This window comes from Nocardioides ultimimeridianus (assembly GCF_054777895.1).
In genome coordinates this window covers 338,217-387,084 of sequence record NZ_BAAHAB010000021.1, presented here as the reverse complement: position 1 = coordinate 387,084, position 48,868 = coordinate 338,217, and the positions used below count along the sequence as shown (strand labels likewise).

The 48,868-nt window shown below is 71.9% G+C and carries 47 protein-coding genes and 2 pseudogenes (1 of these 49 running past the window's edge); 32 read left to right on the top strand and 17 right to left on the bottom strand.

From position 1 onward, the window contains the following. Both ACYU8V_RS19835 and mshD read right to left on the bottom strand, forming a co-directional pair. A partial coding sequence (locus tag ACYU8V_RS19835; protein ID WP_460849814.1) for a hypothetical protein occupies nt 1-1,136 on the bottom strand: 1,136 nt, incomplete at its 3' end. Between the two features lie 123 nt (nt 1,137-1,259). Further along, a complete protein-coding gene (mshD, locus tag ACYU8V_RS19830) occupies nt 1,260-2,093 on the bottom strand; it encodes a mycothiol synthase (RefSeq protein WP_460849812.1) in 834 nt (277 codons plus the stop codon). Nucleotides 2,094-2,171: 78 nt separating this feature from the next. On the opposite strand from mshD, the gene ACYU8V_RS19825 reads away from it, so the two are divergent. The 3 genes and pseudogenes from ACYU8V_RS19825 to ACYU8V_RS19815 all read left to right on the top strand — a co-directional run. Further along, nucleotides 2,172-3,716 carry an FMN-binding glutamate synthase family protein gene (locus tag ACYU8V_RS19825; protein ID WP_460849811.1) on the top strand — a complete coding sequence of 515 codons (1,545 nt, stop codon included), beginning with the start codon at nt 2,172-2,174 and terminating at the stop codon, nt 3,714-3,716. A gap of 187 nt (nt 3,717-3,903) precedes the next feature. Continuing rightward, nucleotides 3,904-4,140, top strand: a pseudogene (locus ACYU8V_RS19820) (helix-turn-helix domain-containing protein); the annotation flags it as partial. Nucleotides 4,141-4,172: 32 nt separating this feature from the next. After that, nucleotides 4,173-4,268 (top strand): annotated as a pseudogene (locus ACYU8V_RS19815) (integrase core domain-containing protein); the annotation flags it as partial. A gap of 23 nt (nt 4,269-4,291) precedes the next feature. Here the strand turns inward: ACYU8V_RS19815 and ACYU8V_RS19810 are convergent. Continuing rightward, entirely contained in the window at nt 4,292-5,032 is a 741-nt protein-coding gene (locus ACYU8V_RS19810; RefSeq protein ID WP_460849809.1) for a response regulator transcription factor, read from the bottom strand. Between the two features lie 128 nt (nt 5,033-5,160). On the opposite strand from ACYU8V_RS19810, the gene ACYU8V_RS19805 reads away from it, so the two are divergent. The 3 genes from ACYU8V_RS19805 to ACYU8V_RS19795 all read left to right on the top strand — a co-directional run bounded on the left by ACYU8V_RS19805 (nt 5,161) and on the right by ACYU8V_RS19795 (nt 7,711). Then, the gene (locus ACYU8V_RS19805) at nt 5,161-5,433 is read left to right on the top strand and encodes a MoaD/ThiS family protein (protein WP_460849807.1); all 273 of its coding nucleotides are present in this window, start codon (nt 5,161-5,163) and stop codon (nt 5,431-5,433) included. Between the two features lie 75 nt (nt 5,434-5,508). Next, the gene (locus ACYU8V_RS19800) at nt 5,509-6,882 is read left to right on the top strand and encodes an O-antigen ligase family protein (protein WP_460849805.1); all 1,374 of its coding nucleotides are present in this window, start codon (nt 5,509-5,511) and stop codon (nt 6,880-6,882) included. A gap of 133 nt (nt 6,883-7,015) precedes the next feature. Continuing rightward, nucleotides 7,016-7,711: a TylF/MycF/NovP-related O-methyltransferase gene (locus ACYU8V_RS19795; RefSeq protein WP_460849804.1), complete on the top strand. Its 696-nt coding sequence runs from the start codon at nt 7,016-7,018 to the stop codon at nt 7,709-7,711. Between the two features lie 74 nt (nt 7,712-7,785). On the opposite strand, the gene ACYU8V_RS19790 is transcribed toward ACYU8V_RS19795, so the two are convergent. The 3 genes from ACYU8V_RS19790 to ACYU8V_RS19780 form a co-directional block, all read right to left on the bottom strand. Beyond that, nucleotides 7,786-8,493, bottom strand: a complete 708-nt coding sequence (locus ACYU8V_RS19790; protein ID WP_460849803.1) for a sugar transferase — start codon at nt 8,491-8,493, stop codon at nt 7,786-7,788. A 196-nt stretch (nt 8,494-8,689) separates the two neighbouring features. Then, nucleotides 8,690-9,883 carry a glycosyltransferase family 4 protein gene (locus ACYU8V_RS19785; protein ID WP_460849801.1) on the bottom strand — a complete coding sequence of 398 codons (1,194 nt, stop codon included), beginning with the start codon at nt 9,881-9,883 and terminating at the stop codon, nt 8,690-8,692. A gap of 16 nt (nt 9,884-9,899) precedes the next feature. After that, nucleotides 9,900-10,883, bottom strand: a complete 984-nt coding sequence (locus ACYU8V_RS19780; RefSeq protein WP_460849799.1) for an NAD-dependent epimerase/dehydratase family protein — start codon at nt 10,881-10,883, stop codon at nt 9,900-9,902. A gap of 175 nt (nt 10,884-11,058) precedes the next feature. Here ACYU8V_RS19780 and ACYU8V_RS19775 point away from each other — a divergent pair, with 175 nt between their 5' ends. After that, nucleotides 11,059-12,042 (top strand): GDP-mannose 4,6-dehydratase, encoded by a 984-nt coding sequence (locus tag ACYU8V_RS19775; protein ID WP_460849797.1) that lies wholly within the window; start codon nt 11,059-11,061, stop codon nt 12,040-12,042. Here the strand turns inward: ACYU8V_RS19775 and ACYU8V_RS19770 are convergent. Genes ACYU8V_RS19770 through ACYU8V_RS19760 form a run of 3 tightly spaced genes read right to left on the bottom strand, consistent with a single transcriptional unit; the run spans nt 12,032 to nt 15,173 of the window. Beyond that, nucleotides 12,032-13,105, bottom strand: a complete 1,074-nt coding sequence (locus ACYU8V_RS19770) for a glycosyltransferase (RefSeq protein WP_460849796.1) — start codon at nt 13,103-13,105, stop codon at nt 12,032-12,034. The two genes, ACYU8V_RS19775 and ACYU8V_RS19770, sit on opposite strands and share 11 nt — an antisense overlap. A gap of 8 nt (nt 13,106-13,113) precedes the next feature. Beyond that, on the bottom strand, nt 13,114-14,097 hold the full coding sequence (gene gmd / locus ACYU8V_RS19765) for a GDP-mannose 4,6-dehydratase (RefSeq protein WP_460849795.1): 984 nt from the start codon (nt 14,095-14,097) through the stop codon (nt 13,114-13,116). Beyond that, on the bottom strand, nt 14,094-15,173 hold the full coding sequence (locus tag ACYU8V_RS19760; RefSeq protein WP_460849794.1) for a putative sugar O-methyltransferase: 1,080 nt from the start codon (nt 15,171-15,173) through the stop codon (nt 14,094-14,096). Before ACYU8V_RS19760 ends, gmd begins: the two co-directional genes overlap by 4 nt. Before the next feature lie 153 nt (nt 15,174-15,326). On the opposite strand from ACYU8V_RS19760, the gene ACYU8V_RS19755 reads away from it, so the two are divergent. The 5 genes from ACYU8V_RS19755 (at nt 15,327) to ACYU8V_RS19735 (ending at nt 20,383) form a co-directional block, all read left to right on the top strand. Then, nucleotides 15,327-16,367 carry a hypothetical protein gene (locus tag ACYU8V_RS19755; protein ID WP_460849792.1) on the top strand — a complete coding sequence of 347 codons (1,041 nt, stop codon included), beginning with the start codon at nt 15,327-15,329 and terminating at the stop codon, nt 16,365-16,367. Next, the gene (locus ACYU8V_RS19750) at nt 16,364-17,428 is read left to right on the top strand and encodes a glycosyltransferase family 2 protein (protein ID WP_460849790.1); all 1,065 of its coding nucleotides are present in this window, start codon (nt 16,364-16,366) and stop codon (nt 17,426-17,428) included. Before ACYU8V_RS19755 ends, ACYU8V_RS19750 begins: the two co-directional genes overlap by 4 nt. Further along, the gene (locus ACYU8V_RS19745) at nt 17,425-18,639 is read left to right on the top strand and encodes a glycosyltransferase family 61 protein (protein ID WP_460849789.1); all 1,215 of its coding nucleotides are present in this window, start codon (nt 17,425-17,427) and stop codon (nt 18,637-18,639) included. The genes ACYU8V_RS19750 and ACYU8V_RS19745 overlap by 4 nt, the downstream gene beginning before the upstream one ends. Before the next feature lie 80 nt (nt 18,640-18,719). Continuing rightward, complete coding sequence (locus tag ACYU8V_RS19740; RefSeq protein ID WP_460849788.1) at nt 18,720-19,622, top strand: FkbM family methyltransferase; 903 nt, start codon at nt 18,720-18,722, stop codon at nt 19,620-19,622. Nucleotides 19,623-19,627: 5 nt separating this feature from the next. Continuing rightward, on the top strand, nt 19,628-20,383 hold the full coding sequence (locus tag ACYU8V_RS19735; protein ID WP_460849787.1) for a hypothetical protein: 756 nt from the start codon (nt 19,628-19,630) through the stop codon (nt 20,381-20,383). Between the two features lie 14 nt (nt 20,384-20,397). On the opposite strand, the gene ACYU8V_RS19730 is transcribed toward ACYU8V_RS19735, so the two are convergent. After that, complete coding sequence (locus tag ACYU8V_RS19730; RefSeq protein WP_460849786.1) at nt 20,398-21,411, bottom strand: hypothetical protein; 1,014 nt, start codon at nt 21,409-21,411, stop codon at nt 20,398-20,400. A gap of 77 nt (nt 21,412-21,488) precedes the next feature. Then, the gene (locus ACYU8V_RS19725) at nt 21,489-22,580 is read right to left on the bottom strand and encodes a glycosyltransferase family 4 protein (RefSeq protein WP_460849785.1); all 1,092 of its coding nucleotides are present in this window, start codon (nt 22,578-22,580) and stop codon (nt 21,489-21,491) included. 103 nt (nt 22,581-22,683) lie between these two features. On the opposite strand from ACYU8V_RS19725, the gene ACYU8V_RS19720 reads away from it, so the two are divergent. From ACYU8V_RS19720 to ACYU8V_RS19710, 3 genes are all read left to right on the top strand, one after another. Beyond that, nucleotides 22,684-23,436 (top strand): class I SAM-dependent methyltransferase, encoded by a 753-nt coding sequence (locus ACYU8V_RS19720; RefSeq protein WP_460849784.1) that lies wholly within the window; start codon nt 22,684-22,686, stop codon nt 23,434-23,436. 8 nt (nt 23,437-23,444) lie between these two features. Next, a complete protein-coding gene (locus tag ACYU8V_RS19715) occupies nt 23,445-24,707 on the top strand; it encodes an MATE family efflux transporter (protein ID WP_460849782.1) in 1,263 nt (420 codons plus the stop codon). 157 nt (nt 24,708-24,864) lie between these two features. Then, a complete protein-coding gene (locus tag ACYU8V_RS19710; protein ID WP_460849780.1) occupies nt 24,865-25,947 on the top strand; it encodes a sulfotransferase family protein in 1,083 nt (360 codons plus the stop codon). Nucleotides 25,948-26,004: 57 nt separating this feature from the next. Here the strand turns inward: ACYU8V_RS19710 and ACYU8V_RS19705 are convergent, their stop codons facing one another. Further along, nucleotides 26,005-27,399, bottom strand: coding sequence for a tyrosine-protein kinase domain-containing protein (locus ACYU8V_RS19705; RefSeq protein ID WP_460849779.1), 1,395 nt, complete (start codon nt 27,397-27,399; stop codon nt 26,005-26,007). Nucleotides 27,400-27,494: 95 nt separating this feature from the next. On the opposite strand from ACYU8V_RS19705, the gene ACYU8V_RS19700 reads away from it, so the two are divergent. The 8 genes from ACYU8V_RS19700 to ACYU8V_RS19665 all read left to right on the top strand — a co-directional run bounded on the left by ACYU8V_RS19700 (nt 27,495) and on the right by ACYU8V_RS19665 (nt 33,408). Continuing rightward, nucleotides 27,495-29,315 carry a DUF4012 domain-containing protein gene (locus ACYU8V_RS19700; protein WP_460849778.1) on the top strand — a complete coding sequence of 607 codons (1,821 nt, stop codon included), beginning with the start codon at nt 27,495-27,497 and terminating at the stop codon, nt 29,313-29,315. Between the two features lie 15 nt (nt 29,316-29,330). After that, the gene (locus ACYU8V_RS19695) at nt 29,331-29,471 is read left to right on the top strand and encodes a putative leader peptide (RefSeq protein ID WP_460849776.1); all 141 of its coding nucleotides are present in this window, start codon (nt 29,331-29,333) and stop codon (nt 29,469-29,471) included. Between the two features lie 157 nt (nt 29,472-29,628). After that, nucleotides 29,629-30,477, top strand: coding sequence for a sulfurtransferase (locus tag ACYU8V_RS19690; protein WP_460849775.1), 849 nt, complete (start codon nt 29,629-29,631; stop codon nt 30,475-30,477). Continuing rightward, nucleotides 30,477-30,776, top strand: a complete 300-nt coding sequence (locus tag ACYU8V_RS19685) for a DUF1416 domain-containing protein (RefSeq protein WP_460849774.1) — start codon at nt 30,477-30,479, stop codon at nt 30,774-30,776. The genes ACYU8V_RS19690 and ACYU8V_RS19685 overlap by 1 nt, the downstream gene beginning before the upstream one ends. 36 nt (nt 30,777-30,812) lie before the next feature. Further along, the gene (locus tag ACYU8V_RS19680; RefSeq protein WP_460849773.1) at nt 30,813-31,280 is read left to right on the top strand and encodes a thioredoxin family protein; all 468 of its coding nucleotides are present in this window, start codon (nt 30,813-30,815) and stop codon (nt 31,278-31,280) included. Beyond that, complete coding sequence (locus tag ACYU8V_RS19675; protein WP_460849771.1) at nt 31,277-31,717, top strand: DUF4395 domain-containing protein; 441 nt, start codon at nt 31,277-31,279, stop codon at nt 31,715-31,717. Before ACYU8V_RS19680 ends, ACYU8V_RS19675 begins: the two co-directional genes overlap by 4 nt. A gap of 94 nt (nt 31,718-31,811) precedes the next feature. Continuing rightward, the gene (locus ACYU8V_RS19670) at nt 31,812-32,687 is read left to right on the top strand and encodes a class E sortase (protein ID WP_460849770.1); all 876 of its coding nucleotides are present in this window, start codon (nt 31,812-31,814) and stop codon (nt 32,685-32,687) included. 148 nt (nt 32,688-32,835) lie between these two features. Continuing rightward, nucleotides 32,836-33,408, top strand: a complete 573-nt coding sequence (locus ACYU8V_RS19665; RefSeq protein WP_460849768.1) for an LPXTG cell wall anchor domain-containing protein — start codon at nt 32,836-32,838, stop codon at nt 33,406-33,408. 1 nt (nt 33,409) lies between these two features. Here ACYU8V_RS19665 and ACYU8V_RS19660 read toward each other — a convergent pair whose 3' ends face one another. Further along, on the bottom strand, nt 33,410-33,772 hold the full coding sequence (locus ACYU8V_RS19660; protein WP_460849767.1) for a DsrE family protein: 363 nt from the start codon (nt 33,770-33,772) through the stop codon (nt 33,410-33,412). Nucleotides 33,773-33,794: 22 nt separating this feature from the next. Here ACYU8V_RS19660 and ACYU8V_RS19655 point away from each other — a divergent pair, with 22 nt between their 5' ends. Genes ACYU8V_RS19655 through ACYU8V_RS19645 form a run of 3 tightly spaced genes read left to right on the top strand, consistent with a single transcriptional unit; the run spans nt 33,795 to nt 35,344 of the window. Next, on the top strand, nt 33,795-34,211 hold the full coding sequence (locus ACYU8V_RS19655) for a lasso peptide biosynthesis B2 protein (protein WP_460849766.1): 417 nt from the start codon (nt 33,795-33,797) through the stop codon (nt 34,209-34,211). A gap of 10 nt (nt 34,212-34,221) precedes the next feature. Continuing rightward, on the top strand, nt 34,222-34,479 hold the full coding sequence (locus tag ACYU8V_RS19650; protein ID WP_460849764.1) for a PqqD family protein: 258 nt from the start codon (nt 34,222-34,224) through the stop codon (nt 34,477-34,479). 4 nt (nt 34,480-34,483) lie between these two features. Next, the gene (locus tag ACYU8V_RS19645) at nt 34,484-35,344 is read left to right on the top strand and encodes a hypothetical protein (RefSeq protein ID WP_460849761.1); all 861 of its coding nucleotides are present in this window, start codon (nt 34,484-34,486) and stop codon (nt 35,342-35,344) included. On the opposite strand, the gene ACYU8V_RS19640 is transcribed toward ACYU8V_RS19645, so the two are convergent. The 3 genes from ACYU8V_RS19640 to ACYU8V_RS19630 form a co-directional block, all read right to left on the bottom strand. Next, on the bottom strand, nt 35,325-36,890 hold the full coding sequence (locus ACYU8V_RS19640; protein ID WP_460849759.1) for an asparagine synthase-related protein: 1,566 nt from the start codon (nt 36,888-36,890) through the stop codon (nt 35,325-35,327). The two genes, ACYU8V_RS19645 and ACYU8V_RS19640, sit on opposite strands and share 20 nt — an antisense overlap. A 368-nt stretch (nt 36,891-37,258) precedes the next feature. Then, nucleotides 37,259-38,905 carry an ATP-binding cassette domain-containing protein gene (locus tag ACYU8V_RS19635; RefSeq protein WP_460849756.1) on the bottom strand — a complete coding sequence of 549 codons (1,647 nt, stop codon included), beginning with the start codon at nt 38,903-38,905 and terminating at the stop codon, nt 37,259-37,261. Then, nucleotides 38,902-40,011, bottom strand: coding sequence for a nucleotidyltransferase family protein (locus ACYU8V_RS19630; protein ID WP_460849755.1), 1,110 nt, complete (start codon nt 40,009-40,011; stop codon nt 38,902-38,904). Before ACYU8V_RS19630 ends, ACYU8V_RS19635 begins: the two co-directional genes overlap by 4 nt. A gap of 75 nt (nt 40,012-40,086) precedes the next feature. On the opposite strand from ACYU8V_RS19630, the gene ACYU8V_RS19625 reads away from it, so the two are divergent. The 5 genes from ACYU8V_RS19625 to ACYU8V_RS19605 all read left to right on the top strand — a co-directional run bounded on the left by ACYU8V_RS19625 (nt 40,087) and on the right by ACYU8V_RS19605 (nt 48,145). Then, nucleotides 40,087-41,049, top strand: a complete 963-nt coding sequence (locus ACYU8V_RS19625; RefSeq protein ID WP_460849753.1) for a glycoside hydrolase family 16 protein — start codon at nt 40,087-40,089, stop codon at nt 41,047-41,049. A 19-nt stretch (nt 41,050-41,068) separates the two neighbouring features. After that, nucleotides 41,069-41,563: a heme-binding beta-barrel domain-containing protein gene (locus ACYU8V_RS19620; RefSeq protein WP_460849751.1), complete on the top strand. Its 495-nt coding sequence runs from the start codon at nt 41,069-41,071 to the stop codon at nt 41,561-41,563. Beyond that, on the top strand, nt 41,560-41,985 hold the full coding sequence (locus ACYU8V_RS19615) for a Fur family transcriptional regulator (RefSeq protein ID WP_460849750.1): 426 nt from the start codon (nt 41,560-41,562) through the stop codon (nt 41,983-41,985). The genes ACYU8V_RS19620 and ACYU8V_RS19615 overlap by 4 nt, the downstream gene beginning before the upstream one ends. Continuing rightward, nucleotides 41,982-42,926 carry a CAF17-like 4Fe-4S cluster assembly/insertion protein YgfZ gene (gene ygfZ, locus ACYU8V_RS19610; RefSeq protein ID WP_460849749.1) on the top strand — a complete coding sequence of 315 codons (945 nt, stop codon included), beginning with the start codon at nt 41,982-41,984 and terminating at the stop codon, nt 42,924-42,926. The genes ACYU8V_RS19615 and ygfZ overlap by 4 nt, the downstream gene beginning before the upstream one ends. A gap of 176 nt (nt 42,927-43,102) precedes the next feature. After that, nucleotides 43,103-48,145, top strand: a complete 5,043-nt coding sequence (locus ACYU8V_RS19605; RefSeq protein WP_460849747.1) for a hypothetical protein — start codon at nt 43,103-43,105, stop codon at nt 48,143-48,145. Between the two features lie 163 nt (nt 48,146-48,308). On the opposite strand, the gene ACYU8V_RS19600 is transcribed toward ACYU8V_RS19605, so the two are convergent. Next, entirely contained in the window at nt 48,309-48,509 is a 201-nt protein-coding gene (locus tag ACYU8V_RS19600) for a hypothetical protein (RefSeq protein WP_460849746.1), read from the bottom strand. Nucleotides 48,510-48,707: 198 nt separating this feature from the next. On the opposite strand from ACYU8V_RS19600, the gene ACYU8V_RS19595 reads away from it, so the two are divergent. Then, a protein-coding gene (locus ACYU8V_RS19595; RefSeq protein WP_460849744.1) for a hypothetical protein crosses the window boundary here: on the top strand, nt 48,708-48,868 show its 5' portion. Its footprint extends 364 nt past the window's final position; only the first 161 of its 525 coding nucleotides appear in the window; its start codon is at nt 48,708-48,710; its stop codon lies beyond the right edge, outside the window.

The window sequence follows — 48,868 nt, the reverse complement described above, 5'->3', positions numbered from 1 at the left end:
GCCGCGGCGGCCGCGACCTCGTGTGCGGGCATCGGGGCGACGGTGCGCGGCGGGTTCTCCAGCGGACGGGTGGCCGCCTCGCGCCGGCGCGGCCACAGCCGGCGCTGGGCGGCAGCGGGCGACGGGTCGGCGAAGCCGAGTGCGACGGCCTGCTCGATGACCCGGCGGCTGTCCTCGTCGGTCTCCTCGAGCCGGTCGGTCTGCTCGGTGGCCTCGGGCACCCCGGAGCCCTCGGAGGGGCCGACCTCGACCGCGTCCATCGACTCGGCCTGGTCGACCAGGCCCGCGAGGTCGGGCTGCTCGTCGTCGTCGTACGCCGGCAGGGGGTCGGTGAGCGGGTCGGGGACCCGTGCCGGGGCGGTCACGTCGACCTGGTCGGCGGAGACGGTGTCGAAGCCGATCGGGGCGAAGAGGGCGTCCTCGTGGTCGTCCGGCTCCGGCTCGTCGGCCGCGTGGTCCTCGGGGGTCGCGTCGGTCTCGGCACCGTCCTCGACGACGTCGGGCGCCTCGGCGGACGCATCCGCCGCGGGCTCGTCGGCCTCGGCAACCTCGTCGGCCTCATCGGTCTCGACCAGCTCGTCAGCCTCGACCGCGCCCTCAGCCGCGTCCACCTCGCCGCCCTCGACGGTGTCGTCGACGCCGCCCTCGACGCCGCCCTCGACGCCGTCCTCGGACCCCGCCTCCGGCTCGTCCGCGGCCGCCGGCAGATCGACGAGCGTCGCCGGCGCCTCGGCCGCCGGCGACGGTTGGGTCGAGAACCGGTTGATCACGCTGGCCCAGGCGTCTCCCGCGTCGAGGGCTTCCGACTCGTCCGCGTCCGCGCCGCGCGCGTCGGCGGGCTCGACGAACGAGGCCCAGTCGACGCTGTCGTCGCCCTCGGGCGTCTCGGTGCCCGACGAGGGACGGCTCGGTCCGCGCCGCGCGACGACGTCGGCGATGTCGTCGCCGATCGGGGGTGCCGTGTCGGAGCCCTCGCTCAGCCGCAGGAACGCGGCGGCGTCCTCGGCGTCGAGCTCCTCGACGACCGGGATCTCCTCGCGCCCCTTGCGCAGTCGTCCGACGAGACCGCGCCGGCGGCGCTGCTCACCGGCACCGGAGTCCTCCGGTGTCGGCTCGTCGTCGGAGACCGAACTCATAGGGGCTGATGCTACCTAGCGTGAGGGGGCAGGTGGGGGCGTTGCTCATCGTCCAGAAGCGCGGGACCTGCCCTGAACTCTGGAGTCGGTTGGTCAACGACCTTAGGGCACGGACGGCACGGGTCAGGCGGAACGCCGGAACTGGAGGTGCGTGTCGTCGGGTCGGTGGGTGAAGCCGAGGGACTCATAGAGCCGTCGTGCCGGCACGTTGTCGGACTCGACGTACAGCAGGATCTCCGCCACGCCGCGCCGCGCGAGATGGTTGAGGCCGGCCACCGTGAGCACCCTCCCGAGCCCGCGGCCCTGGGCCGAGGGGGCGACGCCGACGACGTACACCTCGCCGTGCCGGGCGTCGTGGAGCTTGGTCCAGTGGAACCCGACCAGGGTCCCGTCGGGGTCCTCGGCGACGAGCAGGTCGGCGGGGTCGTACCAGGGCTCGGCCATCCGCTCCGCCAGCCCGGCGGCGTCCATCCCGCCCTGCTCCGGGTGGTGCGCGAAGGCCGCCGCGTTGATCTCGAGCAGCGCCTGCGTGTCGGTGGGCGTGAAGGACCGCACCCGGACACCCCCACCCTCAGGAAGTACGCCGGCGGGCCGCCGCATGACCCAGAGCTCGCGGTCCGCGGTGAACCCGAGCCGGCCCGCCAGTCGGCGCGCGGCGGGGTGGTCGCCGTGCGACCACGCGGTGAGGGGGCCCGGCGCCGCGCAGGCGGCCTCGCCGAGCCGGCGCCCGAGGCCGTCGCCGCGCGCGTCGGGCGCGACCGCCAGGTCCAGGACCTCGCCGGCGCGCAGCGCGAAGCCGTCGGCCATCACCCAGCCATCGCCGAGGCCGTGGTGTCGCAGCCGCAGGTCGGCGGCCTCGTCGAGCGGGTCCGCCTCGCCGGCGGCGACCAGCCGTCGGCGTACCTCCGTCACCGCCGCGAGGGCGGCCTCCCCCGAGAGCCACCCGCCGCCGTCCACGCGCACACGGTAGACCCCGACCTCGCGATAACTGCGATTCCGTTTACACCGGACACCGTGACGCGGTAAACCAGCCCCATGAAGCTGAGCCACATGGTGGGCGGGGCAGCTGTTGCCCTGGGGGCCGTCGCCGTGCGTGACCTGACGCAGAAGAAGCACGCGCTGCAGCGCAACTTCCCTGTGCTCGGGCACGCTCGCTACTGGCTGGAGACGATCGGGCCGGAGCTGCGGCAGTACATCGTCACCTCGAACGAGGAGGAGAGGCCGTTCAGCCGCGACCAGCGCACCTGGATCTACGCCTCCAGCAAGGAGCAGAACAACTACTTCGGGTTCGGCACCGACATGGACGTCGAGCACACCCAGGGCCACGCCTACATCAAGCAGCGCACCTTCGCCGAGTCGCTGCCCGACGACCACGACGCCAACTGGACGCTGCCCTCGGCCAAGGTGCTGGGCGGCCCCCGCAACCGGGCGAAGGCGTTCCGTCCCGAGTCGGTGGTCAACGTGAGCGCGATGAGCTTCGGCTCGCTGTCGTCGGCCGCCATCACCGCCCTCAACAAGGGCGCGGCCGCCGCCGGCTGCCTGCACAACACCGGCGAGGGCTCGATCTCGCCGTACCACCGCAACGGGGCCGGCCTGGTCCTACAGATCGGTACGGCGTACTTCGGGTGCCGTGACGATCACGGCAACTTCTCCCTCGACCGGCTCAAGGAGCTGGTCGCGAGCGCGCCGGTGCGGGCGCTGGAGATCAAGCTGTCGCAGGGCGCGAAGCCCGGCCTGGGCGGCCTGCTGCCCGCCGCGAAGATCACCGAGGAGATCGCCGAGATCCGCGGGATCCCGCTGGGCAAGGACTGCGCGTCCCCCTCCCGCCACACCGCCTTCACCGACGTCGACTCGATGCTCGACTTCGTCGAGATGCTCGGCACCGAGACGGGGCTGCCGGTCGGGGTGAAGTCGGCGGTGGGCAACGGCGACTTCTGGCTGGAGCTGGCCCGGCTGATGGCCACCGACGACCGTGGCGTGGACTTCGTGACCGTCGACGGTGGCGAGGGCGGCACCGGCGCGGCGCCGCTGATCTTCGCCGACTCGGTGTCGCTGCCGTTCCGGATGGGCTTCTCGCGTGCGTACGGCGCCTTCGCCGAGCTCGGCATCACCGACCAGCTCACCTTCATCGGCTCGGGCAAGCTGGGCCTGCCCGACAACGCCGTCGTGGCGTTCGCGCTGGGCGTCGACATGGTCAACGTCGCGCGGGAGGCGATGCTGTCGATCGGCTGCATCCAGTCCCAGAAGTGCCACACCGACCACTGCCCGACCGGCGTCGCCACCCAGAACCCGTGGCTGGTGCGGGGTCTCGACCCGGTGTCCAAGGCCGAGCGGTGCTCGATCTACCTGCGCACCCTGCGCAAGGAGCTCACCCGGGTCTCCGCCGCGGTCGGTGTCGCCCACCCGGCGCTCATCACGACGGCCGACGTGGACATCTTCAACGGTGACTACGACGCCCGCTCGCTGGCCGGGGTATACGGCTACAAGGACGGCTGGGGCGAGCTCGGGCCGGCGCTCAAGGCCGACCTGCTGTCGCGGATGAACACCAAGGGCGAGTTCAACGAGCAGGAGCCGGCGTGAGTCGGCACGACTCATGCCGGGAAATAGGCACTCCTGTGGGGAAATTTCCCGGCAGAAGTGGCCATTTCACGGGTTAACTGTGATGCCCAGGCACGTTGTGCGATCGGGTACGGCGAGCCGTAGATAGGTGAAGGCCTCCCGGATGTGGAGTGGAGCTGTCTAGGACCACACTCCAAGGGAGGCCTTCATGGCTCACGCTAACGCGGCACTGACCCCGAAACACCGACTGCGCCTGGCGCGTCTGATCGTCGAGGACGGATGGCCGCCTTCGCGCGCGGCCGAGTTCTTCAACGTCTCGTGGCGCACCGCCTCGAAATGGGCGCAGCGCTACCGCGACGAGGGACCGGGCGGGATGGCTGATCGGACCTCTGCACGGCACACCCAACACGCCAAGACTCCGCAACCGGTGGTGCGCAAGATCGTGCAGAAGACGCCCGCCGAGCAGCCCTGGCAGGCTGGCTCCACCAGTACAACCACCACCGGCCCCACTCAGCCCTCGGTGGCCAACCACCCATCAATCGGTTGGACAACCTGGCTGGACATCACAGTTAACCCGTGAAATGGCCACAGCGCGGTCAGGCCTGCTGGCGGGGCCGCTCCGCGACCCGCGCCGAGTCGGCCTCGGCGTCCTTCTCCTTGCTGGGCAGGACGAACCGGTAGCCGACGTTGCGCACGGTGCCGATGAGCATCTCGTTCTCGGGGCCGAGCTTGGCGCGCAGGCGGCGTACGTGGACGTCGACGGTGCGGGTGCCACCGAAGTAGTCGTAGCCCCACACCTCCTGCAGCAGCTGCTGGCGGCTGAAGACCCGGCCCGGGTGCTGGGCCAGGAACTTCAGCAGCTCGAACTCCTTGAAGGTCAGGTCCAGCACGCGGCCGCTCACCTTCGCGGTGTACGTCGCGTCGTCGACCACGACCTCGCCGGAGCGGATCACGTGGGCGTCGGGGTCCGCGGCGTTGCGCTGGGCGGCCAGGCTGCCGATCGCGAGCCGGATCCGCGCCTCGAGCTCGGCCGGACCGCAGGTGTGCAGGATGACGTCGTCCATGCCCCAGTCGTGCGCGACGACGGACAGGCCGCCCTCGGTGACGATGAGGAGGACCGGGGCGTCGCTGCCCGTCGTACGGATCAGGCGGGTGAGGTCGCGGGCGCCGGCGAGGTCCTGGCGGCCGTCGACCAGCAGCAGGTCCGCGTCGGGTGCCTCGAGCAGCGCTGCGCCCTCGGCGGGCAGGATCTTGACGTGGTGCGGGAGCAGCGCGAGCGAGGGGAGGACCTCCGCGGACGGCTGCAGCGCGCTGGTCAGGAGCAACAGGTGACTCATGGGCTTCTCCTCACCGGTGTGGGCGTGTGCGCACACCGAGTCGGTCCCGAAACACTCCGTTGAGCTCCGGCCTATCAGTTGCACGGCAGGATATCGGAGAGGTGAACGCGGCGGGAAGGAGAAGCAGAGTGAGTGAGACGCAGGTCATCCGCGCCCGCTACTGGGCGGCGGCCCGTGCGGCGGCCGGTGTCGCCGAGGACGAGGTCGCGGTGGAGGGCCCCCTCTCGCTCGCCGAGCTCCGCTCCGAGCTGGTACGCCGGCACGACCCGCGCCTCGCCCAGGTGCTCGCCGTGTGCTCGGTCCTGGTCGGCGACCGGCCGGTCGGATCGGCCGATCCGGCCGAGGTGCTGATCGGCGCGGGGGAGACGGTGGAGTTCCTGCCGCCCTTCGCCGGCGGCTAGGCGGTCAGGCGGAATGGCGGGCGTGCGACCCGTAGACTGCCGACCGTTCGCGTGGACGGTCGTGGAGGAGGCGCGGTGACAGGCAGCACTGCTCGCGGCGCCCGCGTCGGCGCCGTCGAGATGAGCCCGCTCCTGGAGCGCAACCTGGTCAGCGGCGCGGTCGTGCTCGGCGCGGTCCTCCTCGCCGGTGGCGCGGCCCTCGGCGGGGCGATCGCACTGGCGGCCATCGGGACGGCGGTGTTCGTGCTGGTCCTGAGCGTCCTGGGGCGCGAGCGCACCGCGACGCTGCTGCTGATGGCGGCCTTCGCGATGGCGCCGGCGTACAAGGGCCTGGCGTCCTCGCCCGGAGCGACCGTGACGCCCACCGACGCCGCCATCGTGCTGGCCCTGCTGATGCTGGTGCCCTCGATGTTCGCCAAGCGGTTGCAGCTGCCGCTGAGCTACATCCTCGGGCTGGTCCTCGTCATCGTGATGGGCCTGATCGGCACGATGGTCGCGCAGTCGCCGTTCTACAGCGCCTACCAGCTGGTGCAGTGGCTCGCGATGCTCGTGGTCCTGATGTTCGGGATCGCGCTGTGGAGCCCGCCGTGGAGCGTCGTACGTGCCCTGATGTGGTGCTACGTCCTCGGCCAGACGGCCAGCCTGCTCAAGGCATTCGCCGCAGGGCCCACCGGCGGCAACGGCCGCTACATGGGCCTCGCGCACCACCCGAACGCCTTCGCCGAGGGCGGGATGATGGCCTTCGCCGGCCTGCTCTACCTCTTCCACACCACCAAGAACGTGCGGCTCCGCCTGCTGATGCTCGTGCTCGCGGCCGGTGCCGTGGAGTCGGTGGTCCTGAGCGGCAGCCGCGCGACGCTGGTCGTCATCGCCGCGCTGATGCTGATGGTGCCCTTCGTCGAGCGCTCGGCCCTGCTCGGCTTCGTCGGCGCGATCGGGGGCGCCGTGCTGGTGGTGCTCCTCCCGGTGCTGACCCACGTGAGCGGCCAGGGCTCGGCGCTCAGCCGGCTCGCCGGTGACAAGACCGCCACGGCGGCCGACGACCAGCGCAACACCCAGCTGAAGGTGGGCTGGGACCTCTTCCTGCACCATCCGCTGCTCGGCAACGGCTTCGACCAGGTCAACGGGTTCCACAACCTGTTCCTCGAGGTGGCCGCCGCCTCGGGCGTGGTCGGGCTGCTCGGCTACCTGATGATCCTCTACTGCCTGTGCCGGCCGCTGTTCGGCCGGTTCCCCGAACGGCGCCTGTCGTACGTCGCCTGGGCCTTCGTCGGCCTGACCGGCACGGTGCCCGGCATGGAGGACCGGACGCTGTGGATGCCGATGGCGCTGGTCTTCCTGATGGCGGTGCGCGACAACCAGGCGGCCCTGGCGCCGCCGGAGGATCCTGAGCCGGATCCGGTGGTGACATCGGCGGTTCCGGTTGCGGGACCCCGACCGGGACCTTAGTCTCGGCCGGGAGCGTCTCTGGGGGGATCGGATCCTTCATCGCCGATGGGCGGTGACGGATGCGTGCGCGGCTGGTCGATCGATGACCGAGCCGCCCGGCGCCGTACCGGCCCCCAACCGAGAAGGCATCCCCGTGAATCGTCATCAGTTCCGTCACAAGGTCAAGGTCGCTGTCGCGAAGGTGGGGCTGGACAGCACCGTCGTCGACACCGTGCACGGTCTCCCCAAGATCGGGGTCTGGGAGCGTGAGCACGTCCCGGCCGACTGCCCCGTCTTCGACAGCCGCGAGGAGCTGCACGACTTCGTGCAGCGCACGGTGATCGGTGACGAGCCGATCGACTACCTCGAGTTCGGCGTGTGGGAGGGCAAGTCGGTCCGGGACTGGACCGTGCGCAACACCCATCCCGAGTCCCGCTTCGTCGGCTTCGACTCCTTCGAGGGCCTGCCGGAGGACTGGAAGCAGGCCGCCAGCACCGTCGAGGCGAACGTCTTCGACGTCGGCGGCAACGTCCCGAAGATCGACGACGAGCGGGTGAGCTGGCAGGCGGGATGGTTCCAGGACACGGTGCGCCCGTTCCTGGAGAAGTTCGAGCCCGCATCGCGGCTGGTCGTGCACTGCGACGCGGACCTCTACTCCTCGACGCTCTACGCGCTGACCCAGTGCGACCACATCCTCGGCCCGGGCTCGATCATCATGTTCGACGAGTTCTCCTCGGCGCTCAACGAGTTCGCGGCCCTGCGTGACTACTGCCGCGCCTACCAGCGCGAGTACGACGTCATCGGTGCGACCTCGCTGTACTACGCGCAGATCGCCATCCGGATGCGCTGAGCAGGCTCCCCAACGACCGAGGGGTCGCCGTCCGGATGGACGGCGACCCCTCGGTCGTTCTTCGGTCGGTGCGGTCAGGCCACGGCGTCGGCGTCGGCCGGGTACGCCGCGGTCGCGGTGTCGTGGGTGTGGACGACGACCTGCGGGCGGTGGCGGACCAGCTCGAGCGCCTGCTCGTAGCTCAGCGGCTTCTTCAGGCCCAGCACGATCAGCACGGTGGAGAACAGGATCCGGAAGTCGGTCGACCACCGGTAGTGGTGACCGGCCATCTGGTCGTAGGCCTCCTCCAGGGAGAGGCGCTGGCTGTCGGTGAGCGACTCGCGGCCGACGAGCTGGGGCAGACCGGTCAGGCCGGCCCGCTCGTGGGTCCAGCGCTGGTCGAGGTCAGGGTGCTGCTCGAGCAGGCACTCACGCACCAGGTCGGTGAGCGGCCGGGGACCGACGATGGTCATCTCGCCGTTCAGCACGTGGAACAGCTGCGGGAGCTCGGTGAAACCGATGCGCTCCAGGACCCGGCCCACCCGCGTGTACAGCGGCGAGTCGGACGGCGTGTTGAGGAAGCGGCCGGCCTCGACGGGCGAGATGTACTTGCTCGCGTCGCGGATCATGACCCGGAACTTCGACATGGTGATGGCGTCGTGCGGACTCACCCACCGCCGCGAGCGGTAGAAGACCGGGCGTCCGGAGAGGATGAGCACCGCCAGTGCGCACAGCGTCACCACAGGAACCCAGGCGATGGCGGCAAGGCTCACGACCACGACGTCAAAGAGGCGCTTCTTCACGAACGACTACCCTCCAACCCGAAAAGTCAGCCCCGATACCGACGTGCGTGAAATCGACAGTTGTTGCTTGTGCGACCCCCCGCGCCTTCCTCAACGACCCAGCCAGGAGCGAGTAACGGCTGCGCGTCGAGAAAGTTTTACTTCCGCGGCGACAGTACAGAGGTCCCGGGGACCTTCGTCCCGGTTTTGACGAAATTCAGTCCCGGGCGGCCCGGTCGAGCAGCGCCTCGAACCGATCGGCGCATCGCGCCAGCGCGAACTCCTGCTCGGCGAGCTCGCGCGACGAGCGGCCGACGCGGATCTGCCGGTCCCGGTCGGCGAGGACTCCCGCGACCCACACCGCGGCCGCATCCAGCTCCTCGTCCTCGGGCGCCACGACCCGGCCTCCGGCGCGCACGATCAGCTCGGCGGCCAAGTTCTCCGCCGGGAGCATGCCCAGTACCGGACGCCCCGCGCACAGGTAGGACAGCGTCTTCGAGGGCACCGAGAACGCGCCCGCCTGCTTGTCGAGCAGCACCACGAGGACGTCGCCGGTGCCCAGCACCTCGGGGAGCCGCTCGTAGGGCTGGAACGGCGCCAGCGTGACCGGTACGTCGAGCCGGCGGGCCTCCTCCGCGATCACGTCGACCGCGGGGCCGGTGTTGACCACCACCAGGCGCACCTGCTGGCCCAGGTCGATCACCCGGCGCGCGAGCCGCACCAGCAGCACCGGGTTGTGCTTGAGGCCCAGGGTGCCGGAGTAGAGCAGTGTCGCCACGTCGTCGAGCTCGTGCTCGGCGGCCCAGTCGTTCTTGCGCTCGACGGGGAAGATCTCGTCCAGCGGCGCCCAGTTCGGGATGACGGTGACCTTGTCGGCCGTGCCCCACCCCTCGTGCACCGGGACGAACGACGGCGAGATCACCACGATCGCGCGGGCCCGCCGAGCGCAGAACCGCTCCGCCACCTCGAAGGCCGCGGCCACCACGGCGAACCGCTTCGGCAGCTTGGTACCGGTGAACGAGCGCACCGCCACGGCGTACACGTCCTGGTGCCAGAGGACCCACGGGATCCGCAGCACCATCGCGGCGACCGCGAAGATCACCAGGGTCGGGATCTGCACGTTCGAGAGCAGGGTGATGTCGGGGTCGACCCGGCGGACGTGCCGGACCAGCTCGAAGCCGCGGACGACCTCGCGCTTGAGACGGTCCAGCATCCGCATGTTCTCGATGGGCCGGTCGCCGCCGATCCCCTCGAAGGTGATCGACTCGCCCGGCTCGGCCTGCAGCCGGCCCTTGCCGGAGACGTACCCGGCGACGTACGAGTGCGTGACGGTGTGGCCGCGGCGGGCGAGCTCCCGGCTCAGCTCGGCCTGGAACGGATGACCGCTGTGGTCGTGGACGAGGATGCGCAATGCGTCGGTGCCCGGCTCAGCCGTGCGAGCGCTTGACCTGGTCGAACACCCACGCGTAGGTCTTCGCCATGCCGTCCTGGAGGCTGACCGAGGGCTCCCAGCCGAAGACCCGCTGGATCTCGGTGTTGTCGGAGTTGCGCCCCCGGACGCCCTGCGGTGCGTCGAGCTGGTAGCTGCGCGTGCACTTGATGCCCGCGATCTCCTCGACGATCGAGTAGAGCTGGTTGATGCTGACCAGCTCGGCGGAGCCCAGGTTGATGGGCTCGACGTGGTCGCTGCCCAGGATCATCTGGGAGCCCTTCACGCAGTCGTCGATGTACATGAAGCTGCGGGTCTGCTCGCCGTCGCCCCAGATGTCCAGGTGGTGGTTGCCGGAGATGACGGCCTCCGCGATCTTGCGGCACACCGCGGCCGGAGCCTTCTCGCGACCGCCGGTCCAGGTGCCCTCCGGGCCGTAGACGTTGTGGTAGCGGGCGACGCGGGTCTGCAGCCCGAAGTCCTCGCGGAAGTGCCGCGCCATGCGCTCGGTGAAGAGCTTCTCCCAGCCGTAGCCGTCCTCCGGCATGGCCGGGTAGGCGTCGGACTCCTTGAGGGCGGTGATGTGCGGGTCGGTCTGCTTGTCGGCGGCGTACACGCACGCGGAGGAGGAGTAGAAGAACCGCTCCACGTCGTGCTTCTTCGCGGCCTGCAGCATGTGCGTGCTGGTCAGCACCGTCAGCATGCACAGGGCCTTGTTGTTCTCGATGAAGCCCATGCCGCCCATGTCGGCGGCCAGCATGTAGACCTCGCGCGCGCCTTCCGTGGCGGCCTCGGCCTGGTCGAGGAGGGACAGGTCGCCGACAGCGTTCTGGGCGTCCTCGTGGACCTGGTACCACTGGTCCATCGGCTTGACGTCCACTGCGCGGACCGACTTGCCCTGCGCCAGCAGGTCGGCCACCAGGTGGCCGCCGATGAAACCGCCACCGCCGGCGACGAGTACGTCGACATTGCCCGTGGTCATGGGGGAGCTCCTCACTGAATCTACGGTTGTGATGCGCCCCCCAGCACGCGGCATCAACGAGGTCGATGCCGTTTCGTCACGCGGCTGGCCGAGCCCAACTTCGGCGTGTCGATCAACCTTAACGTGGATCGCCCGGCGCGGTGGCGCACCCCTCGGGGCCGTACACTTCCGTGCCGTGACCCCCTCCCGAACGGCGCTGATCACCGGCGTGGGAGGCCAGGACGGGATCCACCTCGCACGTGCCCTCCTCGCCGACGGACTGCGGGTCGTCGGGACGCTCTCGCCCAGCGGTGACGGCGGCGCGCGCACGCGCCTCTACGCGCCCGCCGCCGAGCTGGTGACCCTCGACATCCGCGACGAGGTGGCGCTCGGCGAGCTGGTCGCCGGCGTGCGGCCCGACGAGATCTACCACCTCGCGGCGTTCAGCTCGGTCGGCGGCAGCTGGGAGCGGCCGGAGCTCACGTTCGCCTGCAACACCGCGCCGGTCGCGACCCTGCTGGGCGCCGTCGTCGCGCTCGGCCGCGAGGGCCACGACGTGCGGATGTTCCAGGCGTCGTCGGCCGAGACCCTGGGCGGGAAGAGCCCGTACGCCGAGTCGAAGCGCCGCGCCGCCGAGCTGGTCGCCCAGGCCCGGCGCGACCACGGCGTGTTCGCGTCGGTCGGCACCCTGTTCAACCACGAGAGCCCGCTGCGGGGCGAGCAGTTCGTGACCCGCAAGATCACCCGCGCCGCCGCCGCGATCGCCCTCGGCCTCGCCGACTCGGTCACGCTCGGCAGCCTCGATGTGGCGCGCGACTGGGGGCACGCGGGCGACTACGTCGGCGCGATGCGGGCCAGCCTCGCGCACGGCGAGCCGGTCGACGTGCAGATCGGCACCGGCGTGATGCACACCCTCGGCGAGCTCGTCGAGCGAGCCTTCGACGCCGCCGGCATCCCGGGCGCGTCGTCGTACGTCGTGCACGACCCGGCCCTGGTCCGGCCGGCCGACCTGGCGACCTCGGTGGCCGACCCCGGCCCCGCCGCCAGGGAGCTCGGCTGGACGGCCTCGGTGAGCTTCGAGGACGTCGTGGGGCAGATGGTCGAGGTCGACCTGCGGCGCCTGCGGACCGGAGTCGAGGACGACCCCGCCTACCTCGAGCCGGGGCTGGTCAGCTCCTGACGAACCCGGCCCGCACCGTCTCGGCGGTACGCCGCCAGGTGAACGCCTCGGCGAACCGGCGGCCGGCCGCGAGCTGCTCGGGCGTGCGGGCGAGGGCCTCGCGGGTCGCCGCGGCCAGGTCGTCGGCCGAGGTGGACGCCGCGACGACGGCGTGGCCGCCGGTCACCTCGGCGAGCGCAGGGTCGCCCGACACGACGGTCGGGATGCCGAGCCGCACCGCCTCGGCCGCGGGCAGCCCGAAGCCCTCGAAGTCGGACGGGAACAGCACCAGCGACGCCCCGGCGAAGCAGGCGGCGAAGCTGGCATCGTCGAGCCAGGGCATCAGCTCGACCCGGTCGGCGATGCCCAGCGCGTCCACGCGGGCCTGGGCCGCTGCCCGGTCCGCCGATCCCATGCCGACCAGCCGCAGCACCAGGTCCGCGGCCGGCGCGGAGCCGGCGTACCGTGCCCAGCCCTCGATCACGGCCTCGGCGTTCTTGTTCGCGAAGTGGCCGAAGGCCAGGGCGTAGCGGCGATCCTCGGAGCCGGGGCGAGCCCACGCGTCGGCGTGGTCGGAGCCGAGCTGGGCCGCGACGCCCCGGGGCGCGAGCCGCGGGTGCAGCCGGCGCAGGTCCTCGAGGGTGCGCTCGGAGATGGTGAGGATCCGATCGGCGCGCCTCAGGCTCCAGCCCCACGAGACCGCCCGCGCCGCCCGGGTCTTCCCCGAGAACTGGTGCGGGCGCAGCTCGTGGCGCAGGTCGTAGAGGATCACCCCGCGCTGCGGCGCCCCGCCCGCGAGCGAGCTGGCCGGTACGCCGGCGAGGAGCACGTCGGCACCCAGCCGCCGCGCCGCCCGTCGTACGCCGAAGGAGCGCAGCCAGGCCGCGCCGGCGGGACCGCCCACGGGCGGCGTGAGCCGCTCCACCCCCATGCCGTCCGGTACGTCGAACGCGGGCCCCTCAGGGCCGGCGAGGACCGTCACGCGGTCGCCGTGGGGGAGCTGGGCCCACCCGCGGAGCAGGCCGCCGACGACGACGGCCGAGCTGCCCTCGCGCACGGCGACGGCGTCGAGCACGAGGTGCATCGGTCGGGTCAGGACCGCTCGATCAGCTTGCCGAGCTGGTCGAGGTCCGCGTCGACCATCAGCGCGGCCAGGCCCTTGGCGTCGGTGGCGGGCTGCCAGCCGAGCACCTCGCGGGCCCGCGTCGCGTCGCCGATCAGCGCGTCGACCTCGGTGGGCCGCTCGTAGGACTTGTCGTAGCGGACGTGGTCCTCCCAGTTCAGCCCGGCGTGCGAGAAGGCGTACTCGCAGAACTCCCGCACGGTGGTGCCGATGCCGGTCGCCAGGACGTAGTCCTGCGGCTCGTCGTGCTGGAGCATGCGCCACATGCCCTCGACGTACTCCTTGGCGTAGCCCCAGTCGCGGATCGCGTCGAGGTTGCCGAGGCTGAGGTGGTCGGTGACGCCGAGCTTGATCGCCGCGACACCGAGGGTGATCTTGCGCGTCACGAAGCTCTCGCCGCGGCGCGGCGACTCGTGGTTGAACAGGATCCCGGAGACGGCGAACAGGTCGTAGGCCTCGCGGTAGTTAACGGTCACCCAGTGCGAGTAGAGCTTCGCGGCGCCGTACGGGGAACGCGGGTAGAAGACCGTGTCCTCCTTCTGCGGCGGCGGGGTCGCGCCGAACATCTCCGAGGTGGAGGCCTGGTAGAAGCGGGTGTCCAGCTTGGCCGCGCGGATCGCCTCGAGCAGCCGCAGCGTGCCGGTCGCGTCGGTGTCGGCGGTGTACTCCGGCACCTCGAAGGAGACCTTCACGTGGCTCTGCGCGCCGAGGTTGTAGACCTCGTGCGGCGTGATGTCGCGGATCAGGTTGGACAGGCTCACCCCGTCGGTGAGGTCGCCGTAGTGCAGGTGCAGCCCGGACTCGCTGTGCAGGTGGTCGATCCGGCTCCGGTTCAGGGTCGAGGAGCGACGGACCAGGCCGTGGACCTCGTACCCCTTGCTGAGCAGGAGCTCGGCCAGGTAGGAGCCGTCCTGCCCGGTGATGCCGGTGATCATGGCCCTGCGCGCGGTCATCGGGCGACCTTCCGGAACAGGTAGAAGCGGTCGTGCAGGTCGATGAGCTCCCGCAGCTCGTCGCTCTGGTGGACCGGGCGGCTGTCGACGAGCTCGTAGCCGCGGTCCAGCACGTCCTGGCGGAACGGCTTGAAGGACCCGTCGAGCTCGGTGCTGAGCAGCTCGTCGGGCTCGTTCGGGACGATCAGCAGCCACTCCACGTCGCGCTCCGCGATGCGGTCGAGCCACCAGTTGATGGCCTCGAGCGAGCACTCGGAGAACGAGTGGATGTTGACGGCGACGTCGTAGCGCTCGCCGAGCTTCTCGTGCTCGTCGAGGGGTACGACGCGCACCGACTCCGGCATGCCGCGGAACTCGCGGTAGTAGTCGCACAGGAACGTGGACGTCGCGACACCGTCGATGCAGTCGTACGCCGCCAGGTTGGGCAGCGCCGCCGACATGCGGTGCGCGAGGCGGCCGTAGCCGGCTCCGATGTCGAGCACGCGGAGCCCGTCGATGCCGGACAGGCCCATCTGCTCGTCGAGGTAGCTGATCTCGTTGACGCTGTCGAGCAGGTCCCGGCTGACCGGCTTGCGGTCCCCGTAGGTGAACGTCCAGGCTCCGAACAGGCCGTCCTCGTCGAGCTTGTCGAGCAGGCCGAGCCGGTCGCGGCCGGCCACGTCGAGCAGGCTGAGGTACATCCGGATCTTCGCGGAGTTGCCCAGGTGGCGGAACTGCCACACGTAGGCGTTGTCGCCGCGGAACCACGCCATCGACAGGTTCCGCTTCAAGAAGCCGCTGTGCCACTGGGTCGGCACGGCGGCGAGCACGCCCTGCTCGGCGGCCGCGGCGTACCGCGCCTCGAGCGAGGCCAGCTTCGGGCTGTCGGCCCGCAGGGCCGCCTCCGCGCCGCGTGGCAGCGGCACCTCGTCGTTGTGGGTGACCGCGACGTAGCGCCGCGATTCATCGTCCATCCGGGTGACCAGATAGCCGGTACGGGCGATGGACGCCTTGGTCTGTCGCTTGAGCCATTGCGTGGCCAGACGGGCGTCGGCCCGCTTGATCTTCGCAACGACACGCTGGGTGCTGGGGGGCATGACCTACCTCGAGCCGCCGATGGGACGGCGGCGACTGTATCAGCGCAGCCCGGTCGCGGCGGGCGATCCACGCGCCGGACAACACTGCGGTGGACCTGCATAGAATCCGCCGCCGGGGGGACTTCCGACCAACGTCCGAGGAAGGGGCACCGAGTGCTGGCGACGCCGGTGGTGCTGATCGTCTTCAACCGTCCGGACCTGACCCGCCGCCTGCTCGAGGCGGTCCGTGCGGCGCGGCCGCGGCACCTGCTCGTGGTCGCCGACGGGCCCCGCCCCGACCGGCCCGAGGACGCGCCGCGCTGTGCGGAGGTGCGCGCGCTGGTCGACGACTTCGCGGCCCGATCCGGGGAGACGCGCGTCGAGTCGCGCTTCAGCGAGCGCAACCTCGGCGTCGAGGGCAATGTCGAGACCGGCCTGGACTGGGTCTTCGAGCGGGTCGAGCGGGCCATCGTGCTCGAGGACGACTGCCTGCCGGACCTCACGTTCTTCCGGTTCTGCGAGGAGCTCCTGGACCGGTACGCCGACGACCGGCGGGTCTGGCAGGTCGCGGGCAACGGCCTCGGGGTGCCCCAGGCCCTGTTCGGCGACGACAGCTACGCCTTCACGGCGTGGGCGAGCGTGTGGGGCTGGGCCACCTGGGCCGCCCGCTGGCAGCGCCACCGGGCGCTGTTCCCCCGCGACCACGCTGCGAGCGGGCACGACCGCGGCGACCGCCCGGTGCGCACCCGGCCGGTGGACCTGGACCGGGCACAGCTCGTGACCCGCGGCGCGCGCCGCCACTTCGCCGAGGCCGCCGCCTCGACCGACGTGGTGACCCACGGGTGGGACAAGCACTGGTGGCTCACCGTGATGGCCGAGGGCGGGCTGTGCGTGACGCCGGCCCACAGCCTGGTCGAGAACGTCGGCTTCGGCGAGCACGCCACGCACACCACCGGCGGCGGTGCCGACTACGGGCGCGCGCGCCCGGCCGCCTTCCCGCTGCGCCATCCCGCCCGGGTCGAGCTCGCCGTGGAGGTCGAGCGCGAGCTGGAGCTGGTCCTGGGAAGGGTCGGCGGTCGCGCGGCGCGGCTGGCCCGCCGCGTCGTACGTTCTCCTAGGATGCGCACCGTTCTTCGTTCGGCCGCCGACAGCGGCCCCGCGGTCGCCGCGGTCCGGACGATCTCCCGCTGGACCGACAGGAAGGCCGGTCGATGACGTCAGCTGAGGACGCGGTTGCGGCGACAGCTGAGGACGCGGTTGCGGCGACGCCCGTCGTGCTGATCGTGTTCCGCAGGCCCGAGGTCACTCGCCGCAACCTCGAGGTGCTGCGCCGGATCCGGCCCGAGCACCTGCTCGTGGTCGCCGACGGGCCGCGGCCGGACCGTCCCGGCGAGGCCGCGCAGTGCCAGGAGGTGCGCGACCTGGTGGCGTCCGCGGTCGACTGGCCCTGCAAGCTCGAGACGAAGTACGCCGAGCGCAACCTCGGCCTCGAGGCCAACGTCGAGCTCGGCCTGGACTGGGCCTTCGAGCGCGTCGACCGCGCGATCGTCCTCGAGGACGACTGCATCCCCGACCCGACCTTCTTCCGGTTCTGCGCCGAGCTCCTGGAGCGCTACCGCGACGAGCCGAGGGTCTGGCAGATCTCGGGCGACCCGCACGGCGTGCCGGAGCGGATGTTCCGTGCGAGCTACGACTTCAGCACCTGGGCGAGCGTGTGGGGCTGGGCCACCTGGGCCGATCGCTGGCACCTGCACCGCGCCGAGTTCGACCGCGACCACGCCGGTGCGGAGGAGCGCCACGCCCACGTCCCGCGCACGGCCCCCGCGATCCGGCGTACGCCGGTCGTCCCGCACCCCGAAGCGCTGACGACCGAGGCGGCACTGCGCCACTTCACCGACGTGGCGGGCGACCTGGACGGCGACTCGCGCGGCTGGGACCACCACTGGTGGGTCACGATCATGTCGCGCCGGGGCCTGTCGATCATGCCGCGGGTGATCCTGGTCGAGAACGACGGCTACGGCGAGGGCGCGACCCACACGCGCGCCGCGAAGGACCCCGTGCCGGCCGTGCCGATGACCTTCCCGATGACCCATCCGCCCGTCGACCTCAACCGCGAGGTCGAGGGCGAGCTGGAGCTGATCCTGCTGCGCACCGACGGACGGCTCTCGCGGCTGGCCCGCAAGCTGATCAAGCCGCTGTGGCTGCGCTCGCTGGTGCGGCGCATCGTCAGCTTCCCGCCGGTCTGGGCCGTGGTCCGGCGCTTCGTCGGCCGATGAGCAAGCTCCCCGCCCGGCTGCAGCCGCTCTGGCCGTTCCTCAAGCGTGGCCATCGGCTGCTGTCCCTGCTCGCCGGCCTGGTCTTCCGCCGGGTCTCCGGCGTCTTCGGCGATCGAGCGCTGCCGCGTTCGGCGACCACGCGCTCGGAGGAGACCGCACGCCGCGAGCCCGACGCTGTCACCCTGCACCCCGGCGGCCCCGGCGAGAGCCTGCGCCGCGGGCCGGCGATCGGGAGCCCGCCCCGGCACTGGCGGTTCGTCGCGGGGGAGCGGGCCGAGGTGCCCGCCCGCTACGTACTGGACGTCGCCGGCGGCCGGGTCAGCGGCGACTTCGGCGCGATCACGACGCCGGGCGGCCTGCTCGACTACCAGACCTCGGGCTACTTCGGGATCGACGGCTGGCGTGAGCACCCGGTGTTCCTGCGCCCCAGCCTGGGCCGGGTCGAGCGCGTCCCCGGGACCGTCCTCAACCTCGCCACCCGCGGCACGGTCTCGAACTACTACCACTTCCTGTACGACGCGATCGGCCGCTACGGCATCTTCGAGGAGGCGCTGCCGGGCACCGAGGTGGACGCGATCGTGGTCCCGCACCAAGCGGGCTACCAGCGGCAGATCCTGGAGCTCAGCGGCATCGCCCGGCCCGGCGTACGCCTGCTGCAGCCGGAGCGCGGGGTGACCTATCGGGCCGACCGGCTGCTGGTGCCCAGCACCCCCAACCAGGACCTCGACGCGCCGCGATGGGTCACGCAGTGGCTGCGCGACCGGCTGCCGGCCACCGCCTCAGCCGGCGACCTCCCGCGCCGGCTCTACCTGTCGCGCGGTCAGGCGCCGAACACCCGCCGCTACGTCGAGGAGCCGCAGCTGTGGCCCGAGCTGGAGCGGCGCGGGTTCGTGATGCTCGACCCCGGCACGCTCAGCGTCCAGGAGCAGATCGACATCTTCCATGGCGCCGAGATCGTCGTGTCGCCGCACGGCGCCGGGCTGACCAACATCCTGTTCGGCACGCCCGGGCTGGCCGTGCTGGAGATGTTCGCGGCGACGTACGTGCACCTCGGGCTGTGGACCATCGCGGAGGCGGTCGGCGGCTACGACTACCGCTACCTGGTCGCCGACGGTGCGGTGCGCGAGGGCGCCCCGCAGGTCGGCGTCCTCGACGACGTCTCGATCCCGCCGGAGCGGGTCCTGGCGGTCATCGACGAGCTTCTCGGATGACCGGATCGGCGACCGGCCGAAGCCCGGTGAGCAGTGGATATGCTGGTGTTCCTTCGGGATTTCAAGGAGATTCGACCCCTATGGCACATGTCGATCCTGCGGCGCGTCCCGCGCCGCAGCCCGAGTCCCTCGTGGCGCGCATCCGTCGTCGGGCGGGCTGGTACCTGCGCGATCGCTGGCCGAACCGGTGGGTCGAGCGCGACCTGGACGGCGTCCGGATGGCGATGCCGTGGGCGCACCGGCTCCCCGACTACATGCGGCTGGACCCGGCGTACGGCATGAACCTGCTGGACCTCGCCGCCGGCCTCTCGGCGGGCCACGAGATCGCGATGGTCGACGTCGGTGCGAACATCGGCGACTCCACGCTGCTGCTGCTGGACCGCGTGCCCGGCCGGGTGCTGGCCGTGGAGCCGGACGAGGTGTTCCTGCCGTTCCTGCGCCACAACGTCGAGGGCAACGCGGCGGTCGTGGTGGAGCCGTCCGTGCTGACCGTCGACGACACCCAGGCGACCTTCTCGACCGCGCGCATCGGCGGCACCGCGACGCTCCAGCAGTCGACGGACGGCGCCAGCCTGCCGACCATCTCCGTCGGCGAGCTGCGGCGCCGGCACCCCGACTTCGCCGACGTGCGCCTGGTCAAGTCCGACACCGACGGGTACGACGTGACCCTGGTGCCCGCCATCGCGGCGGAGTGGGCGGAGTCCAAGCCGGTCCTGTTCTTCGAGTACGACCACCGCGCCTCCACGGCGGCCGGCAACGACGCGATGGCCGTCTGGGACGCGCTCGAGGCGCTCGGCTACTCCGAGTGCGCCGTCTGGGACAACGGCGGCCACCCGCTGTTCCGCGCCACGCTCGCCGAGGCCAGGAAGCGGGCCGAGCGGGAGCAGCCCAGCTCGCCGACGACCTTCTGGGACGTCGCCGCGGTCCACGCCGAGGACGCCGCGGCGATCGCGGTGATCGACCGGCTCGTGCCCGCGGTCTGAGCGCTGTGCGCTACCCGACCGTCCTGGGCTTCGACACCGCGCGGGCGGCCCACTGGGCCCGTCGTACCCGGGACTTCCTGATCTCGACCGGGACGACGCTGCGGCTCGCCGCCGACCTGCTCACCGGCGGCGTGCGGGAGGTCTGGCTGGGTGACTCGCACACGGTGCACCTCAACCGCAGCTACGTCACCGCCAACTTCCTGCGCGGCCGGGACGGCGTCTACATCGTCCACCTCGGCTCGCGGCTGATGTACTCGGTGGCCGCGGGCGGGGTGCCGCGGTGGGCCCGGCGGTACCTGACGGTCATCGCGAAGGCCTCGCGCCGCCCGATCCCGCTGCTGGTCTGCCTGGGCGAGATCGACGTGCGCTGCCACCTCGCCAAGCACGGCTCGCCCGGCCACTGGCCGCTGGGCTTCGTGGACGGCTTCGTGCGCTCGACCGTCGCCCTGGCCGACGAGCTCGGCTACGCGCCGGTCGTCTTCGTCACGCCGCCGCCACCGTGCCGCGACCACCTCAACGTCGGGGCGCTGCCCGTGGTCGGCGACTTCCCGACCCGGATGTCGGCGTTCGACACGCTGCGGACCGAGCTCGCCGGGCGTTGCGACGACACTCCGGGCGCGCGCTATCTCGACCTGACCGCCCTCGTCTTCGACCCGGGCAACGGGATCCGCGAGGACCTCACCGACGACCAGTGCCACGTCAACGTGGCGGGCGCGCGGCTGTTCCGCGACGCCGTGGACGAGTTCCTGGCTGGCGCCTGACGGTCGGCCCGTGATCAGCCGGCGACGTCCGCCACGGCCCGCTTGAGGCGCTCGACCAGGGCCAGCCGCCCGTGCTGGTTCCAGTGCTCGGTGCCGTCCTGGGGGAGGATGAAGTGCTCGTCCGGCGGCGGGGGTACGTCGAGCAGGATGCCGCCGTCGCCGAGGCCGGTCTTCAGCGCCTGCTCGATCAGGGCCCAGTTGTGCTCGACGTGGGCGACGAACTCGGGGCCGAACAGCCGGGTGCCGAACTGGAACGGCATGTGGGCCCGGTACGCGATGAGCGGTACGCCGAGCAGGCGGGCCTGCTCCCCGAGCCGGACCCAGTCCTGCAGGCCCGGGTGGTCGTCGCTGAACTCGCCGTGGAAGTAGTCCCACATGACCCGCAGCCGGTCCTCGGGGGCCGTGGTGGCGTCGATGCCCTTGAGCTCGCGGCGGAAGTGGCCGATGGTCTGCTGGCCGCCCCACCGCGAGCTGCGCTCGGTCGCGTAGAAGCGGTCGTAGTCCTCCTGGGTCGGCGCCGGGCGCAGCACCTTCGTCGCCAGCGAGCTCATCCGCGGAGCCTGGCGCAGCGTGCGGCGCGCGTTGCGGTAGCCGAACACCGGGTGCTCGGTGGCGTGCAGCTGGGTCGACGGCCGGATCGGGATCGAGCAGAGGATCGCCTTCGGGCGCTGGTAGGGCGCGATCAGCCGGAGCAGCTCGGCGAACACCGCCGGCGGGTACGCCGGCCCGTAGTACGGCGCCACGTCGTAGCCGCTCTCGTCGGCGAACATCTCACCGAGCCGGCGCCGGTCGATGTCGGAGGGGGAGATGTGGATCATCGACGAATCGCCCAGGTAGACGACGTCGGCCTTCCCGGAGCGCACCTTCGCGCCGACCTTCAGCGCACTGGTCACCGGGCGGTCGACGTGGTCCTCCGCCCAGGTGCGGGCCTTGGCACGGGCTCCCGCGAGGGCGGGCGAGCGCAGGACGGTGGTCAGCGAGGCAGGCAAGGGGACTCCGAGGGGCGTCGACAGCAGGGGGGCAGCCATCCGAGAACAGGTCCTGAGTCTAGGGACCCGGCGACCCGGACGACGACGAACGGATCAACGCGCGGGCCGTGCGCAGGTCATGCCTCCAGGGCGGCCCGGTAGCCGGCGACGGTCAGCTCCGCCGTACGCCGCCAGGTGAACTCCGCCGCCCGGGCCCGGCCCTCACGCTGCCGGCGGGCCGCGAGGGCCGGGTCGCCGAGCAGCCGCTCCAGGGTCGCGGTCAGTGCCTGCGCGTCGTCGGGGTCGACCACGTCGGCGGCCTCGCCGGCCACCTCGAGCAGTGCGGGCGCGTCGCTGATGACGCAGGGCGCACCGGCCGCCATCGCCTCGACGAGCGGCAGCCCGAAGCCCTCGTAGCGCGAGGGGAAGACGAAGGCCTGCGCGTGCTGGTAGGCACCCGGCAGATCCCGGTCGCTGAGCCGTACGACGCGGGTGCGCTCCGCGATGCCGAACGCCTCCAGCCGTGCGGCCTCGTCGGCCATGCCCTGGCCCGACAGCACCAGGTGCAGCGTCGGGTCGGTCTTGGCCAGGTCGGCGAACGCCCGGAGGATCAGGTCCACGTTCTTGTGCTCGACCCGGTTGCCCACGTGCAGCAGGTAGCGCTCGGGCAGGGAGCGCGGCCGGCGGTGCGCGCCGCGGAACTCCTCACCGACCGCGAGCGGCGTGGTGACCACCGGCTGGTCCAGGTGCGGGTGGACCTGCTTGAGATCGCGCGCGGTCGCCTCGGAGATGCAGAACAGCACGTCGCACGCGCCGAGGAACTCCTTCTTCAGCGCGAGCTCGCGACTCTGGTCGCCGAACAGCTCGGGCATGAGCTCGAAGGTGAAGTCGTAGACGGTCGTCGCCGACCGCTGCCCGCGCGCCGCGTCGAGGAGGTCCTCGTCATAGAGCGGATAGTGGACCAGGTCGTGCCCGGCGCGCTGCGCGGCGCGCGCGGGCGCGGCGTTGAGCCGGTGCAGCACGGGGTCGCGGAAGCGCCGGGGCAGCGGCAGGCTGTGGACGCCGTGCAGCCGGCCGGCCTGCGCGTTGGTGATGTAGCGGTAGGGCAGCACCGGGGTCACGCCGAGTCCGGCGTCGCCGGCGTACGCGCCGACCAGCTCGCTGAAGTAACGGCCGATGCCGGAACGGCGGTGGCGGAAGAAGGCCGAACCGTCGAACAACACACGCATGGGGAGGACCCTATCGGCGTACGCCCACGGGCTTGGGCGGGTCTGCGCCCGCGAGCAAAGCGAACGGTCCTAGACTCTGGCCGACCTGATGTGAGGAGTTCGCATGGAGTTCCGCCCTGGGCGCCTGTTGACCAGGCTCTACCCGGAGGTCGAGGCAGGTGGATTCACCCGGTACGACGGCTTCGTCGAGTTCTACTCGCGGGTGAACGCACTCCTCAATGACCAGAGCGTCGTCCTCGACTTCGGCGCCGGCCGCGGCCTGTGGGCCTTCGAGCCGATGTCGGACTACCACAAGCACCTGCGGGCCTTCCACGAGCGCGTCGGACGGGTGGAGGGCGTCGACGTCGACGACGTCGTGCTCACCAACCCGACGCTGGCCGCCGCGCACGTGATCGAGCCGGGCGCGCCGCTGCCCTACGACGACGAGACCTTCGACGTCGTGCTGGCCGACTACGTGCTCGAGCACGTCGCCGCCGAGGACGCGCCGACCGTGGCCGCCGAGGTGATCCGGGTGCTCAAGCCCGGCGGCTGGTTCGCGGCCCGCACCCCCAACAAGTGGGGGATGATCGGCCTCGGGGCGCGTGCCGTGCCGAACGAGCTGCACACCACCTTCCTCAAGCGCCTGCAGCCCGAGCGCAAGGAGCAGGACGTCTTCCCCGTGCGCTACAGCATGAACACCCGGCGCGACCTGCGCCGGCTGTTCGCCCCGCACCACGTGGTCGTCTACGGGCACGCCTCGGAGCCGACGTACTTCGGCTCCAGCGCGGTCGCCTGGCGTGCCGCCCAGGTCGCCGACCGGCTGACCCCGCCGGTCCTGGCCCCCACGCTCATGGTCTTCGTCCGCAAGGCGGACTGAGCACCCGGATGGGACGCGGCAGCCACAAGCTCGAGACCGGGCGTCAGACCGGTCGCCGGATGGGCGTGGTGGCGTTGGACCAGGCCGTGTCCGGCGGGTCCAACGTCCTCGCGTCGCTCATCGCCGCCCGGACCCTCGACCCGCGTGACTTCGGCACGTTCAGCCTGGTCTTCTTGGTGTACGGCCTGGTCCAGGCCGTGTCGCGGTCCGTGGTCAGCAACCCGGTCCTGGTCGAGCCGAAGGAGGCGAGGGCGCGGCTGCACGAGGTGATGGGCAGCAGCTGGCTCGTCGGCGTCGGCACCGCGCTCCTCACCGGCTTGGTCGGCCTCGCCCTCGTCCCGGTCTCCAGCAGCACCGGCTGGGCGCTGTGCGTCTTCGCCATCTGCGTCCCGCTGCTGACCCTGCAGGACGTCGGGCGCTTCGTCGCCATCGGCCTGCAGCGCGCGGGGATCGCCCTGCGTCTCGACGTGATCTGGCTGGTCCTGCTCGTGGGTGTCGTCGTCGTGCTCCAGGTCGCCGGCATCTCCGGGGTCAACGCCATGGTCGGTGCCTGGGCAGGCTCCGGCGCTGTCGCGGGCCTGTACGCCGTCTGGGTCTGGCGTGCCCGCGGGACGCGCTTCTCGGCGGCGTGGCTGACCGCCACCTGGCACCTGTCGTGGCGCTTCGCGGTCACCTTCGGCGTGACCCAGGTGTGCCTGCTCGCGATCGCCGCGATCGTGCGCGCGATGTTCGGGTCGGCGACCGTCGGCGCCCTGCTGGGTGCGCAGCTGCTGATGCGCCCGTACACGCTCCTGGAGTCCGCGCTGGTCGCCGGCACGGTCGCCGAGGTCGCGCACCACCGCGACGACATGGAGTTCGTCTCCGCGCACACCCGCCGGATCACCGTCGTGGCGGTCGCGATCGCGGCCCTCAACGGCGCGGTGATGGTCCTGCTGCCCGACGCGATCGGCCGCCAGCTCCTCGGCGCGACGTGGGCCTCGGCCAAGGACTACCTGCCGGCGAACGGTGTGCTGCTGGTGGCGATCGGCCTCAGCATCGGTGCCCGTGCGGGCATGGTCGGCCTGCGCGCCGTACGCCGCTCGATGATCCTCAGCGTGGCCGTGATGATCCTCCTGGTCGGCTTCGTGTACGGCGGTGCCCTCGTCGGCGGGGGAGTCGGCTGCGCGTGGGGTCTGGCCCTGGGCTGGTTCGTCTCCGCGATCGCGTGGTGGGCGGCCTTCCGGCAGCTGGGGCGACGTGCCCCGGTGGCGGTGCCGGTGAGTGCGGCGTAACCTGAAGTGTTGAGTGCTGTTGTATAGACAACCGGTGAACCGTTCCCTGCGCCCGTCGGTCGGGTAGGCGCGGGTGCCAGGTCGCCGGCACCTGATCCGACCCACCACTCGGGAGCCTTCCATGTGCATGACCCCTGCCCGCAGGAGCCGCTGAACCGTGACGCTCCTCTCTCGAAGCTCGATCGACCCCTCGATCGTCACGATCGCCTGCGACCTGTGCTACCTCCCGCTGTTGATCACCAACCGTGAGGACGTCATCGCCGGCCTCGGGTGGCAGCTCACCGCTCGCGGCGACGCGCTGGACGCGTGCCCGCCGTGCCAGGAGCTGCGCTCCCACCTGCCGCGTCGCTCGGAGTGCGACGACCCGCTGCCCGCCGACGGTGGCCGGCTCCCGGACCTGTGTGTCATCGGGGCCGCCAAGTCCGGCACCACCAGCCTGCACACCTACCTGGGCCAGCATCCCGACATCGGCATGGCCGAGCTCAAGGAGCTGCGCTTCTTCGCCGACCCCGACCACAAGGGCTGGGAGAACCGCTACCGCGGCCTCTTCCCGAGCGGCAAGCGGCTGGTCGGCGAGAGCTCGACCATGTACACCCGCGCCCCCGCGCTGCCCGGTGTCGCCGAGCGGATGTGGGCGATGGTGCCCGACGTCCGACTGATCTACCTGGTCCGCGACCCCGCCGAGAGGGCGTTGGCGTCGTACGTCGAGGAGCGCTACCACGGGCTGGAGCCGCGGACCGCGGAGGAGGCGTTCGCGGATCTCGACGACCCGTACAACCCCTACCTCTCCGCCAGCCGGTACGCCGAGCAGCTCTCGCTCTTCCTCGAGCACTTCCGCGCCGAGCAGATCCTGGTGCTGCCGCTGGAGGACCTCGCCGCGAGTCCCGAGGAGACGATGCGCCGGGTGTTCGCCTTCCTCGGCGTGGACCCCGACTTCCCCGTCGACCTCACCGTGCGGTTCAACGAGCGCGCCGAGAAGCGCGAGCTGGTGGGCGCGGCGGACTCGATGCGGAGGTCCATCGTCGGCAGGGCCTACCGCCGCATCCCCTACGAGCGCCGGCAGCGGTTCAGCGCCGCCGCCCGCCGCCTCATCACCCGGCGGATCGAGCGCCCCGAGCTCTCGCCGGACCAGATGGACCGCCTGCGGGCGGTCCTCGCGCCGGACGCGCGGCGCTTCCAGGAGCTCACCGGCATCACGCCGGCCTGGCTGGAGCGCTACCTCGTCCCGCAGAGCAGTTGAGGCCGTGACCGGCTGATCCCGGCCCGCGCTGCGGGCCGGGACGGCGGCGCGTTGCTGCTACTTGCGGCGGCGGCCGGCGTCGGTCTTGCTGCCGCCGGCGGGGCCGGTCTCCTCGTAGTAGTAGTAGTAATAGGAGCCGACCGCCCGCTTGGCCACCATGTTGACCACGACGCCGTAGAGCCGCCCGCCGACCTGGTGGATGCGGTTGACCGCCTCGGTCACCTGGTCCCGGGTGGTGTGGGCGTGCCGGATGACGACGATGACGCCGTCGGCGAGCGTGGAGAGGACCGACGCATCCGCGACCGGCAGCAGCGGCGGCGCGTCGATGATCACGGTGTCGTACGACGCCCGCAGCCGGCGGATCAGGTCGTGGGTGACCCGCGACTGGAGGATCTCGGTCGGGTTCGGCGGCTTCGCGCCGCTGGCGAGCACGTGCAGACCGCTCGGGCCGTGCACCTGGATCGCGTCGGCGATCTCGGTCTTGCCGACCAGGGCGGTCGTGAGGCCGACCGCCGGGTCGAGGCCGAGCGTGCTGGCCACCCGCGGGCGGCGCAGGTCGGCGTCGATGATGAGGGTGCGGCGACCGGTCTGGGCGAGCGCCACCGCGAGGTTGGTCGAGGTCATCGTCTTGCCCTCGCCGGGGACGGCGGAGGTGATGACCAGGCAGCGCGGCTGGTTGTCCAGGTCGATGAACTGCAGGTTGGTGCGCAGCAGGCGGAACGCCTCGGTGCGGGCCGCGAACCCACCCAGATCGGTGAGCAGCGGCGCGCGCCGGATGTCGCCGTCGAAGCCGATGCTGGCGAGCACCGGTGCCTCGGTGATGTCGGCGACGTGGTCGGCGGTGCGGATCGTGCGGTCCAGCAGTTCGCGCGCCACGGCGAGGGCCACGCCGAGCAGCAGGCCGATGAGGCCGGCCACGACGATGTTGAGCGCCGGGTGCGGGCTCACCGGGTTCGGGTTGTAGGTCGCCTTGTTAGTGATCTCGGCGCTGATCTGGGACTCGCCGTCGGAGCCGGACGGGGTCTCGAGCTCGGCGATGTACTTGGTGAACAGGTCGGTCGTGGTGTCCGCGATCGTCTCGGCCTGGCGGGCGTTCGGGTCGGTCACGGTCAGCGTGATCAGCGAGGTCGACTCGACGACCTCGGCGCTGATCTCGGAGGCGAGCTCCTCCGGCGTCATCGCCAGGTTGAGCTGCTTGACGACCCGTCCGGCGAGCTCGGTGCTCTTGGCGAGGTCGGCGTACGCCGTGGCTCGGTTCTGCGCGAACAGCGTGGCGGCGTACGCGTCGGTCATGTTGCGGACGTCGATCTTGAGGAAGACCTCGGTCGTGGACTGGTACTTCGGGGTGATCAGGGCGGTGACGCCGCCCGCGGCGACCAGGGCGACGACGAAGACCACCACGACGCTGATCCAGCGCCGGCGGATCACGCCGAGAAACTGCTTGAAGTCCACGAGGTTTGCCCCAGGGTCGAAGGAAGTCCAGATGGGCGGCGTGCCGCCCTGGGCATCTTAGGGGGTCCGTGGGTGACCCTGGTTAGGCTGCCACCGTGTCGCCCGAGGTACGCCGTCGCCGCCGAGCACGCGGCTGGCGACGGATCCGGCGGCGGGCGAAGGACCATCCCCGGGTCGCCGCGGCGATCGGAGCCGGCGTGCTCCTGGTGCTGTTCGGCATCTGGTGCGGCTTCCGTGCCTGGACCGTGGCCCACGACCTGTCCGACGTCGCGCGCGAGTCCGAGATCATGAAGGCCTCGCTGCTGCGCGGGGACGCCAGCGGCGCGCGGACCGCCCTCGCCCGCATGCAGGCGGCCGCCGGCCGGGCCGACAGCCGGACCGGTGGACCGACGTGGGCCGTCCTGGAGCACGTCCCCGTATTCGGCGACGACGCACGCGGGATCGCGACGGTCTCCTCGGTGCTCGACGACCTCGGCCAACGGGGCCTGCCCCCGGTGGTCGGGGCCGCTCAGCAGGTGACGGGCGACTCCTTCCAGCCGCGGGGCCACCGCTTCCCGCTCGCCCGCATCGCGGCGCTCCAGGGGCCGGCCCGCACTAGCGAGCAGGCGTTCGCGGACGCCGCCGCACGCCTCGACGAGGTGGACAGCTCCGGGTTCGTCGGTCCGTTCCGCGCCCGGTTCGACGAGCTGCGGGGCCTGGTGGGCGTCGCGCGGTCGAGCCTGGGCTCGGCGTACCGGGCCGCGCAGATGATGCCGTCCCTGCTCGGCGCGCACGGTCCGCGCTACTACCTGCTGGTCCTGGAGAACAACGCCGAACTGCGCTCGCTCGGCGGTCTCGCGGGCTCGGTCTCCCTGGTCCGCGCCGACCACGGGACCGTGCACATCGTCCAGCAGGACGACGTCGCGCACCTCGAGGGCGTCCAGAACGTCCCCTCGCTACGGCTGCGGCCCGACGAGAAGCGGCTGTTCGGCCCGCTGCTCAAGGAGGCCGCGGTCGACGCGACGATGACCCCGGACGCCGTGCGGGCGGCCGAGATGGTCCGCGCGCGCTGGGAGCGGGTCGAGGGTCGGCGCGTGGACGGGGTGTTCTTCGTGGACCCCGTCGCCGTGTCCTACCTGCTGCAGGGCCTGGGTGCGGTGTCGGTCCCGCCGTACCCACCGGTGGCGTCGTGGAACGTCGTGCAGGCCGTCGAGAACCAGATCTACCTCACCACCCCCGACGTGAACCTGCAGAGCGACTACCAGAACGCGGTCGCCAAGGCTGTCTTCAACGTCTTCGCCGACGGTCACGGCGATCCGGTGACCGCGATCCGCGGCCTGGCGCGCGGCGTCGCGGAGGGCCGGATCCGGATGCACTCGTTCGTACCCCAGGACCAGCGCTCCATCGCCGGCACGGCCATCGCGGGGGAGTTCCCGACCACGCCGACGGTGCACCCCCAGGCGGGGGTCTACATCAACGACTCCACCGAGTCGAAGATGTCCTACTACCTGCAGTACTCCGTCTCGGTGGCCTCCCGCTCGTGCGGTGGCGGCATCCAGGACGGCGTCGGCGACCTGACCCTCACCAGCCACACGCCGCCGAACCTCTCCGACCTGCCCGCCAGCGTCACCGGCGTGGGCGATCCGGTGCGCGGCATCGCCAAGGGCCAGCAGTACGTCGTGGTCTACCTGACCTCCCCGATCGACGGCGCCATCTCCAGCCTCACCATCGACGGCCGCACCCTCCGCGACCCGGCCGTGGTGGCCTTCGCGCGCCGCCAGGTCGCGGGCGTCGGCGTGAACCTCGATCCCGGCACGACCCACAGCGTCTCCTGGGTGATGCGCTCGGGGATCCGCCAGTCGGGCAGCTGGCAGGTCTCCGTGACGCCCGGCTCGGAGCCGGGGACCCAGTCGCGGACGGTCCCGTCGGCCTGCTGATCTCAGAATGTGGTCATGAGTCTCACGATGTGGAATCCCGGCTGGGTCCTGGGCCGATCTCGCCCTACTGTTGCCGTCATGCCCGCGACCCTGCTGACCAAGCGCCGTGCAGTCGACAACTGCCGCGTCAGCTCGGCGCTGTGTCGAATGCACTGAGCGGGGTCAACCTGCGGCTCGTCCGCAACGACTGACCGGGGCGCTCCTTCTGATCCACCTCGCGTGGATTGTTGCGCCCGGCGACCTCCCCGCGTTGTTCATGACGGTCGGTCACGATGGTATTGCATTAAGTCAACCAACTAAGGATACTTTCATCATGAGCCGCGAGAACTCACTCGTCTCCGCCCAGTGGGTGGCCGACAACCTCGACAACGACCAGGTCGTGATCGTCGAGGTCGACGAGGACACCACTGCCTACGACAAGGGCCACATCAAGGGCGCCGTCAAGCTCGACTGGACCAAGGACCTCCAGGACCCGGTCCGCCGCGACTTCGTCAACAAGGAGCAGTTCGAGGCGCTCCTGTCCGAGCGCGGCATCGGCAACGACACCACCGTCATCCTGTACGGCGGCAACAACAACTGGTTCGCCGCCTACGCGTACTGGTACTTCAAGCTCTACGGCCACCAGGACGTCAAGCTGCTCGACGGCGGTCGCAAGAAGTGGGAGCTGGACAGCCGCGAGCTGACCGACGAGCTGCCCACCCCCACGCCGACCACCTACACCGCGCAGGAGCAGGACCGCTCCATCCGCGCGTTCCGTGACGAGGTCGTCGCCGCAATCGGCGTACAGAACCTGGTCGACGTGCGCAGCCCCGACGAGTATGCCGGCCGCCTGCTCGCTCCGGCCCACCTGCCGCAGGAGCAGTCGCAGCGTGCCGGTCACATCCCGACGTCGGTGAACGTCCCGTGGAGCAAGAACGCCAACGACGACGGCACCTTCAAGTCCGACGCCGAGCTGACCGAGCTGTACGACGAGGTCGGCTTCGACCAGTCCAAGGACACCATCGCCCTGTGCCGCATCGGTGAGCGCTCCTCGCTCACCTGGTTCGTGCTGCAGGAGATCCTGGGCCGCAAGAACGTCAAGAACTACGACGGCTCCTGGACCGAGTACGGCAGCCTCGTCGGCGTGCCGGTCGCTCTCGGCGACGAGCCGGGTGTCGCCTGATGTGCGGCGCGAAGGTCGGCGGCATCGGCCTCGGTGAGGTCGTGGCCGCCAAGGAGGCCGTCATCCAGGGCCAGGTCGTCAAGGGCGAGGAGCCCGTGGGCAACGCCTACGTGCGCCTGCTCGACTCGACCGGCGAGTTCACCGCCGAGGTCCCGACCTCGGCCACGGGCCACTTCCGGTTCTTCGCCGGCAACGGCCAGTGGACGCTGCGCACCCTCGCCCCCGGCGCCGAGACGGTCGACCGGACCGTCCAGGCGCAGGTCGGCGAGATCGCGGAGATCACCATCAACCTCGCCTGACGGCCCGTCCGTCGCGACGTTCGACCAGGAGCAGCCATGACCGGAATCGCGATCCTCGCGGTGGCGGTCGTGGCTGCTCTGGCGTTCGGCCTGTACCGGAAGCACTCCGACGGCCGCTTCCGCCGCGAATCAAGCGTTGTGGCCCCGCGAGATCGCGATCTCGAAGGGCCACAAGGCTTGATTCGCGGGGAGTGGGACGCGATCGCGGCGGCGGTGCCGGGCGCGGAGCTGGGGGAGCGGGCGACCTTCGTCCAGTTCTCCTCGGCGTTCTGCGCGCCCTGCCGCACCACCCGGACGCTGCTCGCCGACATCTCCGCGCACGAGACCGGGGTCACCCACCTCGAGGTCGACGCCGAGCAGCACCTCGAGCTGGTCCGCGCGCTCGACGTACGCCGTACCCCCACCACCCTGGTCCTCGACGCGTACGGCGCCGAGCTCACCCGCGCAGTCGGTGCCCCGCGCCGCGACCAGGTGCTGGCCGTGATCCCGCAGGCCGTGCGGTGAGCGCGCCCACCGGGATCGACCCCCGCGGACCCCGGTTCACCGCCTCGGTGACCCTGATCCTGCTCGCGATCGCCCTCGTGGTCCCGAACCACGCCGTCTCGGCCGTCCTGGTCGGCATCCAGGCCGTCCTCTTCGCGATCGGTGCCTTCGCCGGCGTGCACCGCACCCCGACCGGCATCGTCTTCCGCACCCTGATCCGCCCGCGACTCTCCCCGCCCACCGAGCTGGAGGACCCCGCGCCGCCGCGGTTCGCCCAGGGGGTCGGCCTGGTGTTCGCGACGGTGGGCCTGGTCGGCTATGTCACCGGCGCCACGCTCGTCGGGCAGGTCGCGGTCGGCCTGGCGGTCGTCGCGGCCGTCCTCAACGCCGCCTTCGGGTTCTGCCTGGGCTGCGAGCTGTACCTGCTGGGCCTGCGGATGACCCGCCGCCCCGCCTGATCCGCCGCCCCGCCTAACCTGTGTAAAGAGGCCTTGGCCGTGACCGGGGCGGGCGAACGGCGTTGATCGGCCGACAGCAGGCGCAGGAGAACGAATGAGCGACGACATCGACGGCGTGACCCGGACCCGGGTCCGTCGCTCGCGACCCTCCGGATCGTCGCGGTCGGGCGGCGGGGCGCCGCCGGCCCGCGGCCGGGGGAGCAGGCCGCTGTTCGTCTTCGGGCTCGGCCTGATCCTGGCCGGGGTCGGCATCCTGGCCTGGGTGGCGTGGGAGTTCTGGGGCACCAACTGGGTCTCGCAGCACCGCCAGGAGCAGGTGACCTCCCAGCTCGACCAGGGCTGGAAGAGCGGTCAGGACACCGTCCACACCAAGTTCGGCGACGCGATCGCCATCCTGCACGTCCCGCGCTTCGGGCCGGACTACGGCGTACCCATCCTGGAGGGCGACTCCGAGAGCGTGCTCGCCGCGGGCATCGGCCACGTCCCGAACACCCAGGGCCCCGGCGCGGTCGGCAACTTCGTGCTCGCCGGCCACCGGGTGACGCACGGCGAGCCGTTCGCGAAGTTCCCGTCGCTGCGCAAGGGCGACGAGGTGTACGTCGAGACCCGCACGACCACCTACGTCTACGTGCTCGACAACGGCGGCTCCGACCTGATCGTGCCGTTCACCGACACCTGGGTCACCCTGCCGTCACCGGTCAACCCCTCGGGCGGCGTCCAGCCGGTGCCGGGCAGTGACCACCTGATCACCCTGTTCTCGTGCTCGGAGATCTTCCACACCGACAACCGCAGCGTCGTCTTCGGCCACCTGGTCGACGCCAAGCCGCGCACCGGCAAGGACGCCCCCGTCGCGGTGCCCACCCAGCCGGCGCCGACCGACGACTCCACCTCGCCGTGGTGGTACGTCGCCGGGGGGCTCGCAGTGGCCGCCGCGGCGTGGATCGTGTTCCGCCGGAGGTCGTCGCGGTGACCTTTCCTTCGGGACCCTCTGTGTCCCGCGCCACACACTATTCGGGCCGAAAGTCCCGGATCCGGGTGACCGTCCCCTGCGGGCGCCCCTACACTGAACCGAGTGCCAAGCCCACGGGGGTCGGGTGCGCCTATTTTGGAGGAAGTCCGTGATCAGGAAAATCGCCGCACTGATGGTGGTCGCGTTCGCGACCCTGATGGTGCCCTTCGCGTCCCCGAGCCACGCCGCGCCGGTGTACGGCAACAAGATCCCGACGCAGGTCCACATCACCGTGGTGACCGCGAAGAAGGGTGCGCCGCTCAAGGTGCGGTTCCGCGTCACCGCGGCGGACGGCACCACGCCGGCCGGCCAGCTCGCCTACACGATCACGCGCGCGTCCACCACCGCCCGCACCGCGAAGGTCGCCTCCCGCGCGACCAGCGGCACCGTTGCCATCAACGGCTCGGTCGCTGTCGACGGCCAGGTCGCGCAGGTCGGCACCTACGTGGTCTCCGGAAGCTTCACGCCGACCAACTCCGCCAAGTACCTGCCGTCCAGCAACGCGACCCGCGCGGGCGTCAAGGCTGTCGGCGGGCAGCACCACAACAACGGTGGCGGCGGCAGCGGCCTGCCCAACACCGGTGGTCCCGACCTCGGCTGGCTGATCGCCGGCCTGGTCCTCGCCGGTGCGGGCGCCGGCACGGTCGCGTACGCGCGCCGTCGCCAGCCCGCCGCGGCCTGATTCAGTAGACCAGCGCCTGGACGCCGTCCAGGAGCGCCTCCTCGACGAAGCCGGCGGCGCCCGCGATGCGGGCGCCGCCGGCGATGTCGTTCTCGGTGAGGTTGCGGCGCGCGGCGCACTGCCCGCAGACCGTCACCCGGCCGAGCTCGAGCACGGTCGCCATCAGCTCGGCGACGGGCGTGGCGAGCGGGAGGTCCAGGGCGGTGGCGCCCGCGCGGAGGGCGAAGCCGGTCGCGTCGCCCGCCAGCCACAGCGAGACCGGTACGCCGGAGGCGGCAGCCGTCGCGGCGACGGTGAGCCCCTGGTTGGCGCGCTCGGCGGCCTCGGCGCCGCACGTGACCTTGATCAGCAGGGAGCGAGACATGGCCGCACCCTACGCTGGGCCCGTGGGCAGTCGACGAGGCGTGTGGGTCCACCGCATGCGGGTCGTCGAGGCCCTGGTGCTGCTGGGCGTCGCGCACGTGCTGCGGCTGCGGGTCCCCATGCGGCGGTGGGCGCGGCTGCTCGGTCCCCACGGCCCGACCTCGGTCGCGATCGCGACCGGCCCGCTCACCGGCCACGAGGCCGATGTCGCGCGCGCGATCGGTGCGGCGGTCCGGCGTACCGGCGCTAACTGCCTGGAGCAGGCCGTCGCGGCCAGCGTGATGCTGCGCCGGCGCGGGCTGCCCGGCCGGGTCGTCATCGGCCTGGACGTCACCGACCCCTCCCAGGTGCCGCACGCCTGGTTCGTCGGGTCCTCGGGCCTGGTCGTGGTCGGCGGGGACGAGGGCCGGCACCGGCCGGTCAACCAGTTCGGACACTAGGCTGCGCCCCATGGAGATCAGCCGGACCGAGGGCGTCGTCGAGGCGCAGTTCGACGACGTACGTGTGCTGCTCAACGACGACCTGGAGTACCTCGGGCTCGACGAGGTCGGACAGCGGATCTGGGCGCTGCTGGAGCAGCCGCGCAGCCTGGAGGGCCTGGTCGGCGTCCTGACCGATGAGTACGACGTGTCCGAGGACGACTGCACGCGCGACGTACGGGCCTTCGTGGAGGCGTTGGACCGGCACCACCTGGTGACGCTCTCCTGAGCCCATGGAGGTCCGTGCGATCCGTCTGCGGGCTCCGGGGCTGACCCGGACGGTGCTCGGCGTGCCGGTCGCCGAGGGCCCCGTCCCCGAGCCATGGCCGGCCGCGGTCGTCGTGGAGCCGTGGTGCTGCGGCGATGCCGACCGACTGCGGTTCGCGGCCGACGGCGCGGTCGTGTACGCCGAGCCCGGCCGGGTCGTCATCTCCGCGCCGGACCCGGAGACCCGCGCCCACGCCGACTGGCTGCTCTACGCCACGGCGACCCGCGCGCTGCTGACCTTCCGGCGCGACTACAACCTGCACGCGAGCCTGGTGGTGAGTCCTGCCGGCGCGGCCGTCGCGCTGCTCGGCGACGCCGGCGCCGGGAAGTCCACGACGACCCTGGAGATGCTCCGGCGCGGATGGCGGCTGGCGGGCGACGACATCGTTCCGGTGCGCCACGGCGCCTCGGGATCGATCGCGCACCCCGTGGACCGGCCGATCCACCTGACCGACAGCGCCGCCGCCGCGCTCGGGGCGGACCTCTCGCTCGGCCGGCTGCTGCCGTCGACCGGCAAGCGCGCGTACGCCGTCGACGCCGACCTCGAGCCGCGGCCGCTCGCCGCCATCGCGGTGCTCAGCCGGGGCGCGCAGGACGGGCAGGTGGCCGCGCGCCGGGTCGACGGGCTGGCGGCGGTGCCGACCGTGGCGCTGTCGGCGGACCGCTACCGGATGTGCCGGCTCCCCGAGCACCGCGCGGACTTCCTGCAGTGGACGACGACGCTGTGCCGGCAGGTGCCGATCTGGGACCTGCGCCGGCCGCCGGAGGGCGACACGCTGGCCGCGGTGGCCGACGCCGTGGAGGCCATCAGCGCGTCGGTCGGCTGAGCACCTCGTCGTCGTACCAGCAGATGAACTGGCCGAAGGCGAAGGCGCGGCCGAAGACCCCCTGCCACTCGATCGCGCCGGCGGGGTTGGCGAACTCGGCGCCGAGCGAGCGCTCGAGCCGGTAGGTGTCGATGACCTCGCAGGCCGTGGGAGAGGCACGGATGCGGTCCAGCAGGTCGCGGTAGCGGCCGGCCTCGCCCCGGGTCACCACGCCCGCGTCGGCCCCCTGGGCGCCCAGGGTGCGGCGCAGCCGCACGCGATCGGGGAGCAGCCCCGCGGTGGCGGTGCGCGCGAGGCCGCGATCCAGGCCGCCGGCCAGCCACGCCTCCTCGGGGAGCCGCAGCGCCAGCGACACGACGGCCGGGTCGGAGAGTGGATCGCTCCACCAGACCGACTCCGACATGTTCTGGACGAACCCGATCCGCGCGTTGTCGAGCAGCGCGAGCTGGACGTAGTCGGCGCGGGTCGGCCGGAACACGCGCGACATCGGCGCCAGGCCCGCCCGCGCCTCCTCGCTGATCAGCTCCTCGCGGAACGGCAGGTCGCGGTAGCCCGGGAGGGTGCCTTCGGGGTCGATGCCACGCAGCCGCCAGTACCGGCGCAGGGCGGCGTCCGGCGCGGCCTCCCGCAGGACCGAGCGGACCGCGGAGCGCCACGGGGTGCCGGCTCCGTGCCGGGCGCGGAGGTCGCCTGCGATCGCGCGCCAGCGGTGCCGGGCCGCGAGCTCGCGCAGGATGCCGCCGCGGTCGCGCGAGAAGGTGAGGTTGCCGGAGGCGCCGGTCAGCAGGATCGGGCTGCCCGCTGCCTCGGCGCGTGCGAACGCCTCGTTGAACCATCCCTGGTTGATCGGGTTGAACGGCGGCTGCCAGGTGGCGCGGATCGCGGCCTCGGAGGCCTGCAGCGGCGTGGTGCCGTCGTTCACCAGCTCGGTGAGGTCGACGCCGCCAACGTGGCGGGCCGTCGCGGCGGCGTACGGGCCGTCGTCGGCCTCCCACCCCGGCGAGGGGTCGCGGGTGCCGCGCAGCGGCACGTGGGTGTACGCCGAGATGGCGCGCCCGCTGCCGCGCAGCAGACCCGCCGCGGTGGCGACGACGGTCGAGGAGTCGAGCCCGCCCGAGAGCGTGGCGGCGACCGGTCCGGTCTCGGGCAGCGACGCCTGCACGGCGTCGCGGACCGCGGCCATCATCAGGCCGGGCGCCTCGGTGACCGCGATGCTGCGGTCCTCGGTCGTCTCCGGCCGGAACCAGCGCTCGACGGTCGGCGGCCGGCCCGGGGTGTGGTGCAGCACGTGGCCCAGCGGCACCCGCCGGATGCCGGAGAAGATGGTGGAGACCGGGTCGTCGTGCAGGGCGAGCAGGTCGGCCAGCTTGCCGCGATCCAGCGCCGGCGGGCGCGGCAGGGCCTCGATCAGGTCGCGCGGGTGGGTGCCGACGACCAGGCCGTCGGGGGAGTCCGCGTAGAGCAGCGAGATCTCCCAGCGACTGGTGACCGCGACCACGGCCGAGCCGTCGGCACGCAGCAGTGCGGCGACGAAGCCCTGGCGCACGGGAGGAAGCCCGCGGCATCCGGTCTCGAGCCATTCACGCAGCTGCGTGGTCGGGAGGGGGGCCGGTCCGGTCAGGACGGCCAGGTCGGGAGCAGGTCGGCGCCAAGGGCCGACGAGACGCAGCGTCGGTGGCAGCGTCAGGAGGCGGCTTGGGCCTTGCCGACGAGACCGTCGGAGGTCGTGCTCCCCAGCAGCTGGGCGTCCTTGGCGGCGGTGAGCGGCGTCACCGTCGGCTTCACCCACGTCTTCTTGGTCATCTCTGCCTCCCTCACACGCTGCTCAGCGCATGAGCCACGAAATTATCGTCCCGTGAGCAATCTGCGCAATCCGGGTCCTCTATCGATGCTAACGGGCGAGCCCTGAGGGCGTCACGGGAACAGCTCGATCCTTTGCTGTGCGGTCTCGATCACACCCGGCCGGTGGGTGGCCATGACGATCGTGCAGCCCCGGGCGCGCAGGCCCTCGAGCACGGCGTTCTCGGTCGCGATGTCCAACGCGCCGGTCGCCTCGTCGAGGACCAGGACGCGTGGGGAGCGCACCAGGGCCCGGGCGATGCACAGCCGCTGCTGCTCGCCGCCCGAGAGCTGGGTGAAGTCCTGCAGTTCGGTGTCGAGGCCGTCGGGCAGGGCCCGGACGGCGGCGGCGACGTGGGCGTCCTCGAGCGCGGCCCACAGCTGCTCGTCGGTCGTGGGGGCGTGGGTGGACCAGGTGAGGTTGCGCCGGACCGTGTCCGGCACGAGCACGGTCTGCTGCGGCACGTAGCCGATCTGGGAGCGCCACGCCGTCACGTCGGTGACGGGCGCTCCATCGACGAGGAAGGCGCCCTCGGACGGCGCCAACAGGCAGAGCAGCACGTCGAGCAGCGTCGACTTGCCCGCGCCGCTCGGACCGCTCACCACCACGAAGGAGCCCGGCTCGATCACCAGGGACAGGTCGCGGACCGCCGGCTCGGGGCCGTAGCCGGCGGCGAGGGAGCGCAGCTCGATCACCGGCGGCGGGCCCGGGATCGGCGGGGCCGGGGTGCCCGTCGCGGGGTCGACGTGTGCCGCGGCCTCCCGACTGATGCGCTCGACGCCGGCGAGGGCCGGAGCGAGCTGGGCGAAGGCCTGCACCGACTGCAGCAGGGACCGCGCGGTGGCGAGCAGTCGCGACGTCACGACGGCGAGCGCCAGCAGGGGAGCGACCCCGAGACCGAGCCGGTGCCCGATCAGGACCAGCGCGACCGCGGCCACCACGCCCGCGATGCCCAGCGCCGCCTGCAGGCCGGCCCCGATCTCGACGTACCGCTTCTCGATCCGGCGGCCGGCGTCGGCCGCGTCGCGCAGCATGTCGCCCCACTCGTCGGCGGCGTCGTGCGCGCGGATCAGCCGCAGCGAGGAGAGCGAGTCGGTGACGGTGGCTCCGAAGATCGCGTTGCGGCGGTTCCACTCCAGGCCCAGGTGCAGGGTGCGCCGCACGCTGCGCCGGGTGACCGCGACGACGAGCAGCAGGGTCGCGACGGCCACCCCGCCGAGGACGGGCGAGATGGCCAGGCCGACCAGCGCCGTCGCCGCCGTCATCAGGGTCTGCACGCCCACGCGCAGCAGCAGGCCCAGCGCGGCGTCGGCCCGCTCGATCTCGGTGGTGGTGGCCTGCACGATGTCGCTGCGGCGCTGCCGGGCCAGGTGGCTCCAGTCCGAGTGCAGTACGTTGCGCAGCGCGGTGAGCCGGAGGTGGTTGGTGGTCGCGAGCTTGATCGAGCTGGCGGCGACCGTGGAGTACCACTGGGTCAGGGCGCGGAGGGCGACGGCGCCGAGCAGGGCGCAGGTCGACGCGGTGGCGGTCAGTCGCCAGCCGAGTCCGGGCACCTGCGTCGTACCGGCGCCGGCGAGGACGCGGACCAGCGGGATGAGCAGCGCGAGCACCATCGCCTCGGACAGCGCGCCGACCAGGTCGGCGACCTGCAGCCGGACGAGCCGGCCGCGACCGCACGCCTCGACGGCCGCGCGCCAGTAGCTGCCGACGATCCCCCTCATCGCGGCCGCCGCGGATGGGGGAGCGTGTAGGCGGCCCGTCGCCGGACGGCCGCGGCCACGCCGGAGAGCGTGCCCTCCGTGTCGATCTCGGCGGTCAGGACCGGCGGCAGCATGACGACGGAGGCTGCGGTGAGCAGATCCCGTGGCCCGTGGCCGGAGGCGAGCAGGTAGCGCGTGAAGCGCATCGCCCCGTCGCCGACGAACCGCGCGCGGAGGCCCGCCTCGACCTGCGTGCGGAGGGCGAGCGGGATCCCGGAGGCGGTGGAGCGGAAGCGCGGTGCGGACGGGGGCAGCCCGATGGTCGCGTTGACGACCGACAGGGTGGCCCGATCCAGCCGGTCCGGGGCCGGCGGCCAGTTGCCCGGGACGCCGGCCAGCCGCGCGACGTCGACCAGGCTGCGCAGGCTCGACCAGCCGTCCTTCGCGGCGTGGCGCAGGGCGTGGGCGAACGCGTCCGGCCCCGCGAGGGTCGGCACCTCGAGCGGGCCGATGTCGACCCGGACGTGGCGCGACCAGAGCTCGTCGAAGGACGGCAGGGCGGCGTACGTCGGGTCGAGGCGCCAGTGCAGGTCCAGCCGCCCCAGCCTGCCCTCCAACCCGAGCTCGTACGTCGCCCGCAGCTGGTGCCGCCACGCCCACGTGCGCCGGTCCACGGTGTAGCCCGCGCGGGCCGACCAGCCCGCGGCGAGCAGCCGGTCGGCCGCGGCGCCCAGGTCCTCCGGGCGCACCACGACGTCGATGTCGCCCCGGCCGCGTGAGGTCGCGTCCCCGGTCGTCTGTACGCCGAGGGCCGGACCCTTCACGAAGAGGTGGTCGATCCCGGCGAGCTGGGCGTCCACGGCCCGGGTGGCGTGGACCAGGCCCATCGCCGCGAGCCGGTCGTGGCTGCGCAGCCGGCGGACCGGCTCCGACACGGCTGCCGGGCAGCCACAGCGCTCGAGCGCCGGCTCGAGGACGGCGGCCACCCGGTGGGCGGCCACGGCGGCGACGTATTCCTCGGCAGGGACCTGGTCCGCCCACCGCCATGCGTCGGGGGTGTGGTGCTCGACCGCCAGCGCGCACCGCACCGAGCGACGGAGCGCCGACACGGCGGCTGGGGTGAGCACGGCGCACAGTCTGCCGCCCGAACGGTCAGGTCGGGGCCCGACTGGCCGAATCGGAAACGTATGCTGACCGGTGTCATGCGTGTTGCCGCCCTGCTCCTGACAGGGGCGCTCGTGGTGACGTCGTCGTGCCTCGCCGGGGACGCGGCCGAGGTCTCCGGCCCGGCGGCGGCGTGCGGCGGCGAGCGGCCGGTCGACCCGGCCGGCGGCACCTACACCTGCACCTTCAGCGACGACTTCGACGGCACCGCCTTCGACGACACCAAGTGGATGCAGCAGGACACCTCGTTCAGCGGGATGACCTCGGGAAACCAGGACTGCTTCGTGGCCTCGCCCGACGTGGTCTCGGTGTCCGACGGGGCTGCGCACATCTCCGCGCGCCGTCTCGACGCGCCGTTCACCTGCCACAGCCCGCTCGGCGACTTCACCTCGCAGTCGATCGTCGGCACGGTGGCGACCCGCACCCACTTCGCGCAGACCTACGGGCGCTTCGAGTTCCGGGCGCGCTTCCCGGACGCGGCGGTGCCGGGGGTGCACTCGGCGCTGTGGCTCTACCCGGCCGCCAACACCTACGGCCCGTGGCCCGCCTCCGGCGAGGTCGACGTGGCCGAGTGGTACAGCAGCACGCCGACGAAGGTCTACCCCTCCGCGCACTACGCCGGCGAGGTGCCCTTCCAGAGCAGCGGGTGGGACTGCGGGGTCGCGACGCCGCACGACTTCCACACCTACGCGGTCGACTGGACACCGTCCTCGATGTACTTCTACGTCGACGACCACCTGTGCTGGCAGCACTCCTGGCTCGCCCAGACCGCTCTGCCCGGAGCCGGCCCGTTCGACCAGCCGTTCTACGTCGTGCTGACCCAGGTCTTCGGGTCGGCCACGAACGCGGTGTCCGCCGCCACGCCGGCCGTCGCGACCACGGACGTCGACTGGGTGCGGGTGTTCGGCTGGAACGGGGACCAGGCGGTCGGCTCCTCGATGCACCTGGTGAACCCGAAGGTCGGCCATGCGCTGAGTCTCGCTCAGGGGCAGAGCCGGTAGGGCACCTAGACTCTGGGGCGTGGTCTTCGAGATTCCCGACAACCTGCACCCCGACTGCGCTCCGATCGCCTGGATGCTGGGCACCTGGCGCGGCAACGGGCATGGCGACTACCCGACGATCGACGCGTTCGAGTACGGCGAGGAGCTGGTCTTCGCCCACGACGGCCGCCCGTTCTTCCACTACTTCTCGCGGACCTGGCTGGTCGACGAGAACGGGGAGAAGATCCGCGACGCGCACCTGGAGACCGGCTTCCTGCGCGCCCGCCCCGAGGGCCACTTGGAGCTGGTGCTCACCCACAACACCGGCATCACCGAGATCTGGTACGGCCGGGCCGAGAACGGCAAGGTCGAGATGCACACCGCGGGCGTCGGCTACACCGAGAGCGCCAAGCCGGTCGAGGCCGGCCACCGGATGTACGGCAACGTCGAGGGCGACCTGCTCTACGCCTACGACATGGAGGCGATGGGGCAGGAGCTGCAGCCGCACCTGTGGGCGAGGCTGAAGCGGGCGTGACCGACAGCGGCGACTGGCGGGCGGCCCTTCGGGAGAAGGGCTACCGGCTCACGCCCCAGCGCGAGCTGATCCTGGCCGCGGTCAACGAGCTCGGCCACGCGACGCCCGACGAGGTGCTCGCGAACGTCCAGGCGAAGGCATCGGCCATCAACGCCTCGACCGTCTACCGCACGCTGGAGGTCCTCGAGGAGCTGGGCCTGGTCCGGCACGCGCACCTGAGCGACCGCGCTCCGACGTACCACTCCACGCAGGGGCACACCCACTTCCACCTGGTCTGCCGCGGCTGCCACCGGGTGATCTCCATCGACGCCGAGGACGCCGCGCCGTTCGTGGAAACACTTCGCGCCCGCCATGCGTTCACACCTGACATGGGACACCTCACCGTCTTCGGCCTCTGCGACGCCTGTGGGGCGGAGTCGTGAGGTCGCCGCTCCTCGCGCTGCCCGGAGCCGTCGCCGGTGACGGCATCGATGCCGGCGTCGCCGCCCACTACGGCAGCCTGTACGGCGAGCAGCGCGCCCTCGCCGCCGGCGAGGGCTTCGTCGACCTCTCCCACCGTGACGTGCTCACCGTGTCCGGCGCCGATCGCCTGACCTGGCTGCACTCGCTGACCACGCAGGTCTTCGAGGGGCTGGAGCCCGGCGTCTGGGTGAACGCGCTGGTGCTCAGCCCGCAGGGCCACATCGAGCACGCGTTCGCCGGGGTCGACGACGGCGAGGTCCTCACCGCGCACACCGAGCCCGGCCGCGGCGAGGCGCTGATCGGGTTCCTGGACCGGATGCGGTTCATGATGCGCGTCGAGGTCGCCGACGTGACGGCCGAGAAGGCGGTCTGCTGGCGGCCGGTCGACGGGGGCCGCTACGACCTCGTGCCGCGCGACCAGCTGCCGGCGTACGCCGAGGCGGCCGGCCCGGCCGCCGGGATGTGGGCCTTCGAGGCGCTGCGCATCGAGCGGGGCGAGGTCCGCTTCGGCGTCGATACCGACGAGCGGACCATCCCGAACGAGGTCGGCCTGCTGCCCGGGCAGCCGTGGTCCGCGGTGCACCTGGACAAGGGCTGCTACCGCGGCCAGGAGACGGTGGCGCGGGTGAACAACCTGGGGCGGCCGCCCCGCCGGCTGACGCTGCTGCACCTGGACGGCTCGGTGAACCGGCTGCCCGGGGTCGGCTCCGAGATCACCGCGGACGGCCCGCGTCCGATCGGGCGGGTGGGATCGAGCGCCCGGCACCACGAGCTCGGCCCGATCGCCCTGGGCCTGCTCAAGCGCAACACCCCGGTCGAGGCTCAGCTCGAGGTCGACGGCCTGCCCGCCGCGCAGGAGGTGCTGGTCGACCCCGAGGTGGGCCTGCACTTCCGGCGCTGACTCCACTACCAGGGTCCGTCCCGTCCTGTCGAACGCGGACGCGATCGGTCTAGACCCCTGGGCCGGGCTGGGTAAAGAAACTCCGGTTGTGGCGCGGTGTCGAGGCGCGCGCTGCCAGCATCGCGCACCGTGGCGCCTGCTGTCGGGGCGGTGTCCGTCCCCGGAGGAGAACATTGATGCGTCGTCTGATCCTGGTCGTTCTCGGGCTGCTGATGGTGGTGACGGGGCTGGGGACGAGCCCGGCGCTGGCGGAGCCGACCGCGGATCCGTCCGCCGGTCCTTCCGGGTCGGCGACGACTGTTCCCTCGGCTGTTCCCTCGGCGCAGCCGACGGACAGCAGCGCCGAACCGGCTCCCACGGCGGACCCCGCTCCCACGGCGACCTCCAGCCCGAGCGCGACGCCCGCACCGACCCGCCACGCGCAGGCCCCGCAGACGCCGAGTGTCACCGCCGCCGACGCGGCCGGCTGCACGCCGATCAGCGTGACCGGCCTGGGCACGGCTCCGACCACCACGGCCAGCCGGGGCGCGGCCGACACCCCGGAGTGCTTCAGCTTCACGACCAGCGCGTTCGGCGACTACGGGATCCGTGTGGTCAGCACCAGCCCTCAGTGGCAGCCGTACCTCACCCTCAGCGACGGCACCACCACGGTGTCGTCGAGCTGGGGTGACCGCGCTTCGACGTGGAACATCCAGCTCAAGGGCGCGACGACGTACCAGCTGCTGGTCTCGAACACTCCGCCCGGCAACGTGTCGCCCGACTACGAGGTCGGGATCTACGACCTGCTCGGCGGAACCTGCGCGGCGGTCCCGGGTCTCGGCTGGACCGAGGCCTCGGAGTTCGGCGCAGCCGTCGGTGGCAACGCCGTCGACTGCCGCTCGTTCAGCCTGCCCGCCGGCCGCGTCGTGCGGATCACCGGCGAGGTCGACAGCACCCAGGTCCTCAACGCCGCCGGCTCGGTCATCTGCAGCCCCACGAGGGGGAGCTTCCCGGCGTCGTGCACGCTCCAGGGCACCGGGCCCTACCGGATCATCGGCTCCTCCGCCGACATCGCGGCCGGGCAGACCGAGCGGCTCGAGGTGACCGACACCGAGAGCGACGACGGTTGTACGCCGATCACCCTCGCCGCGTGGGGCTCGCCGCTCCCCGCCCTCGCCGACCGGGCGGCGGACGGCCGTGGCGCGGAGTGCTACTCGATCACCACGACGCACGCCGGCACCTACGGCCTGCGCACCCAGATGGCAGACACCCACTGGTACGCCCAGGTCGAGCTGTGGGAGGCCGGCACGGACGCACGCCTGGTCAACACCTCCGGCAACACCTCGTTCACCGAGGTGAGCCTGCGCGGCTCGCGGACCTACCGGTTCGCTGTCAGCGGCAACCCCGACGGCTACCCGGCGGGCATCTCCCTCGGCCTCTACGACATCACCCAGGGCGCCGGCTGCGGCACCGTGCCGGGCCTGACCTGGAGCTCGGCGCCGGTGACGGTCGATCTCACCCAGGGTGCGGTCAGCTGTGCCCAGCTCAGCGCGCCCGCTGCGACGATGCTGCGCCTCGACTCCCAGCGCACCAGCCCCGAGGGCTACCTGACGTTCCGCATCTACAACGCGGCCGGCTCGGCGATGTGCAGCATCGGCAACAGCACGCTCTCCTCGTGCCAGACCAGCGGCTCCGGCCCGTACCGGGTGGTGGCTGTCGGTGACAGCGCCGACGAGGTCGCCGGCCAGCTCCGCCTGACCGACGTCACGTCGGCCACGGGCTGCTCCACGGTCGGGCTGTCGAGCTGGGATCAGGCCCTGGCGGGTAGCGGCGTGCGTGCGTCGGACGGCAGCGGCGCCGAGTGCTACGCGATCACCTCCGGCGCCGCGGGCACCTATGCCTTCCCGAGTTGGTTCGCCAGCACCGCCTGGAGCTCGCGGGTGCAGGTCTGGGACACCGACAGCAAGTCGCTGATCTGGGACAACAACGGCTACTACTGGAACTACCAGCTGCCGCTGTTGGCGCTGCGTCAGGCGATCTCCTACCGCGTGGTCGTCTCTGGCGACCCGAACGGGTACGACGGGTCCTACCAGTGGGGCCTCATGCCGACCTCCGACGGCGGCACCTGCGCCTCGGTCACGGACCTCGGCTGGAACGCCGCGCCGGTCAACGGCACGCTCGTCGACGGCGAGGTCGGCTGCCACCAGATCGAGGCCGACGCGGGCAGCTACGTCCGCCTTCGCATCGCCCGCACCGGCGAGACCGGCCAGCCGCGGGGCTACCTGGTCAACAAGGCGGGGACCACGCTGTGCCAGGTCGACCCGGGCGTCGGCACCGGTTGCCGGCTGACCGGCGTGGGGCCGTTCCGCGTCATCGTGGACAACGCCGATCCCAGCGACCAGACCGACTACCGGCTCTGGGTCGCCGACGCGTCGACCGACACCGGGTGCACGGCGCCCGACGAGAGTCCGGCCGCTGCGGCCACGTCAGGGACACTCGCCACGGACAGCGCGTCGGCGTGCTACGCCCTCGGGACCGCGTCGGGCAACATCTTCATCCCCGCCCGGACGGACTCCTGGGTCACCGGCCAAGTCGTGAACGGCCACGGCGACGCGGTCTGCTCGACCGACCAGGCGTGCAGCCTCGGCCTGAACGGCCCGTTCCACGTGGTCCTCACCAACACGGGGGACAGCACGGGCAGCTACGCGTTCCGGGTCGTTCGGCCGGCCGTCGACAACGGCTCGTGTACCGCGGTCGACTCCGTGGCGTACGGCTTCCCGGCGTACTCCGGCAAGCTCGTGGACGACCTCGACGTGCGCTGCTACTCGTTCACCGCGACGACCGGCGACCAGCTGACCTTCTCGCCGCGCGCGATCAACGGCCAGTACAACCCGTCGCTCTCCATGTTCGGTCCGCAGGGCGCGTCGGTGTGCTCCATCGGCGCGACCTGGTACGCCGCCGACATGGCCTGCACGGCGAACGCGACCGGCCGGCAGACCGTCTACGTCGTTGCCGAGCCGTCGTCCCTCGGGCGCTACCAGCTCGCGGCCCAGTGCATGAACCCGGCGTGCGGACCGGACGAGCTGACCGTGCTCAACGCGAACCCGAAGTCCATCGGCCAGAGCAGCTCGGTGACGGTGACCCTGCAGGGCAAGAACTTCGACGCCTCGCAGACCGTCACGCTCGAGCGCTCCGGCGTCGTGCTGACCGGCCACGTCATCGACGTGAGCTCGGACCGGCGCACCCTGCGAGCACTCTTCGACCTGTCTCAGGCCGCCATCGGCCTGTGGAACGTGAAGGTGGTCTCGAGCGACGGCGAGACGGCCACCTACCCCGGGGCCGTGTCGGTCACGGGTGCGGGCGCGCCGCAGATCACGGCGTCGTTGTCGGGGCTCGGACGGTTCGTGCCCGGCCGGCCGCAGACGATCAGCCTGAGCGTGACCAACAGCGGCAACGTGGATGGCATCGGCGTACCGCTGATCCTGAACGGCTTCCCGGCGGGCAGCACCGTCGAGCCCCAGTTCACGGTGTACGGGCTGGACGCGGAGGGCCACGACTCGCCGGCCAGCATCGGGATGACCGACGAGGACACCTTCACCGTCAACGGCTCGATGGGCATCCCGTTCTTCATCAACCGGATGCCGGCCGGTGGTCGCGTCGACGTCGCGTTCCGTGTGACCATCCCGACCCAGTCGAACTACTCCCTGACCGCCAGCGTGGGCCAGTGCATGATCGTCCCGACAGGGACGACGGCGCGGGTCACCGCCCGGTCGGCGTTGCCGACGGGGGTCTCGTGCGCGAACGCCACGTACAACGCCCTCGTCGACGCGGCCTTCCAGGAGGTGCCTGGTGCCGCATGCGTGGGCCTCGTCCGCGACGTCGCTGAGACCGGCATGACGACCTGGGCCGACTCCGGCACGCCGTTCAAGTTCGGCGGGTGGGGAGATGCGCTGGAGTTCGGGCTGTCGACGGCGTTCGGGGCAGCCAGCTGCGCCGCCGACTTCTTCCCAGTGACGAAGGCGGCCAAGATCGCGATCACCGCGGGAAGCACGTTCATGTCGCTCGAGGGTGTCGCCCACAACTGCTACAACGACGGCGTCGCGCTGGGCAACAAGTGGGTCGCCTCGATGGACCCGAACGAGATGGTCGGCCCGTCGGGAGGCGGGACGCAGAAGGCCATCCGAGGCGAGGGCAAGCAGCACTACTCGATCTACTTCGAGAACAGCAAGACCGCCAGCGCGCCGGCCCAGGTCGTCAAGGTCGAGACTGATCTCGACGCCAGCAAGTTCGACATGTCGACGCTGTCCTTCGGTGCCGTCCAGTTCGGTACGACGGTGTGGACCCCGGCGGAGAGCTCCGACAGCCTCGACCACAGCCTCGACCTGGTGTCCGACACCGGCCTGCAGCTGCACATCACCGCGACCAAGGGTGACGACGGCAAGGTGCAGTGGCTCCTCGAGACCATCGACCCGGCCACCGGCCAGGTGCCGGAGGACCCGCTGCAGGGCTTCCTGCCGCCGGACAACGACGGCATCGAGGGCCAGGGCGTCCTGTCCTTCGACGTCGCCTACACCGGTGCGGTGAAGGACGGGGCGTCGGTCAGCGCGGCATCGAGCATCGTCTTCGACCTCAACGCGCCGATCTCGACCAACACCTGGACCAACAAGATCGACCGGGTGGCGCCGACCAGCGGCATCTCCGGCGTCCCTGCCAGCACGACGAAGACGTCGTTCCCGGTGACCTGGACGTCGGCGGGCACCGGGTCCGACGTGACGGGCGTGGACGTGTACGTCGCCGACAACGGCGGCAGCTACGGCGTGTGGCGCACCGAACCGGCCACGGGCACCGACGCGTTCACGGGCGTGGCGGGCCACACCTACTCCTTCGTGGCGATCGCCCACGACGGGGCCGGGAACGCCTCGCCCTTCCCATCGACCCCGCAGGCGAAGATCACGGTGCTCCGCAGCTTCACCTACGCCGGAGCGAAGCTGGTCGTGAAGGGAACCCCGAAGGTGGGGTCCACGCTGAAGTCGAACTTCGTCCTCAGTGCGGTCAGCCCGAAGCCGGCCAAGGTGACCTACCAGTGGTACCGCGGAACCGCGAAGATCACCGGGGCCGTCGCGGCGTCGTACAAGGTCACGACGAAGGACCGGGGTAAGCCGATCACGCTGCGGATCACCCTGGTGAAGGCGGGCTACGCCACGTCGGTCCTGAAGACCACCGCGGTCAAGCCGAAGTGAGGAACGGGTGGGGCTGCCGATAGCAGCCCCACCCGTTCCTCGGCCGTCAGCCGACCGCGGTCGCTGCCACGTTGACCAGGTGCGAGGTGGTGCAGGTCGCCGCGGACCGCGAGCTCCACGACGGTCTCGGGCGCGCCGCTGGACTTCTCGGGCTGTGACGGACTCAGTCGCGCGAGAGCCGCCAGGCGCACCACAGCCCGGCGAGCCAGGCGACCAGCGCGACCAGGTCGTCGCGGTGCACGCCGTGGGTCCTGCTGATCGTGAGCAGGACCGGCCCGGAGAGCCGGGAGTGACCGGCGACGGCGAAGAGCATCAGGATGCTGAGCAGGGCCGCCAGGGCGAGGGCGGAGAGGCGGCGGGACATTCCGCGGAGCCTACCGGCGTACCGGAGGAGCACGCAGGGGACCGGTGCCGCCGGGTTGTCCACCCCGAATTTTGGGGGTCGGGGATCGTCACGTCGGGCCATTCCGGAGTGGCCGTCACGGGCGTAGACGTGGGGGACGTCTGTCGAGGTCCGCGCGCCGCCGTGGCCGCACACCGTCGGCAGGAGGAGGTTGTCGCCATGCGTCGAACGAGAGTCGTCGCCAGCCTTGCCACCGCGGTCCTCGCCGTGACGGCGGGCTCCGCGTCGGCCGCGAAGCCCGTCCTGGAGCCGATGTACGCCAACGGCGCGACGGTGTACATGTCCGCTCCGGCGAAGGCGGTCGCGTCCGGGAGCATCTC

Bases quoted from the DNA above. Each gene is read 5' to 3' on its own strand.
- ACYU8V_RS19810 (WP_460849809.1), bottom strand. From the start codon at position 5,032: ATGAGTCACCTGTTGCTCCTGACCAGCGCGCTGCAGCCGTCCGCGGAG.
- ACYU8V_RS19635 (WP_460849756.1), bottom strand. From the start codon at position 38,905: ATGAGGGGGATCGTCGGCAGCTACTGGCGCGCGGCCGTCGAGGCGTGC.
- ACYU8V_RS19770 (WP_460849796.1), bottom strand. From the start codon at position 13,105: ATGCACCTCGTGCTCGACGCCGTCGCCGTGCGCGAGGGCAGCTCGGCC.
- ACYU8V_RS19670 (WP_460849770.1), top strand. From the start codon at position 31,812: ATGAGCGACGACATCGACGGCGTGACCCGGACCCGGGTCCGTCGCTCG.
- ACYU8V_RS19760 (WP_460849794.1), bottom strand. From the start codon at position 15,173: ATGCCCCCCAGCACCCAGCGTGTCGTTGCGAAGATCAAGCGGGCCGAC.
- ACYU8V_RS19660 (WP_460849767.1), bottom strand. From the start codon at position 33,772: ATGTCTCGCTCCCTGCTGATCAAGGTCACGTGCGGCGCCGAGGCCGCC.
- ACYU8V_RS19625 (WP_460849753.1), top strand. From the start codon at position 40,087: ATGCGTGTTGCCGCCCTGCTCCTGACAGGGGCGCTCGTGGTGACGTCG.
- ACYU8V_RS19680 (WP_460849773.1), top strand. From the start codon at position 30,813: ATGACCGGAATCGCGATCCTCGCGGTGGCGGTCGTGGCTGCTCTGGCG.
- ACYU8V_RS19645 (WP_460849761.1), top strand. From the start codon at position 34,484: ATGGAGGTCCGTGCGATCCGTCTGCGGGCTCCGGGGCTGACCCGGACG.
- ACYU8V_RS19730 (WP_460849786.1), bottom strand. From the start codon at position 21,411: ATGGCTGCCCCCCTGCTGTCGACGCCCCTCGGAGTCCCCTTGCCTGCC.
- ACYU8V_RS19685 (WP_460849774.1), top strand. From the start codon at position 30,477: ATGTGCGGCGCGAAGGTCGGCGGCATCGGCCTCGGTGAGGTCGTGGCC.
- ACYU8V_RS19690 (WP_460849775.1), top strand. From the start codon at position 29,629: ATGAGCCGCGAGAACTCACTCGTCTCCGCCCAGTGGGTGGCCGACAAC.
- ACYU8V_RS19740 (WP_460849788.1), top strand. From the start codon at position 18,720: ATGGCACATGTCGATCCTGCGGCGCGTCCCGCGCCGCAGCCCGAGTCC.
- ACYU8V_RS19695 (WP_460849776.1), top strand. From the start codon at position 29,331: ATGAGTCTCACGATGTGGAATCCCGGCTGGGTCCTGGGCCGATCTCGC.
- ACYU8V_RS19650 (WP_460849764.1), top strand. From the start codon at position 34,222: ATGGAGATCAGCCGGACCGAGGGCGTCGTCGAGGCGCAGTTCGACGAC.
- ACYU8V_RS19750 (WP_460849790.1), top strand. From the start codon at position 16,364: ATGACGTCAGCTGAGGACGCGGTTGCGGCGACAGCTGAGGACGCGGTT.
- ACYU8V_RS19780 (WP_460849799.1), bottom strand. From the start codon at position 10,883: ATGACCACGGGCAATGTCGACGTACTCGTCGCCGGCGGTGGCGGTTTC.
- ACYU8V_RS19745 (WP_460849789.1), top strand. From the start codon at position 17,425: ATGAGCAAGCTCCCCGCCCGGCTGCAGCCGCTCTGGCCGTTCCTCAAG.
- ACYU8V_RS19720 (WP_460849784.1), top strand. From the start codon at position 22,684: ATGGAGTTCCGCCCTGGGCGCCTGTTGACCAGGCTCTACCCGGAGGTC.
- ACYU8V_RS19725 (WP_460849785.1), bottom strand. From the start codon at position 22,580: ATGCGTGTGTTGTTCGACGGTTCGGCCTTCTTCCGCCACCGCCGTTCC.
- ACYU8V_RS19825 (WP_460849811.1), top strand. From the start codon at position 2,172: ATGAAGCTGAGCCACATGGTGGGCGGGGCAGCTGTTGCCCTGGGGGCC.
- ACYU8V_RS19600 (WP_460849746.1), bottom strand. From the start codon at position 48,509: ATGTCCCGCCGCCTCTCCGCCCTCGCCCTGGCGGCCCTGCTCAGCATC.
- gmd (WP_460849795.1), bottom strand. From the start codon at position 14,097: ATGACCGCGCGCAGGGCCATGATCACCGGCATCACCGGGCAGGACGGC.
- ACYU8V_RS19715 (WP_460849782.1), top strand. From the start codon at position 23,445: ATGGGACGCGGCAGCCACAAGCTCGAGACCGGGCGTCAGACCGGTCGC.
- ACYU8V_RS19605 (WP_460849747.1), top strand. From the start codon at position 43,103: ATGCGTCGTCTGATCCTGGTCGTTCTCGGGCTGCTGATGGTGGTGACG.